At 42.1% G+C, this 57,671-nt stretch carries 45 protein-coding genes and 1 other RNA gene (1 of these 46 running past the window's edge); 28 read left to right on the top strand and 18 right to left on the bottom strand.

Annotated elements, in window-relative coordinates; genetic code table 11:
* Positions 1 to 398: 398 nt before the first annotated feature.
* On the bottom strand, positions 399 to 692 hold the full coding sequence (locus J0L60_15670) for a hypothetical protein (protein ID MBN8547568.1): 294 nt from the start codon (positions 690 to 692) through the stop codon (positions 399 to 401).
* 191 nt (positions 693 to 883) lie between these two features.
* Here J0L60_15670 and J0L60_15675 point away from each other — a divergent pair, with 191 nt between their 5' ends.
* A complete protein-coding gene (locus J0L60_15675; protein MBN8547569.1) occupies positions 884 to 1,216 on the top strand; it encodes a 4Fe-4S dicluster domain-containing protein in 333 nt (110 codons plus the stop codon).
* 91 nt (positions 1,217 to 1,307) lie between these two features.
* On the opposite strand, the gene J0L60_15680 is transcribed toward J0L60_15675, so the two are convergent.
* The gene (locus J0L60_15680; GenBank protein MBN8547570.1) at positions 1,308 to 2,900 is read right to left on the bottom strand and encodes a hypothetical protein; all 1,593 of its coding nucleotides are present in this window, start codon (positions 2,898 to 2,900) and stop codon (positions 1,308 to 1,310) included.
* Between the two features lie 39 nt (positions 2,901 to 2,939).
* Between J0L60_15680 and J0L60_15685 the strand changes: the two genes are divergently transcribed.
* From J0L60_15685 to J0L60_15705, 5 genes are read left to right on the top strand one after another with little or no spacing between them, the layout of a single operon-like run.
* Complete coding sequence (locus tag J0L60_15685) at positions 2,940 to 3,785, top strand: MBL fold metallo-hydrolase (protein MBN8547571.1); 846 nt, start codon at positions 2,940 to 2,942, stop codon at positions 3,783 to 3,785.
* Positions 3,786 to 3,823: 38 nt separating this feature from the next.
* Positions 3,824 to 4,159, top strand: a complete 336-nt coding sequence (locus tag J0L60_15690; GenBank protein ID MBN8547572.1) for a Rieske (2Fe-2S) protein — start codon at positions 3,824 to 3,826, stop codon at positions 4,157 to 4,159.
* Complete coding sequence (gene queG, locus J0L60_15695) at positions 4,153 to 5,097, top strand: tRNA epoxyqueuosine(34) reductase QueG (protein ID MBN8547573.1); 945 nt, start codon at positions 4,153 to 4,155, stop codon at positions 5,095 to 5,097. Before J0L60_15690 ends, queG begins: the two co-directional genes overlap by 7 nt.
* Positions 5,090 to 6,160 carry a 23S rRNA (adenine(2503)-C(2))-methyltransferase RlmN gene (gene rlmN / locus J0L60_15700; GenBank protein ID MBN8547574.1) on the top strand — a complete coding sequence of 357 codons (1,071 nt, stop codon included), beginning with the start codon at positions 5,090 to 5,092 and terminating at the stop codon, positions 6,158 to 6,160. The genes queG and rlmN overlap by 8 nt, the downstream gene beginning before the upstream one ends.
* Positions 6,153 to 6,698: an RNA methyltransferase gene (locus J0L60_15705; GenBank protein ID MBN8547575.1), complete on the top strand. Its 546-nt coding sequence runs from the start codon at positions 6,153 to 6,155 to the stop codon at positions 6,696 to 6,698. Before rlmN ends, J0L60_15705 begins: the two co-directional genes overlap by 8 nt.
* On the opposite strand, the gene J0L60_15710 is transcribed toward J0L60_15705, so the two are convergent.
* The 3 genes from J0L60_15710 to secA all read right to left on the bottom strand — a co-directional run bounded on the left by J0L60_15710 (position 6,699) and on the right by secA (position 13,164).
* Positions 6,699 to 9,656, bottom strand: a complete 2,958-nt coding sequence (locus tag J0L60_15710) for a tetratricopeptide repeat protein (protein ID MBN8547576.1) — start codon at positions 9,654 to 9,656, stop codon at positions 6,699 to 6,701.
* Between the two features lie 74 nt (positions 9,657 to 9,730).
* A complete protein-coding gene (locus tag J0L60_15715; protein ID MBN8547577.1) occupies positions 9,731 to 10,069 on the bottom strand; it encodes a P-II family nitrogen regulator in 339 nt (112 codons plus the stop codon).
* 14 nt (positions 10,070 to 10,083) lie between these two features.
* Positions 10,084 to 13,164 carry a preprotein translocase subunit SecA gene (gene secA / locus J0L60_15720; protein ID MBN8547578.1) on the bottom strand — a complete coding sequence of 1,027 codons (3,081 nt, stop codon included), beginning with the start codon at positions 13,162 to 13,164 and terminating at the stop codon, positions 10,084 to 10,086.
* A gap of 253 nt (positions 13,165 to 13,417) precedes the next feature.
* On the opposite strand from secA, the gene J0L60_15725 reads away from it, so the two are divergent.
* Complete coding sequence (locus J0L60_15725; protein MBN8547579.1) at positions 13,418 to 13,762, top strand: OadG family protein; 345 nt, start codon at positions 13,418 to 13,420, stop codon at positions 13,760 to 13,762.
* A 93-nt stretch (positions 13,763 to 13,855) separates the two neighbouring features.
* Positions 13,856 to 14,986, top strand: a complete 1,131-nt coding sequence (locus tag J0L60_15730) for a sodium ion-translocating decarboxylase subunit beta (protein MBN8547580.1) — start codon at positions 13,856 to 13,858, stop codon at positions 14,984 to 14,986.
* Between the two features lie 148 nt (positions 14,987 to 15,134).
* Here the strand turns inward: J0L60_15730 and J0L60_15735 are convergent, their stop codons facing one another.
* Positions 15,135 to 18,191 carry a T9SS type A sorting domain-containing protein gene (locus J0L60_15735; GenBank protein ID MBN8547581.1) on the bottom strand — a complete coding sequence of 1,019 codons (3,057 nt, stop codon included), beginning with the start codon at positions 18,189 to 18,191 and terminating at the stop codon, positions 15,135 to 15,137.
* 15 nt (positions 18,192 to 18,206) lie between these two features.
* Positions 18,207 to 18,638 (bottom strand): hypothetical protein, encoded by a 432-nt coding sequence (locus J0L60_15740; protein ID MBN8547582.1) that lies wholly within the window; start codon positions 18,636 to 18,638, stop codon positions 18,207 to 18,209.
* Between the two features lie 158 nt (positions 18,639 to 18,796).
* Here J0L60_15740 and J0L60_15745 point away from each other — a divergent pair, with 158 nt between their 5' ends.
* Together J0L60_15745 and J0L60_15750 are read left to right on the top strand one after the other, a co-directional pair.
* A complete protein-coding gene (locus J0L60_15745) occupies positions 18,797 to 19,144 on the top strand; it encodes a hypothetical protein (GenBank protein MBN8547583.1) in 348 nt (115 codons plus the stop codon).
* Complete coding sequence (locus J0L60_15750) at positions 19,144 to 19,398, top strand: type II toxin-antitoxin system RelE/ParE family toxin (GenBank protein MBN8547584.1); 255 nt, start codon at positions 19,144 to 19,146, stop codon at positions 19,396 to 19,398. The genes J0L60_15745 and J0L60_15750 overlap by 1 nt, the downstream gene beginning before the upstream one ends.
* A 106-nt stretch (positions 19,399 to 19,504) precedes the next feature.
* Here J0L60_15750 and J0L60_15755 read toward each other — a convergent pair whose 3' ends face one another.
* Entirely contained in the window at positions 19,505 to 22,087 is a 2,583-nt protein-coding gene (locus tag J0L60_15755) for a T9SS type A sorting domain-containing protein (GenBank protein ID MBN8547585.1), read from the bottom strand.
* 187 nt (positions 22,088 to 22,274) lie between these two features.
* Here J0L60_15755 and J0L60_15760 point away from each other — a divergent pair, with 187 nt between their 5' ends.
* The 5 genes from J0L60_15760 to J0L60_15780 all read left to right on the top strand — a co-directional run bounded on the left by J0L60_15760 (position 22,275) and on the right by J0L60_15780 (position 30,655).
* On the top strand, positions 22,275 to 25,121 hold the full coding sequence (locus J0L60_15760; GenBank protein ID MBN8547586.1) for a nucleotidyltransferase domain-containing protein: 2,847 nt from the start codon (positions 22,275 to 22,277) through the stop codon (positions 25,119 to 25,121).
* Positions 25,121 to 27,097, top strand: coding sequence for a DUF2723 domain-containing protein (locus J0L60_15765; GenBank protein MBN8547587.1), 1,977 nt, complete (start codon positions 25,121 to 25,123; stop codon positions 27,095 to 27,097). The genes J0L60_15760 and J0L60_15765 overlap by 1 nt, the downstream gene beginning before the upstream one ends.
* Positions 27,098 to 27,108: 11 nt before the next feature.
* On the top strand, positions 27,109 to 28,137 hold the full coding sequence (locus J0L60_15770; protein MBN8547588.1) for a bifunctional phosphoglucose/phosphomannose isomerase: 1,029 nt from the start codon (positions 27,109 to 27,111) through the stop codon (positions 28,135 to 28,137).
* Between the two features lie 31 nt (positions 28,138 to 28,168).
* The gene (locus tag J0L60_15775; GenBank protein MBN8547589.1) at positions 28,169 to 30,145 is read left to right on the top strand and encodes an ATP-binding cassette domain-containing protein; all 1,977 of its coding nucleotides are present in this window, start codon (positions 28,169 to 28,171) and stop codon (positions 30,143 to 30,145) included.
* Between the two features lie 309 nt (positions 30,146 to 30,454).
* Entirely contained in the window at positions 30,455 to 30,655 is a 201-nt protein-coding gene (locus J0L60_15780; GenBank protein ID MBN8547590.1) for a hypothetical protein, read from the top strand.
* Between the two features lie 19 nt (positions 30,656 to 30,674).
* Here J0L60_15780 and J0L60_15785 read toward each other — a convergent pair whose 3' ends face one another.
* Positions 30,675 to 31,649, bottom strand: a complete 975-nt coding sequence (locus J0L60_15785; GenBank protein ID MBN8547591.1) for an ROK family protein — start codon at positions 31,647 to 31,649, stop codon at positions 30,675 to 30,677.
* 123 nt (positions 31,650 to 31,772) lie between these two features.
* On the opposite strand from J0L60_15785, the gene rsmA reads away from it, so the two are divergent.
* Both rsmA and ubiE read left to right on the top strand, forming a co-directional pair.
* Positions 31,773 to 32,552: a 16S rRNA (adenine(1518)-N(6)/adenine(1519)-N(6))-dimethyltransferase RsmA gene (rsmA, locus tag J0L60_15790; GenBank protein MBN8547592.1), complete on the top strand. Its 780-nt coding sequence runs from the start codon at positions 31,773 to 31,775 to the stop codon at positions 32,550 to 32,552.
* Between the two features lie 41 nt (positions 32,553 to 32,593).
* Positions 32,594 to 33,298, top strand: a complete 705-nt coding sequence (ubiE, locus tag J0L60_15795) for a bifunctional demethylmenaquinone methyltransferase/2-methoxy-6-polyprenyl-1,4-benzoquinol methylase UbiE (protein MBN8547593.1) — start codon at positions 32,594 to 32,596, stop codon at positions 33,296 to 33,298.
* Between the two features lie 92 nt (positions 33,299 to 33,390).
* On the opposite strand, the gene recJ is transcribed toward ubiE, so the two are convergent.
* The 6 genes from recJ to ispG all read right to left on the bottom strand — a co-directional run bounded on the left by recJ (position 33,391) and on the right by ispG (position 40,231).
* The gene (recJ, locus tag J0L60_15800; GenBank protein ID MBN8547594.1) at positions 33,391 to 35,103 is read right to left on the bottom strand and encodes a single-stranded-DNA-specific exonuclease RecJ; all 1,713 of its coding nucleotides are present in this window, start codon (positions 35,101 to 35,103) and stop codon (positions 33,391 to 33,393) included.
* Positions 35,104 to 35,128: 25 nt separating this feature from the next.
* Positions 35,129 to 35,642, bottom strand: an RNA gene (gene rnpB, locus J0L60_15805) — RNase P RNA component class A.
* Between the two features lie 105 nt (positions 35,643 to 35,747).
* Positions 35,748 to 36,110 (bottom strand): four helix bundle protein, encoded by a 363-nt coding sequence (locus J0L60_15810; GenBank protein ID MBN8547595.1) that lies wholly within the window; start codon positions 36,108 to 36,110, stop codon positions 35,748 to 35,750.
* A gap of 53 nt (positions 36,111 to 36,163) precedes the next feature.
* Complete coding sequence (locus tag J0L60_15815) at positions 36,164 to 36,898, bottom strand: hypothetical protein (protein ID MBN8547596.1); 735 nt, start codon at positions 36,896 to 36,898, stop codon at positions 36,164 to 36,166.
* A gap of 15 nt (positions 36,899 to 36,913) precedes the next feature.
* Entirely contained in the window at positions 36,914 to 38,029 is a 1,116-nt protein-coding gene (locus J0L60_15820; protein ID MBN8547597.1) for a Nif3-like dinuclear metal center hexameric protein, read from the bottom strand.
* A gap of 210 nt (positions 38,030 to 38,239) precedes the next feature.
* The gene (gene ispG / locus J0L60_15825; protein MBN8547598.1) at positions 38,240 to 40,231 is read right to left on the bottom strand and encodes a (E)-4-hydroxy-3-methylbut-2-enyl-diphosphate synthase; all 1,992 of its coding nucleotides are present in this window, start codon (positions 40,229 to 40,231) and stop codon (positions 38,240 to 38,242) included.
* Between the two features lie 185 nt (positions 40,232 to 40,416).
* On the opposite strand from ispG, the gene J0L60_15830 reads away from it, so the two are divergent.
* Positions 40,417 to 42,324 (top strand): DNA primase, encoded by a 1,908-nt coding sequence (locus tag J0L60_15830; protein MBN8547599.1) that lies wholly within the window; start codon positions 40,417 to 40,419, stop codon positions 42,322 to 42,324.
* Here J0L60_15830 and J0L60_15835 read toward each other — a convergent pair whose 3' ends face one another.
* Entirely contained in the window at positions 42,325 to 43,746 is a 1,422-nt protein-coding gene (locus tag J0L60_15835) for a DUF5009 domain-containing protein (GenBank protein ID MBN8547600.1), read from the bottom strand.
* A 393-nt stretch (positions 43,747 to 44,139) separates the two neighbouring features.
* On the opposite strand from J0L60_15835, the gene J0L60_15840 reads away from it, so the two are divergent.
* The 3 genes from J0L60_15840 to J0L60_15850 all read left to right on the top strand — a co-directional run bounded on the left by J0L60_15840 (position 44,140) and on the right by J0L60_15850 (position 48,711).
* Complete coding sequence (locus J0L60_15840) at positions 44,140 to 46,863, top strand: SUMF1/EgtB/PvdO family nonheme iron enzyme (protein MBN8547601.1); 2,724 nt, start codon at positions 44,140 to 44,142, stop codon at positions 46,861 to 46,863.
* A gap of 203 nt (positions 46,864 to 47,066) precedes the next feature.
* Entirely contained in the window at positions 47,067 to 47,681 is a 615-nt protein-coding gene (locus J0L60_15845) for a hypothetical protein (protein MBN8547602.1), read from the top strand.
* The gene (locus J0L60_15850; protein ID MBN8547603.1) at positions 47,674 to 48,711 is read left to right on the top strand and encodes a nucleotidyl transferase AbiEii/AbiGii toxin family protein; all 1,038 of its coding nucleotides are present in this window, start codon (positions 47,674 to 47,676) and stop codon (positions 48,709 to 48,711) included. Before J0L60_15845 ends, J0L60_15850 begins: the two co-directional genes overlap by 8 nt.
* A gap of 83 nt (positions 48,712 to 48,794) precedes the next feature.
* Here the strand turns inward: J0L60_15850 and J0L60_15855 are convergent, their stop codons facing one another.
* Positions 48,795 to 49,469, bottom strand: coding sequence for a ribonuclease HII (locus J0L60_15855; GenBank protein MBN8547604.1), 675 nt, complete (start codon positions 49,467 to 49,469; stop codon positions 48,795 to 48,797).
* Complete coding sequence (locus tag J0L60_15860) at positions 49,424 to 50,242, bottom strand: geranylgeranylglycerol-phosphate geranylgeranyltransferase (GenBank protein ID MBN8547605.1); 819 nt, start codon at positions 50,240 to 50,242, stop codon at positions 49,424 to 49,426. The genes J0L60_15855 and J0L60_15860 overlap by 46 nt, the downstream gene beginning before the upstream one ends.
* 135 nt (positions 50,243 to 50,377) lie before the next feature.
* Between J0L60_15860 and J0L60_15865 the strand changes: the two genes are divergently transcribed.
* The 7 genes from J0L60_15865 to J0L60_15895 all read left to right on the top strand — a co-directional run.
* Positions 50,378 to 51,736: a hypothetical protein gene (locus J0L60_15865; GenBank protein MBN8547606.1), complete on the top strand. Its 1,359-nt coding sequence runs from the start codon at positions 50,378 to 50,380 to the stop codon at positions 51,734 to 51,736.
* Between the two features lie 175 nt (positions 51,737 to 51,911).
* Positions 51,912 to 52,571: a succinate dehydrogenase cytochrome b subunit gene (locus tag J0L60_15870; protein MBN8547607.1), complete on the top strand. Its 660-nt coding sequence runs from the start codon at positions 51,912 to 51,914 to the stop codon at positions 52,569 to 52,571.
* The gene (locus J0L60_15875; protein MBN8547608.1) at positions 52,571 to 54,484 is read left to right on the top strand and encodes a fumarate reductase/succinate dehydrogenase flavoprotein subunit; all 1,914 of its coding nucleotides are present in this window, start codon (positions 52,571 to 52,573) and stop codon (positions 54,482 to 54,484) included. Before J0L60_15870 ends, J0L60_15875 begins: the two co-directional genes overlap by 1 nt.
* A gap of 15 nt (positions 54,485 to 54,499) precedes the next feature.
* Complete coding sequence (locus tag J0L60_15880; GenBank protein MBN8547609.1) at positions 54,500 to 55,240, top strand: succinate dehydrogenase/fumarate reductase iron-sulfur subunit; 741 nt, start codon at positions 54,500 to 54,502, stop codon at positions 55,238 to 55,240.
* Between the two features lie 65 nt (positions 55,241 to 55,305).
* Positions 55,306 to 56,637, top strand: a complete 1,332-nt coding sequence (locus J0L60_15885) for a hypothetical protein (GenBank protein ID MBN8547610.1) — start codon at positions 55,306 to 55,308, stop codon at positions 56,635 to 56,637.
* A 3-nt stretch (positions 56,638 to 56,640) separates the two neighbouring features.
* Positions 56,641 to 57,639 (top strand): GTPase ObgE, encoded by a 999-nt coding sequence (obgE, locus tag J0L60_15890; protein MBN8547611.1) that lies wholly within the window; start codon positions 56,641 to 56,643, stop codon positions 57,637 to 57,639.
* A 22-nt stretch (positions 57,640 to 57,661) separates the two neighbouring features.
* Positions 57,662 to 57,671 carry the start of a M48 family metalloprotease gene (locus J0L60_15895; protein MBN8547612.1) on the top strand. The gene runs 839 nt beyond the window's last position, so the window shows 10 of its 849 coding nt (coding positions 1–10); it begins with the start codon at positions 57,662 to 57,664; the stop codon falls past the right edge of the window.

Genomic DNA, 57,671 nt, shown 5'->3' on the forward strand with positions numbered 1-57,671 from the left:
TTTTTGTCAATTCATCGGAGTATTAGCGATCAGCTCATAGTTCATAGATCAGAGCTCATAGCTGCCATACCCATATGTCGCCCTAAAGGGCTTTTATGAAGTTTGGGTACCGGGATTCTACCCATATGTCGCCCTAAAGGGCTTTTTTTTTAGATATGAGGTGTTATTTTTGTCAATTCATCGGAGTATTGGCGATCAGCTCATAGTTCATAGATCAGAGCTCATAGCTGCCATACCCATATGTCGCCCTAAAGGGCTTTTTTTTAGATATGAGGTGTAATTTTTGTCAATTCATCGGAGTATTAGCGATCAGCTCATAGTTCATAGATCAGGGCTCATGCTGCCATACCCATATATCGCCCAAAGGCTTTTTCAGCCTTCAACCTTCGTTATTCAACCTACTCTTTAACTTCATTCAGTTCTGTGAAGACTGGGAGGCCCTTGGACATGGCATGGAGGCGGACGGTGAATTTTTTGGTTCGTTCGTGCATTTTGTAGGAATCGTAATCCTGGTCGGAATCGAAAGAGAGGAAAATGTAAAAATGTGCGGGTTTTGCTGCACTCGTCATCGCTTTGAAGAAGTTGAGACCGGAGTGTAGATCTTTAATATTTTGAGCAAAATCGTTTACAAGTTTTGTTGTGTAATCGAGATTTTTTTTATCTACTTCGAGTGTGACGAGAATGTTTTTCATAATTTTCTTGGTTTTTTATTCAAAAATAAGCAAATTGGTGGTAATACTCTTCTTATCTATTGACTAAAAGCCAAAAAATGCTTAATGTTAAAGTTGTTAAAATAATTTTTTGGATATTCAGTATTCCGAAATACTTTGCCGGCGATGATGGCATAACTGTTTAGAAAATTTGTAAAAAATGGAGAAAAATTATGGCAATAATGATAACAACCGATTGCATCAATTGCGGAGCATGTGAACCTGAGTGCCCCAATACTGCAATCTACGAAGGCGGTAGAGAATGGGAGCTTGCCGGAAAAACCTACGGTGATGGAAATGCAGCCCCTTCCGGTGCAGATGGATTCTTCTCGGGAGATTTTTACTATATCGTTCCTGACAAGTGTACCGAATGCAAAGGTTTTCATGATGAACCGCAGTGTGCGGCAGTATGTCCCGTTGACTGCTGTGTTCCGGATCCTGCTCATGTCGAAACGGAAGAAGAACTTCTAAAGAAAAAAGATTATCTCGACGAACTCGGAAGATAATCGCTCAACGCTTTTATTTTAATGAAGAAGGCGGGATAAAATTCCCGCTTTCTTCAAATTATTTTTGTTTGGAATCCCGGGTTCCTTTACTTTACCCTAACTCCCCTTCGATTTTCCCGTTTTTATATTTCAATGGCTTGATCTTTATTTTCACCTTTTTGTTGGATACTTTTTTAAGATACCGGAAAAATTTGAAGAATCTAAATGCCCCGAATGCCATTCCGACTGTCGTAATTCCCGACATAACCGACGGAGTGATGCCCGGAATGAATAAATCCGCACCGGTAACGAAGAGGTTCTTTAGTTTGTATGGGTTGTTCACGGGTTCCCGCATTACCTTTTGAGTGGTTGGCATAACCGTACCGAAAGGATTGTATAATCCCCCTGTGCCTGACGAAGAAGGAGTAACGAATTCAATTGCCTCAATGCAATCAGGTAACTCAGGAACATACAACCGCATCAGTTGATCAAGGTATTTTTTTAAGTCGTCGATGTTGTCCGATTGTGCGAGAAAAGATTCAGGATCGTCTCCATTGATGAAAATAACCGCAAAATATCCCGCAGGCAGAGTTGAATGGGAATTTTCCGGGAACCATGGATACAGGTTACAAGCTTGAGGGATTTCATCCGGATCCGCTGAATTTGCAGGGAAAAACCGCAATATCTCCCCCTTCAGATTGATCTTTTCGCTCTTTTCATTGAATTGCAATTTGAAGACTACGGGGAAGGGGACGAACTCGTGAATCGGGAAACATCCTTTCAACCGTTCCCGTGTTTGCGTGTCAGTTACATATTCGGGCAGAGCCTTAATGCCGGAGCCCCAAAAAACTTTGCCGGCTCTCAACGAGATTTTTTCATCGGTGGTATTAATTTTAATTTCTTTGACTCTTCTCCCGGAAATGACGATATCTTCAATGGTCCCGTTTTCAAACAGTTTTCCACCGGATGAGAGATAACTCGTTTTAAGAGAATTGTAGATGGCATTGATTCCACCTGCAGGAGCGAAACCTCCGTTCAGAAGTCCCATCATATTGATTGCCTGAAAGATGGAGGTGGTGCCCTCGCGGCAGGATGCGAGATTCTGCAACTGCCCTGATATAACAGTTTTGAATTTACTGTCGGATGACAAAGAATTCAGATAATCTTCCGAATTCAAAGCAGCGAATTTTTTTCCGGAGACAAAAAATCTTTCTGTAATTTTGTGCAAAGTCGGGGGGAGAATAAATCTCAGCAGGTAGAAACTTGTGTAGTTTGCGGCATGTTGGATATCCTTGAAAAAGCTGTCCACATTTCCCTTTTCCTTAGGGAAAAGATTTTTCAGTCCATCCATATATTGTGCAAGATTGTCAGAAATGTTTAATCTGGCTTTTGGATAGAAGTGTCGCTCATAAATCGATGGCAATCTCTCCCAAAGAAGTTTATCATCTGTCAGGTAATCAAATATCTTCCTGACAAAGCTGTCGCTTTCCATTTGACCTGAATAAAATGAATCGACATGGATATTCTTTTCACTTTTATCAGGAGTCAGGGCAAGCCCTGTTACAAGTGCGGTCTTCTTTTTGAAGAATTTTTGCAGTATAATCGCAGACGCAAAAGAAGAAATTCCTGCGCCGATAATGATAACATCGAACTTTAACGATTTATTCAATTGCATTGGATTAAAAACAGGTAAAAGGTTTTTCAATTTTATTATTTTTGCACATTATTAAAATAAAGAAAAGTGATGAGAACAGGCAAATACTCTGTAAAAGTTTTTGAATCAGATTACTTTAAACTTGATGGTGGCGCCATGTTTGGAATAATTCCCAAACCCCTTTGGGAGAAAACCAATCCGGCAGACGAGGTAAACCGTATAGCCATGTCAACCCGCGTAATTCTACTCGAATGGGATAACGAGAAAATGTTGATTGATACAGGAATGGGTGAGAAGTGGGATGCCAAATTGAGAGACATTTATGCCCACGACCCGGAAACCACACTTGAAAAGAGTCTGAAGGCGCATGGAATTTCACCATCAGAGATTACAAAAGTGTTATTGACTCATCTTCACTTCGACCATACCGGTGGTTCGGTGGTGGAAAAAGAGGGCAAATTGCAACCTGCATTTCCAAATGCCCGTTATTATGTTCAAAAAAAGAACTTTGAGTGGGGAGTAAATCCTTCCGATCGTGACCGGGGAAGCTACATAAAGCACAACTTTCTGCCGCTTATGGAGGAGGGAGTTTTGGAACTTATTGAGGAAAAGGATTCGGAATTTATGGATGGAATCACTCTGCACACACTGAACGGTCATACCTTTGGTCAGCAGGCAGTGAAGATATCCGACGGTACCTCCACACTTTTCTTCTGTGCAGATCTTATTCCAACGCATGGGCATATACCACTGCCATACATTATGGGTTACGATCTTCAACCGCTGGTTACTCTACAGGAAAAAAAGGAAATTCTGGCGAAGGCAGTGGAAGAAGACTGGACTCTTATCCTGCAGCACGATCCGGTAATTCCGGCTGTCAAGGTGGAAAAAACCGACAGGGGATTTAAAATTAAAGAAAAACTGTCCCAAATCTGATTATTTTGGCGAGTGAAATTGCCACAAAGGAGAATTGTATGGATGAAGCTGTAAAAAAACTGTGCAAAGTAAGTGAACTCCATGAGGGCGAAGGTAAAAGATTCGTGGTGAACGGGGAGGAAATTGCCCTTTTCAAAGTTGGTGGCAAAATACATGCGCTAAGCAACATTTGTCCTCACATGCATCCGGCAGCGATCTATACAGGATTCATTGAAGACGGATATGTAGTTTGTCCAATCCATGGCTGGAGATTTGAGCTTGAGACAGGCAACAAGGAAAACGGGCACAGAGGACTAAAAGTTTTTCCTTACGAGGTGAAAAATGGCTACATATATGTCACGGTTGAAGATGAGACCCCTCATTGGAAGTGGTAGGAAATAATCAGACCGTCTCGAAATTAGCCAAAGAGATTGGATTCGATCTTACCGGTTTTGCTGAGGTTGAACCGATCGAGTGGGAAACAGAATTTTTGCGGCAGTGGATTGGGAGAGGATTTGCAGGTGGAATGTCGTATCTTGAAAAAAATATCGATAAAAGAAATAATCCTAAAGAGATCCTGCCTTCAGCTATCTCCGTGATATCACTCGGTCTGAATTACTGGCAGTCAGGAGAGTATACTCCCGGTATGGAAAAAGTGTCAAGGTATGCCTGGGGGAGGGACTATCACTTCGTTATGTGGGAAATGCTTGAAAAATTTGAAGCCGCACTTCGTGAAAATTTCCCCGGTTGTGAAACAAAAAGCTATGTGGATACAGGTCCTGTGATGGACAAGGTTTGGGCAGCAAAAGCTGGAATTGGCTGGCAGGGGAAGCATTCCAATATAATAAACAGGGAGATGGGGAGCTGGTTTTTTATCGCGAATGTCTTTGCGAATATCAGGTTTGACTACAGTGCACCCCTTGAAGATTTTTGCGGAAGTTGTACTGCCTGCATAGATGCCTGCCCGACAAACGCCATAGTCAGTGAATACATCGTCGACGGAAGCAGATGCATCTCATATCTTACGATTGAAAACAAGGGAGATATCAGCCCTGAATTTGAAGGGAAAATGGATGACTGGATTTTTGGTTGCGACATTTGTCAGGATGTGTGCCCATGGAATAAGAAGTTCGGTACAGAAACAAACAAAAAGGATTTTACAAGATTTGAAGAGACACCCGGATTGAATAAAGAGTTTGATCCCGGTTTTTTTGATCAGATTGACAACAAGGAGTTTAAAACAAGATTCGCTGAAAGTCCAATTCTAAGAAGTAAATTAAAGGGAATGAGACGAAACAGCGGTTTTTTAAGAAGAAATAAGAATAATGATTGAAACAAAAAAAGTACAATTAAAAGGGATGACACTCCCTGAGTTAAAAGAATGGTTTGTAAAAAAGGGTGAAAAACCATTCCGTGGTGAGCAGGTTTTCAACTGGATGTATAACTATCTGGTTGATGATGCGGATCAGATGCTGAATCTCTCAAAATCATTGAGGGAAATGATAAAAAATGAGACGATTATCAACACCCTCGAACTGACTGATAAATCGGTATCAGGTTCTGAGGGAACGGTAAAACTACTTCTTAAAACAGCACTTGATCACCTTATAGAATGTGTAATCATCCCCGAGGATAAGAGATGTACACTGTGTGTCTCCACTCAGGTTGGATGTCCCTTGGACTGCAAGTTTTGTGCCACCGGTTTGCTCGGATATAAAAGAAATCTGACAGCCGGGGAGATATTTGATCAGTACGCAATAGCACAATCCATTTATGAGAGAGATATAACAAATATTGTTTACATGGGGATGGGGGAGCCACTTCTGAATTTTGACTCGACCGTAAAATCCCTCGAAATTTTTCAGCAGGAACTTACCAAAGCCATCAGTCTGAAAAAGATTACAGTTTCCACGGCGGGCATTGCCCCAAGAATCAGAGACCTTGCAGATACCGGGTTACGACCCAAACTTGCGCTGTCACTACATTCCTGCTTTGAGGATATTCGAACTAAAATAATGCCGATTAATGCAAAATACTCGCTCAAGGAAAATATCGAAGCAATTGAGTATTACATTAAAAAGACGAACACGAGAATCACTTACGAGTACACCATGCTTGAGGGAATTAACGACCGGGACAAAGATATAAAAGCACTTGGGAAACTCTGCCGGAGGATGCCCTCAAAAGTAAATATTATACCTTTCAATTCGCTTGAACACATGAATCCCGAGGGATTTTCGGGTGAACTTCGCTCCACTTCCCGGGAGAGGATCGAAGAGTTTGCCGACCGTCTGCGTGACGAATATGTAACCGTTATGGTAAGAGATACGCAGGGAGATGAAATAGCCGCCGCGTGTGGTCAACTTGCAGGAGTAACGGTTAGAAGCCATGAGTAACAGAAAACTCAGTCATGCGGAAATTTCGGTAAACAGGGCAAAACTTGATAATCTGGATGAAGTAAAAAAAATGCCGGTAGTTGTTTTGCTCGATTCCATTCGCAGCAGTTACAATGTCGGTTCCATCTTCCGAACTTCAGACGGGGCAATGATAGAAAAGCTCTACCTTTGCGGCTACACACCTGCACCCCCTGTTAAGGATATTATGAAAACTTCTCTTGGTTCCACAGAAAGTGTTGCATGGGAGTTTGTGAAAGATGCGGTGGAAGTGGTGAGAAAATATAAAGACTTGGGGTATAAAATCTCGGCTCTTGAGTTGACCGACACTTCAATCGATTACTGTGATATTGGTGGTGAGGTGTATCCACTCCTCTTTATTTTGGGAAATGAGATTACAGGAGTTAACCAAAATCTGCTCGATTTGTGTGATTTTACTATCGAACTGCCACAATACGGGATAAAACAGTCGTTGAATGTTGCTGTAGCTTACGGAATTGCTGTCTACAGACTGAGATCGGTTTTTGACGGAAAGAACTGATTAAACTGTAAAAAACTCTTCGCCGTTGTCTTTTGTGTGGATACTCAATGAACCGGCTCTTACCATCGTTACCAATGTTCTGGATGCCCTTCTTTCGGAGATATTCGCAGCATTTGCAAGATCCTTCACATTGATTTTTTCATGCTTCTCGAGGTAGGAAAAAACTTTTCTTTCGAGATCACCAACCGAAAATTTGACAAGCGGATTTGAAGAACTTCTCGCCTTGAGAATTCTGATCATTTGTTTCGATGCCGGGATGCTTTTATCGTTCACTCTGATATAAACCTGAGCGGTATTTATATCAAGTTCTTCTTTATAATCCTGAATACGATGAGGTTTATTGTCTGATTCCTGAACAAAAACAACTACAAGTTCCTTTTGGTCGATATTGATGAATTGAAGAAGGAAATCGATTTTCGGGGTTATGTAGAAATTTGTGGTTTCATTTATGAACTCAAGTTCGGTTTTCTCGCTTTCAAGCCCCACCACCTTTTTGTTGTCATTTACTCCAAAAATCAGGTAACCGCCTTTGGTGTTGGCGAATGAGATCATCACTTTGGCAATCTTCTCGGGCTCTGTAAACTTCAGTTTGAATTCTGTAGTGGTGCTCTCACCCTCCTCAATAAGATCGAGCAGGTCTCTTCGTTTGATGAAATTGCTCAATGGTGGTACCTCCTCTTTGATTTCCTCTTTTTTAGGCTCTTCTATCGTCTTTGAAGACGGAACCGCCTGGGGTTTGGCTGCTGAGTCCTTTTTTGGAATCGCAGTCGAATCGATTTTTGGAACGATCTTTCCTGTTGAATCCTTGATTTGAGTTGAAGTCGAATCGATTTTAGGAGTATTCCGTGCAATCGAATCGGCTTTAAGACTGTCCCTGATTACTTTAAGAGAGTCTTCAATTTTCTTTTTGATACGGGCTTTTTCTTCCTTGTAAAAGTTAACTTTTGGAAGGATCTTGTTTGTAAAGCGAGTTTGCGGATACTTTGCAACGAGTGTATCATAGACAGCAAAAGCCGAATCCAGCAATTTCAAATCATTTTCCAGAGTGAAACCGGCCGCCAAAAGTGACTTGGGAGCAGTAAATGTTTCGGGGAACTTGAGATAAACCGAATAGTATTTCTGAACCGCCTGATGGTAATCTTTTTTCACATAAATGCCCTCGGCTTCTTCAAAAAGAAGGTCGGCAGGTGAAGCGTTAAGAATAACTTTGGGCTTCCCGAGTTTATCAGCCGCAAGATTTACAACTGATTCGTTTTTAAAATTATCATAAACCAACTGGAAGATGGAATCAGCAGTCGATTTTTCATTTTTGTCGAGATAATAAGACCCGAGTGAAAAAAGTGCCTGACCCTTATACCTGGAGTCCGGAAATTCTCCCAGAAGTTTTGTATAATAATTATAGGCGGAGTCGGGAATTACGATTTCACCAAAAAACACATTTCCAAGGTCGAAATAGACTTTTGACAGAAGGTTTTTGAGAGAATCCGAGGTGATCTGAGGCATCACCGGAGCCCACCCTTTTTTTAATGCAGCCACTGTGGCATTCGGGTTGTTTTGACCGGTTGGATCAGGATTGTCTCCTTGTTTCGGTCTTCCTACGATCATTTCTTCGTCTAATGGTTCCGAAGGTTTTTCCGGAGCAGGTTTGTTTTTCAGCGAATCCTTGACAGCGAGGAGAGAATCCCTGACTTTTTTTGCTGAATCGGTTAGTTCAACGGGAGACTTGAACAGATCTGCGAGCTTGGCATCTGCTGAATCTGCATAGAAATTGAGAGAATCCCTTTTAAATTCCATCGGGTCCTTCAAGTATGCAAGCTGCCTTGAGTAAACATAAAGATTGGTTTGCAGCCCTTCATATCGCTTGAAGAGATTCGATTTTTCTCTGATTCTCTTTACATAGTCAGCAGTTGAGGCGCTCTTTTCAGCCTTAATATAATAAATATATGCAGAATCAAAATTTTTCAGGTTGTTCTCGAACATGTCTCCCAATTCAAACCGTGCTATTCCCGATGATACCGAGTTCAAAGTAAGTGTATCGAGAGCATAAAGCTGCCTGTAAGCCTCATCATACTGACCGAGTTTTTTAAGATTCAACCCCTTTTGGAGCATGATTTCGTCAATTTTTTCCTGATATTTAAACTCTTTTGACATTTTTTGAAGATTTTCCTGCGACTCGCCAATCTTGTTCAATGCTCTAAGGCAGATGCTGTAATTCAGGTTTGAATTATACTCAATTTCAAAAGGGGGTCCAAATCCAAGTGCCGCTTTGTAGGCTTCTGCCGCTTTTTGAGGATCATTCAACTTTTTGAAGAAGAGCTCACCGATTTCATACTGTGCTTTTGCTGAGATGTCGTTTGAAATGTCAACTGCAACAAGGTCTCTTAATTTCTGAACGGCTTCGAGGTATTTCTCTATGAATTTTAGGTACCGTATCTCTTCGATATATACTTCTGACAACACTTCCTTGTCCTCTTCCTTGAGTGCAAGTTGCTTTGCTTCGTCGAGATATTTTAGCCCTGAATCAAATTTCTTCATTTGGAGCTCGGACTTTGCGAGCCAAAGAGTGGCATCTATAACAAGACTGCTGTTAGGTTGGGTTGCTATGAGTTCCTGAAATTTTCGTGAAGCTTTGATGTAACTTCTCTGATAGAAAAAGGCTTTCCCTATAAGGAAGAGAGCATCATCCACATAGGAACTTTTATTGTGGAACTGGAGAAGTTTGGAAAATTTTTCAATCACCTTCGGCAGGTTCTGATTGGCTCCGGCTGGAATTGCTGCCTCTGAAATGGCAAAAATATCTTTTCTCTCTTTGATGATCAGTTCTTCAGCATCATAGTAAAGAGTTTTTGCGTTGTGATAAAGATTGAAGTATGTTGTAAAATCCTGCCAGACACCGCATCCTGATATCAAAAAGGCGGTTGTGAGCAGGATCAGGGATTTGATTACTTTGAGCTTCAAAGCCGGTTCCGAAAATTAATTTGAATCAGAAGGAATTTAGAGAACAGTTGGAATTTATTCAATGCAAATAAAAATCAAAGCGCATCAAATCCTGATTCGCCCGTTCTTATCCTGATTGCATCCGCAACATCAGAAATGAATATTTTTCCGTCGCCAACCTGTCCTGTTTTTGCATTTTTGACGATAGCATCAATAGCAGCTTCGAGGCGGTCATCATCTACAACGAGTTCGATTTTCATTTTGGGGACAAACTCGATCCTGTATTCACTGCCGCGATAGACTTCTTTGTGTCCCTTCTGCCTGCCGTAACCGCGGACCTCGGTGATGGTGAGACCTTTGAAGCCCTCCTCAATGAGGGCTTCTTTTACTTCGTCAAGCTTGAAAGGTCGTATAATTGCTTCAATTTTTTTCATGGTGGTGTCCGTTCTCAGGCGTTTTTACCGTGGCACTGTTTGTATTTCTTGCCGCTGCCACACCAGCAGGGATCATTTCTGCCAATTCTTTCCCCGACTTTTACAGGTTGTGGTCTGCCGACCGGCGCAGTCTCCTGTTCTTTCGGAGAAGGAACATAACCGCCGTGCAAACCGGCATTATCAGCTGATTCCTTTATCGTTCTGGTAGGCCTTCTCTCGGGTCTGCGTGAAATCTGGACACTCTCAGGTTGGGCAGGGTAGAGTTTGAAGGCAATCTGTACTGTCTCATTCCTGATGGTATCGAGCAGTTCGGTAAAGAGATTGAAAGCCTCGTTTTTGTATTCAATAAGAGGATCTTTCTGACCATAAGCTCTAAGATTTATGCCTTCCTTCAAATCGTCCATATCGCGGAGATGTTCTTTCCACTTGTTGTCGATGACTGTAAGGAACGCGAATCTTTCGATTCTCGCCATCATTTCAGATGTGAGCATGTTTTCTTTATGAGCGTAGTAGTCATGAGCAGCTTTAATAACTCTCTCGGTTACACCGTTTTTATTCAGGAGATCCCATTCTTCTCTGTTAAATTTGATGTTCAGAAGAAGGTGAGTTTCGAGATCTTTTTCGAGTTGCTCTATTTCTGCATTATCGTAATATTTTTCAACCAGTTCAGCAGCGTATTCCTCCATCATATCGAGAATTTCAGTTTTAAGTCTCTCACCGTGAAGAGCACGGTTTCTTCTTGAATAGATGATGGTTCTCTGCTGATTCATCGTATTGTCATACTCGAGCAGTCTTTTTCTTATCGCAAAGTTGTTTTCCTCAACTTTTTTCTGCGCCCTCTCTACAGAACGGGTAATAATCGGGTGTTTGATTACTTCGCCTTCTTCGAAACCCGCACGCGACATAATGGCAGCAGCCCTGTCACTTCCGAAAAGCCGGAGGAGATCATCTTCAAGTGAGAGGAAGAAAAGTGTGGTTCCGGGGTCGCCCTGTCGACCGGCACGACCTCTTAACTGACGGTCAATTCTTCTCGATTCATGCCTTTCGGTACCAAGAATGAAAAGTCCGCCTTTTTCTTTAACGCCGGCACCCAGTTTAATGTCAGTACCACGACCAGCCATGTTGGTTGCAATCGTAACTGCACCCGGCTGACCTGCAAAAGCAACCACTTCGGCTTCCCGCTGGTGCTGTTTTGCATTAAGAACATTGTGCCTTACGCCTCTTAGTTTGAGCATTCTGCTTATGGTTTCAGAAACTTCCACGGAAGTGGTTCCCACCAGTACCGGGCGTCCTTCTTTTTGAAGTTCTTCCACCTGATTCACGACCGCATTCAGTTTTTCCCGTTTGGTTCTGTAGATTTGATCGTCTTCATCAGATCGTGTCATCGGTCTGTTGGTTGGAATTACCACCACATCGAGTTTGTAAATTTCATCGAACTCACCTTCTTCAGTCTCGGCAGTACCTGTCATACCGGCGAGTTTTTTGTACATTCTGAAGTAGTTCTGGAGTGTGATGGTTGCGAGGGTTTGAGTATCTCTCTCAACCTTTACATTTTCTTTGGCTTCGATTGCCTGATGCAAACCATCAGAGTATCTTCTTCCGGGGAGCACACGACCGGTAAATTCATCAACGATTGCAATTTTACCATCTTCAGTGATAACATACTCATCATCTTTTTCGAAAAGTGTATAAGCTTTTAAGAGCTGATTGATGGTATGCAGCCTGTCCGATTTTTCTGAATATTCGAAGTGAAGAATTTCTTCTTTTTTCTTTTTGTCAGCCTCGGTGAGAGAAGCGTCATTCTGAATTTTGCTGATCTCAGTGCCGAAATCGGGGAGAATAAAAAACTCTTTTCCGTCCGCAGTCCCTTTTGCAAGTTCTTCTCTTCCTTTTTCCGTAAGCTCGATCGAATTGTTTTTCTCGTCGATTACAAAGTAGAGCTCTTCATCGATAATGTGCATGTTTCTGCTTTTATCTTTGAGGTATTCAAGCTCAGTGTTCTGCATCAATTGCTTGTATTCAGGTTCGGAGATTACCTTCATCAGTTTCTTGTGTTTCGGCAGTCCGCGGTATGCTCTGAAAATTTTCACACCAGCTTCAGTTATGTCATCCTTTGACGGATTAGATGTGAGAGTCTTTTCTGCTTCAGCAAGCATGGTAGAAACGATATTGGACTGAAGCCTGTGAAGTCTTTCGATCTTTGGCTTCATTTCATCATATTTCTGATTGTCAGAATCGACGGGACCTGAAATTATGAGGGGGGTTCTTGCTTCATCGATGAGAACTGAATCCACCTCATCCACTATCGCATAAATATGCTTCCTCTGGACCTGGTGTTCGGGATCGATCGCCATGTTATCTCTAAGGTAATCGAAACCAAATTCGTTGTTTGTTCCGTAGGTAATATCACATCCATACGATTCCCGCCTTTTGTCAGGGCTCATAGTACCGAGTATTGCACCCACTGAGAGGTCATGGAATTTAAAAATTTCTCCCATCCACTCGGAATCTCTTTGTGCAAGGTAGTCGTTGACAGTTACGAGGTGTGCTCCTCTGCCTGTGAGACAATTGAGGAACAAAGGAAGTGTAGCCACAAGTGTTTTACCTTCACCAGTTGCCATTTCTGCGATTTTACCCTGGTGCAAAACAATACCACCCATTAACTGTACATCATAGGGTACCATGTCCCAGGTAACTTTTTGACCCATCACAGTGTAAGATCTTCCAACAAGTCTGCGGCAGGTATCTTTTGCCACTGCGAAAACTTCCGGTAAAATTTCATCGAGGAGGTCTTCGTATTTATCATCAAGTTCTTTTTCAAGAGTTTCAATTTCATCGTGAATTTCGGTTGCATTTTCAACTTCACCTTCAACGCTGGTGAGGCGGTCATTCAATTCCGCCAGCTTGCCCCTGATTTCTTCAGTTTCCTTGTTGAGATATTCCTTGAAACCCTTGACTTTTTCCTTCAATTCAAAATCGCTTAGAGAGGCGAGAGTTCCATAGTGCTCATTTATTTCCTGTACAACAGGTTGTAATTCTTTATATGTACGGCTGTGTTTATCGCCAAAAATGGCTTTTAAGACCGATTTTAACATTTAGAGTCTGCTCCAAAAAATTATTATAACCTGTAAATTTAGCTATATTGTCACACAATAACAATGTATATTTTTGTATGAGGAATGAAATCTGAATTTCTGAAGGCTGAGGGATGAAGGCTGAAGTCAGAAGTTTGAGTTGGAAAATTTGTGAGGGTGATGATTATTTTGGGCCGGGTGTTTATATTTGTAAGATAACTTTTTTTATTATTTATTCTGAAAAAAGTTGAGTTTAACGAATAATAGATGACTTATGAAAATATTTACAGTGATTGGAATAATATTCCTTTCCACCTTCGTTATATCCTTCCTTGTAGCCGGTCTTATCAGACTCATTTCCCTGGCAATAAACTTCACACGAATTCAAAAAGAAAAATCACAGGATGTCCACGAAGACCTCGCTGTGGTACAGTCTGAAGCCTCAGGTCAGGAGAGTGATCTCGAAATAGTGGCAGCTATCGGGTTGGCTATACATCAGTATCTTGAAGAAATGCATGATTACGAAAGAACAGTCATGACCATTAAAAAAGTAGTGAAACCGTACTCTCCCTGGAGTTCGAAAATTTACGGCTTAAGACAAAATCCGAAAGGGAGGTAGAAAGTGGACTTAAAAATCTTACAGGAGATATTCCCCGGAATATCCACATTATTTACTTCCGATTTGACGATTTCGATCGGAAGAATTTGTTTAATGTTGCTGGGTTTATTGCTCGTTTATCTTGGTAAAAAGGGGGTGCTTGAGCCACTTCTTATGATACCGATGGGCATAGGCATGGCAGCGGTTAACGCTGGAGTCCTGATAATGGGACCCGGAAAAACAGGGAATCTTTTCCTTGATCCGATGGTTTCAGACCCGAAACAATTGATTGATATCCTTCAGATTGACTTTTTACAGCCGATTTATACTCTGACATTCAGCAACGGTCTTATCGCGTGTTTTGTTTTTATGGGAATAGGCGTTCTGCTTGATGTTGGGTTTCTTCTCGCAAGACCTTTCCTTAGTATGTTTCTGGCTGTTTGTGCGGAACTTGGTACATTCCTCACTGTGCCTATCGCAATGGCAATGGGATTGAATGTGAAGGATGCGGCCTCGGTTGCCATGATTGGTGGAGCAGACGGTCCGATGGTACTTTTTACGGCGCTAAAACTTTCACCAAAACTTTTTGTGGCGATCACAGTTGTTGCGTACCTTTACCTGGGTCTGACATATGGAGGATATCCATACCTGATCAAGCTGCTGGTACCGAAAAAGTTGAGGGCGATAAAGATGCCCCCCAAAACAAAGATCAGGCAGATATCAGCTTCGGAAAAACTTTACTTTGCCGTAATTGCCTGTACAATCCTGTGTCTCCTTTTCCCTGTGGCAGCTCCGTTGTTTCTGTCATTGTTTGTGGGTGTTGCTGTAAGAGAAGCAGGACTGAAGCACATAGTTGATTTTATTGCCGGACCTCTTCTCTATGGATCAACTTTTCTGCTGGGACTGTTACTCGGAGTGCTTTGCGATGCTTCATTGATTCTCGATCCACAGATCCTGATCCTTCTGGTTTTGGGCATTATTGCTCTTATACTTTCTGCGGTCGGTGGTCTGATAGGCGGGTACATCATGTATTTTATCACAGGAGGGAAATTCAATCCGGTGATAGGAATTGCCGGTGTAAGCTGTGTACCGACAACAGCAAAAGTTGCTCAGAAATCAGTTCACGAAGCAAATCCTCAATCGATAATACTGCCGGAAGCGATTGGTGCAAACATAAGCGGTGTGATAACATCAGCAATTATTGCAGGTCTATATATCACATTAATCCCGATTTTCTTCAAATAGCAGATCGATACCTTTAAAAAAAAGGCTGCCTGATTTCACAATCAAGCAGCCTTTTTTAATTTTAGATTGAGTATCTGTAAGAATTAAACAATCTGAATTTGATCATTCCAATTCATAACTAATAACTCATAAATCATAACTTGTAATTCTACTTTTGTAGAATCATCTTTACAGTTTGAACTTTACCGCCGGCTTTTATAGTGCAAAGGTAAACACCCGATGCAACTGCACTTCCAAAATCATTCTTGCCGTTCCACTCGTAAGTATATCTTCCGGACTGGTGATAACCATTGGCGATTTCAGCGATTTTCTTGCCGTTTATGTCGTAGATTATCATTGAAACATTTCCTGATTCCGGCAGAGCAAACCTTATCTTTGTGGTTGGATTAAACGGATTCGGGTAGTTCTGTGAGAGCTCGAAGGCAGTCGGAACAGAATTGTCGAAATCGATAATCGCTGTGGGTGACTGAACAGTCGCTCTCATGAAATATGTTTCATTCCATGCAGACCAGGTTGTTCCGTCAAAATCCCAAGCCCGGCTGTTGTTTGTCTGATTGTAACCGAAATTTGGCCTGTTTACACCATCGTAGATCATTCCGATGAAGAAATCATTCGTTACGGTAATGTTCTGTGCCGATGTATTCCATGTGTTCCATCCAGGCACTGTTGATGCTGTTACAGGGTTGTAGTTCACCAGGTCAGCTCCCGGAGCGCCGTTTCCGGCTTTGGTTCTGACGATAGGCTTAAAAGTGGCTGTACCCGCAGTGGTTCCGGTGATATAAAAACTGATTGCCGTCAGTTTTGCGTTGGCAACCGGAGAGGTCATCCTGTTGGCTGATCCCTGACCATTGTTTGGCCAGTTATATCCACTTAGGACGGATCCATTGTCATAGACAAGCTCTGTAATTTGACCTCCCGAACCTCCACCGATGGTTGAAGTCCAGACACTTCTTCCGTGAGTAAAGGCAACAATTTTGTTATCAGAAGCTCTGATTCTTAGATCGGAAACCACCACATTTGGAAGTGAACTTCCGTCCCTGACCCATGAAGTGCCACCATCGGTGGTTGAAAAAACACCGAGGTCTGTGCCTGCAAACAGATTCGAAGTGGAAGCCGGATTAATAGCAAATGAATTAACCGGAATGTTTGGCAGGTTGGATGAGATGTTTGTCCAGGACACACCTGCGTTAGTGGTTTTGTAGATTTTCTGTCCCGAACTGAATCCCGAGAAAGTGGCATAGGCAACATTGCTGTTGGCGGGATCGATCACTACTTTTGTAATGTAGGAAGCAGGAAGTCCTGAATTTCTCAGTGTCCAGCTTGATCCTGCATTTGTTGTTACCTGAACACGCCCGTTTGAAGTACCCACATAAATCACGCTCGAATTTCCTTTTGCAATGGCAAGAGCTGAGATTGTAGCACCACTTCCGCCTGTTCCGTCGCCTGTCAAATCACCAGAAATTGCAGTCCATGAAGATGCAGAATTGGTTGTTCTCCAAACGCGATAAGTACCACCGGCTAATATCTGCGGATTATTAGGATCCATAGTGAAAGGTGAGATAAAGAGAGTTCTGTCAGTTGTCCCATCCCAGAATCCTGAACCTATGGGAATACCGCTCATCGATTTGTTAAAAGAGGCTCCACCGTTTGTTGACTTCAAGAAGCAGAAATTGACATATTCTCCATACATCAGACTCGGGTTGTTATAGTCGATTTCCGTTGCTCCACCATCTCCACCTATAAGTTCACTCCAGGAAGTTCCTGACGAGAAACCAAGGGTACCGTTATCCTGTGTGCCGCCGTAATATTTGGCAAGAGTTGGATGAATTGTACCATAATAGAATTGTGTGATATTCAGGCCATTGTTAAGGGATGTCCATGTACTGCCACTGTTTGTGGTTTTGTAGACACCACCGTCATTCCCCACAATAAGGGTTGAAGAGGATGAAGGGCTGAAAGCGATTGCATGTATATCAGCGTGCATAAATGGTGGTGCGCCTGCCTGTGTGTACCAGTTGGAAATTTGAGTCCATGAAGTACCGCCATTAGTCGTTTTCCAGGCATCAAGACCGGCTGCATAAACAATATTTGCATTTGTTGGATCAATCGCAATAATGTTATTGTACCATGCCTGTCCTGATGTGTAAGTGGTTGCACCCGAGAAAGCAGGACCAGGAATCGTAACGCTCGACCAGTTTGTCCCTTTGTCGGTGGACTTCGAAAATACTCCGCACTCGTTCGTGCTTAGATTATGCCCTGAAATGTAAACTGTCGATGGGGATGATTTCGAGACACCTATTTCATATCTGCCGATACCTGATTGAGTAAAGACCTGCGACCAGTTTGCACCTGCATCGGTTGATCTTCTCACATTTGCCTGCGAAAAATGTCCAAATGAGGCATAGATAGTGGTTGGTGAAGTGGCAGCTATTTCAAGGTCCATACACCTTGCGACATTAATAATTTTGGAAAACGAAGTGCCTCCATCAGTCGATTTTAAGAGTCCGCCACCTGTTGCAGCCCAAAGGGTGTTAGTGGTTCCGTCAAATTCAAGTTTGTTGACATAGTAGAAATCGGAATTGGTAGTGGAACTCAACCTGTTCCATGTGGCACCGGCGTCGGTGGTTTTGAAGATTCCCTCGCCCCTGATTGCATCCGCGTTAAAAAAGCCTTCACCGGTTCCGGCATAAATGATATTCGGGTTGGAAGGGTCCATAACGAGAGCACAAACTGCGATATTTTCCATCTGGTCTTTTAGAGCAGTCCAGGATGTGCCTCCATTGGTGGTTTTCCAGACGCCCCCGCCCACGGCACCGATGTAAATAATTGATGCATTATTAGGATTTATCACGACAGCCCTTACCCTGCCTCCGATGTTGCCGGGTCCGACTTCTGACCAGGAAAGTTCCGTGGAATTGTCAGAATTGTCGGGTCTTGTGTTGTATCGGTCAATGTGTTGAAGAGCTTCTTCACGCCAGTTTTCGGGAATCGATCCAGTGGCTGATTTTCTCTGCTCGATGAACCATTTCATTGCCTCGTCAGGGGAGCCATAGTTCAATTTGGCATTTTTCTTCTTATCAATTTTATACTGTAAATAGTCCTCCATCGTCACTACACCAGAATGCTCCGTGGCATACACGAAGGCAAAAACGAGCAGGATTGTGATAGAGATAGAAGACACAAGATATTTGGATAAATTTTTCATTTTATTGTCCGGTTTTTATTTTAAAACTCTGTGGAGTATCCACTTTGTATCGCTAAGGAAGAACTCTATTTTGACTTTGTCACCGGCTTTTTTCTTCGCGAAGTCCTTTAATGCCTGATTTTCGTCGTTATTGATGAGTTCCTTGTTTTCTCCAAGTCTGAAGTTGGGAAAAATTTCATATTGTCCATTCATTTCTGCGATGCTTGGATATGCATCATCCGCAAATATTTTTGTGACAGCAATTTTTGCAGTGTAGTCAGTTTCACTTTTTACATTCATACTCAAAACCTGCACCTCAGCAACAGTTTTGTTTGTCTGGATGGTTGTGGGCTGGTTTGGGGGATTATTTTTATTGGATGTGTCGCCGGATTCTTTGTTCGAACAATTGCAACAACCATAGAAAAAGAATACGATAAAAAGGATTGGAAGTGATTTGATTATTTTCATAAGATATTCCTCGATTAATTTTGGTAATATAAGATTATTTTTTGTCAATTTGTGCATGAAAATTAAGGCAGATGATTTAAATCATATCAAAAAGCGACTGATGCAAATATCATAAACTTGATTAGTTAACATTTAACACGGCGAGAATAAGGAAGTCGATGATAGAAGTAAATATTCACTTGTATTTAATGGATTCAAGTTATATATTTCAAATGCATTTTGATAAAAGTCAGATTAATTATTTTATCAGATTTAATCAAGTATCGAGTCTAATTTCGTGTCAAACAATCATGAAAAAAGGTGCAAAATTGTCAACTCTCCGAACAAATGAAAAAATATTTTACGGTAAAAACGGCAAACCTGAAACGGTTTTGCTTGATTACAAGGTCTATACTGAGATGCTTGAACTAATTGAAGATTCAAAGTGTGTGAAAATCATTCAAGAAAGAGATAAAGAACCAAATATTGACGAGAAAGATTTTTCCCGCAAATTTGGATTGGATTAATGTATACACTGGAATTCAAAAGTTCAGTTGAAAAGGATTTTAGAAAGATCCCAAAAACACAGTTAGTGAAAATTTGGACTGAGATTCAAAAACTGAAAGATGACCCGAGACCAAAAAACTCCCGTAAACTGGCTGGTACAGAATCGGATTATCGTATTCGGATCGGTGATTACAGAGTTGTTTATCAAATAGTTGATGATTCAAAGCTTGTTGTAATTTTTGCTACAGCACACCGAAAAGACATTTACAGATAAATAATCACTGTATCTAATAAAACGATCTACCCTCCCTGTAAGCTAATCATAAAAAGGCTGCCCTTTTGAGACAGCCTTACAAATATTCGACTAAAGCAAATTCTGTTTATTTACTTAAAATCATTTTTACTGTTTTCTGGTTGTTACCTGAGACAAGTCTGCAGAAATAAATTCCCGAACTTACAGGTTTCCCGAAAGAATCCGATCCGTTCCAGTCAACTTCATATGAACCTGCATTCATCGAAGAGTTGTGGAGTGTAGCAATTTCCTTCCCTTGCAGATCATAAACCTTAATGGTTACAACTCCCGCAACAGGGACAGAGAATCTGATTTTTGTGGACGGATTAAAAGGATTCGGATAATTCTGTAAAAGATTGAAGTCAACAGGATTATTTCCAAGTTCCTTAATGGAAGTGGCAGCAGCAGGGGTCGACCAGGTTCCTCTTCCATGTGTATGAACGAATATCTTGTCGTCTGAAGCTCTGTAATCCATATCAAAAATGGCAACATTGGGGAGACTCAAGCCATCTCTGTACCATGTTGTTCCACCATCGGTGGTTGTGAAAACTCCAAGGTCAGTACCGGCAAAAACTGCCTCGGTACGGGTTGGAACAACCAGAAGTGAATTCACAGGGATATTGGGCAGATTTCCTGAAATGTTAGTCCAGGTCGAACCATAGTCGGTAGTCTTGTAAACTTTAGTTCCCGCTGCAAAACCGGAATATGAGATATATGCTGTAGCTTCACTTGCCGGATCAACTACTATCCTGGTCGCATACGCAGTCGGGAGACCGTTGTCTCTGATATTCCATGAGGCGCCACCGTTCGTTGTTACCTGAACTCTGCCGTTGGTACAACCGATATATATAACATCTGAATTGCCTTTTGCAACTGCAAGTGTGGAGATTGATCCGCCTTCTGTACCCGTACCGTCACCTGTGAGATCACCTGATATGGCTGTCCAACTGGTTGCCTGATTTGTAGTTCTCCAAACTCTGTAAGTGCCACCCAATAAAATATGGGGGTTGTTCGGATCCATAACAAAAGGAGTTATGAAAAGGGTTCTGTCAGTAGTACCATCAAAAGTTCCGGGTCCAACAGGAATACCGCTCATCGATTTTACAAAATTAGCACCACCATCGGTTGATTTATAGAAACAGAAATTGGTGTACTCGCCATAGACAAATTCCGGGTTGTTGTAATCGACTTCAGTAGCTCCACCGTCACCTCCGATGATTTCTTTCCAGTTGGTTCCTGTTTCAGAAACAAGAGTACCATTATCCTGGGCACCACCATAAAAGATGTTTTGAGTCGGGTGAACTGCACCATAATAAAATTGTGTGATTGCGAGGTTATTGTTCAATGCTTCCCATCCGGCACCTCCGGCGAAACTTCTGTAAACTCCGCCATCATTTCCGACATAAACTGTATTGGCATTTAGAGGATTAAAAGCAATAATATGATGGTCAGCATGTGCGAAGATAGGGTTGGTTCTTTCGGCATCCCACTGAGAAATCTGTTCCCAGCTTGTTCCGCCATTCGTAGAGCCAAACATGTCGAGGCCCGCGGCATAGACGATGTCAGGATTGGTCGGGTGTACAGCGAGAATGTTGTTGTACCATGCCTGTTGACCCGTGTAGGTAGGGTCTCCCGAAGCAGTTGGTCCTGGTATTGTAACATCATTCCATGATGAACCACCATCGGTTGTTTTAACTAAAGCAGCACACTGGTTTGTTGTAAGATTCTGACCGGAGGCATAGGCAATCATTGGATTGGAGGGAGCAATGGCAACTACAATTCTTCCGACTCCCGAGCGTGTGAAGGAAGGAGAGAAAGATTCACCACTGTTCGTTGAGACGAGAACTCTTCCTTGCTGGCTTAACCCCTGAGCAACAAAAATGTTTGATCCTTTTATGGCAAGATCAGTAACATTTGAATTGTCGCCGAGTGATCTAGGCTGAAAGCTGCCTCCACCATCTGTCGAGTAGAAGAGACCCGCTCTGGTAGCTGCCCACAGACGCCCGTTTGAAGGGTCTATTGAAACTTTATTGACAAAATAAAAATTCTCATTCATTGTTGAACCAAGCTGTGTCCATGAAGCTCCACCATCGGTGGTCTTAAAAATTCCTTCACCTTGGAGTGCATCAACATTGAAAAAACCTTCGCCTGTTCCTGCATACAAAACATCAGAATTGGCAGGATCTATGCACAGAGCGTTTACTGCAAGATTCTCCATCAGGTCTTTTAAGGGAGTCCAGCTTGCACCGGCATCAGTGGTTTTCCAGACACCACCGCTGGCAGCACCAATAAAAATTGTGTTCGTATCCGTCGGGTGAATCACCATTGCCCTTATTCTGCCTCCGATGTTACCCGGACCGTGGGCTGTCCAACTAAATGCTTCAGTCGTCAGCGGATTTAGATTGAATTTCTCGATATGCTTAAGTGCATTCTCTCTCCAATCGACGGGAATGGAGCCGGTGGCTGACTTCCTTTGTTCGACATACCATTTTATGGCTTCGTCAGGCTGGTCATAACTCATTTTTGATGGTTGCTTTTTCTTCTCGATTTTGAATTTCAAGAAGGCGTCTTTTGTGTAAAAGCCATCTGCCTGATTCGCAGTTTTGAAGGTTATCACAGTAAGAACTGAGATAAGAAGGATAGAAAAAAATGAAAAAGTATTGAGTTTCATTTGACACTCCATGATTGTTTAATACTGATCACGCATAATCCCGGTGAGGTATTATATATTTATTTGTAAACTTTGGGGTTGGGTTCGGATTCAGTAATATTAAAAAAGTAACACCTCTAAATATAACAATAATTTAAATAAACCGTACATTTAGTTTTAATTTTTTTTCAACTTTTGAAGTTTTGATTTGGCACTCTCGGAAGAGTTTAATTTACGGTTGTTCGAACTTGTCTCCGGATATCTCCCTTCAGGGGAAATCGGGCAGTTGTCTGAGCTAATACACAAAGAGACAGTAAAGCACCACTTCCACAGGGGATGTGAGAATAATTTCTTAAAAATTTTGGAAAGCAGTTTTAACAAGGCAGCACTTGCCAGGGATTTGATAAAATTCCCTCAGCAACTTGAAGTTATTGTTTCCGTGGCAGCCAACAGTAACTATCTTTCTGATGTGCTGGTTAGAAATCCCGAATTCCTTTACCGGATATTTGATCCCACACATCTGGAATCCCGCCTTGAAAGAAACCTTTTCAGAGAGACGGTTTTTGATTCAGTTCTTAAGCAGAAATCTTTCGACCATAAAGTACGCAGAATAAAAACCTTCAAACGACAGGAAATCCTCTCGACGGGTGTTAAAGACCTGATTGGATATATCGATCTAAAGCGGGCTACAGAGGAACTGTCAAACATGGCTGCCGTTCTGGGTGAGGCTTTGTTTCTTTGTTGTTTTGAAAAGGTATTGAAGAAGTATGAAATTGATAACATCGGTTTTCCGGAACTTGCCGGGATCAGGAAGGTTGATAAAAAAGATGAAGAACTGTTCTCCGGGTTGACGGATTATGCAGTTATCAGTCTCGGAAAACTTGGCGGAAGTGAGCTTAACTACAGTTCCGATATCGATTTGATTGTAATATTTAATGATAATTTTCGTCTTCCCAATGGACGGGAATATTTCGAACTGCTGAATGAAACAATAATCCTGTTTACGGAATCGGCAGTCACCGTTACAGATTCGGGTTACCTTTTCAGAGTGGACTTCAGATTGCGACCCGACGGGCATGCTGCTCCTCTTGCAAGAACTTTGCGCGATACCATCCTTTACTATGAGACACGGGGAGAGAACTGGGAGCGGCAAATGCTGATTAAAGCGGGATATTTTTGTGGAAGTCAGGAGCTTTATCAGCGCTTTATTGATTCTGTTACACCTTTTATTTATCCGGCATCTTTCTACTCTTCGCCAAAAGAGCAGGTCGCGCGACTAAGAAACACGATGCTAAGAACGATTGGCGACGATAAAAACATTAAGTTGTTCAAAGGAGGAATCAGGGACATAGAATTTGGAGTGCAGGCTCTTCAACTCCTGAACGGAGGTAAAAACAAACAATTGAGGACTGGGAATAGCCTGAGGGCGATCTCCGGGTTGCAATCGTCCAAAATCCTCACAGAAAAAGAGGCAACCTTACTAACAGATGCATACATATTTTACAGGAAGATCGAACATTATCTTCAATTGATGAATGACAGGCAGACTCATATAATTCCCGATGAAGGTGATTTGCTGCAAAGCCTCTCGAGATTTCTTGGATTCTATCATGTCGATGCCTTTAATGCAAAACTCTCCGCATACCGCAAGGAGGTCAGGAGCATTTACGAATCGATTATCGGGCTTGACGAAACGGACCCCAAACCGGCAATTGATCTGTCTTTCTTTAGAGATGAAGCAAAAGCGAAAAAGAATCTTCTCTTTTTGAAGGAAGGTAAGGGGTTGATTGAGATAAAGGAATTTGACTCGCGAACTACTGCTTTGTTTCTCGAGATTGAACAAAAGCTTCTTTTCCTTCTCTCGGGGCGGAAATACCCTGACAATGCTCTTTCAAATCTTGCCAAGGTTATTCAGCGGAGTGCATTGCCGTCATACTGGTATGAGGCAATGAAGGACGAGTTCCTGATGGATTGCGTCCTCAACTTGTGTGAATACTCTGATTATGCCATAAATTTATTGACAGAGGATCATTCGCTTAAGGAATTGATCTTTTCAGGGAAAATTTTTGAAAAGATAGATCCTGAATCCGACTATGGTCTGAATACCAAAGCGATACTTTTCCTCTCCGCTTCCCAGTTTTTTCTTGGGTTCATAGATGAGGCAGAAGCGTCGCAACACATTTCTGATACCATCAGACTTAAGGTGGAAAAACTTCTAAAAGAATCATCACGGGGAAAAAGCGGATTTTTTGTTGCCATCGCGGGAAGTTTTTCTCTCGGGGAGATGCACCTTTTTTCCGATGTCGATTTAATAGTGGTCTGTGATGACATGACCTCGCATCCCGAAATGGAGGAGTGGTTCATTAAGTTGCTGGCAAATATAAGGGAAGAATTGTCTCCACTTACTGCCGATTGCAGGCTCAGACCCGAAGGAAAATCGGGACAGCTCGTTTGGGACATTAAAGCTTACGAGAACTATTTCAGAAAGAGGGTTCAGATATGGGAGTTGCAGTCGCTAACCAAGATTTCCTTTCTGTACGGTGATGAAGATTTATATTCTAAATTTATCGGTCTGTTTCTTGAAAAGGTTGCGTGCCTCGATAAAGAGACACTTCGAAAAGAAATTTACGAGATGAGAAGAAAACTTTATCCGGCCTCGTTTAGCGGACTAAATAACCTCCCCGATCTCATAAAAGGGAGAGGTGGTGTTACTGACATTGAATTTATTTCTCAATACCTCTTACTTTTGGATTCGAATTTTCTAAAATTATTCATGGGAAAAGGTAACCGACGGGTACTCGCAGCACATCACACATCTGCAACTTTGGAGATCGAGATGATGCAAAACCTTCTGGAGGGATTTGACTTCCTCAGAAAGACAAGACTCGCTGTCGAAGTAATGTACCAGACAAGTAACAATCTTCTTCCACCAAAGGTGAAAGGGGATAAGCTGTTTAGGTTCCTGGAATTCGGCTCATATGAAGAATTGTATAATATCGTTCAAACATCGCTTAAAAAGAACAATGAAATCTTTCAAAAATTGCTTAAAGGTTAATGGAAACAGTTAAAAAATTCTACGCCTCCATCACAACGGTTGTTGTATTCCTCGTCTATTATTCAACAATGGCTCCCTCCGTTCTTCAGATAGACACCGGAGAACTTGCTGCGGCTCAGGCTTTGGCAGGGATTGCACATCCAACCGGATATCCACTATTTACCATGCTCGGGTGGCTTTTCGCATCGATACCCCTGCCTTTTTCGGTGATTTACCAACTTAATCTTTTCGCAGCGATTGCTACCTCGATCGGTGTTTATTTCTTCATAAAGAGTCTGGGTTACATTCTTCTGAATTTCTCTGTTTTTGAAAATTTTGCAAAGACAAGAAAATCAGGCAAAAGCAAGTCTTCACGCAAAAATGAGAAATCGAAGCAGGTGGAAGTGCAGAGTGAAGAGCCCGCAAAATCAGGGTTCACATCGAATGAAATTTTGCTTTTTTCGATTCTTGGTGGATTAATCCTTGCATTTGGGAAAACTGTCTGGTTCCAGAGCACATCAGTTGAGGTATATTCACTTCATTTGGCGTTGATTTCCGGAGCCTTATACACACTTTTGAGGGCCTTTACTTTGAGTTCAAAAGTTCGCGTTGATGGGAGCAATACCGGGTTCATTTTACGGAAAGAGATACCCTGGCTTGTTTTTGCAGGTGCTCTGGCTCTTTCATTCTCAAATCATATGACAACTCTTTTGATAATTCCGGCAACGGCTTATCTGTTTTTTGTAAGATTTAAATTACAGAAAGAGGGATTCATCACACTTGGGAAAATGCTTGCTCTGTTTTTCCCTCTGTTGATATTGCTGTATGCCTACCTTCCAATAAGGGCGGCTATGAATCCCGAAATCAACTGGGGAAATCCTGTAGATCTGGAACGAATTCTTAGACATGTTTCCGGTAAGCAATATCAGGTCTGGCTTTTCAGTTCATCGGCGGCAGCGGCAAAAAATTTCTCAAAGTTCTTTTCGGGACTCCCGGCAGAGTTCTACCTTTCACTTTTTGCTGCAATTCTTGGAATTGTTTACCTGTTAAAAAGATCTTCAAAGCTCCTGATAACTTCACTTTTACTGATTTTTGGTACAGTACTTTATGCAATAAACTATGATATCGTCGATCTCGAATCATATTTCCTTCTTGCCTATGTCGGGATATCACTTTTGGCAGTATTTGGGATCATTTGGTTGCACGAGAAAACTTCGGATATAAAGAAGACAGCGACTCTCGGGGCTGTTTTGGTTTTGGTTCAGGTTGGATTTACATATAGTTCCGTAAATCAAAGCAATAATCTGATCTTCGAACAGTATACAAAAGCGATTCTGGATAAAGCTCCGAAAAACTCTCTTATATTCAGTTATCAGTGGGACTATTTCCTTTCCGCCTCATATTATTTTCAGCATGTTGAAGGGCTTCGGAAGGATGTGGCGGTGATCGACAAGGAATTGCTCAGAAGATCATGGTATTATAACCAGTTAAATACATGCTACCCGTGGCTGACGGCATCGTATAAACCCGAAGCGGATGTCTTCCTAAGGGAAGTGGTACCGTTTGAGAAGGAAATCCCGTATGAAGCTCAAATAATTGAGAAAGCATACAGGGATGTAATTCTGGCGATACTTCTGAAAAACATGAAGGACAGACCCGTATTCCTCGCTCCCGAACTCGTTGATAAAGAACTTGCGAACAAGGAATTTGAATTGCCGCCAAATATTAAACTTGTGCCCGACCTCTTCTTTTTCCGTCTGACTGATAAAGACGAGTACATTCCGGCTCCTGATCCTGATTTTACATATCATACAGGTGGTGTGGATAATATATACACAGAGCAGATTCGTTTATTGACGGGTGCCATGCTATTAAGAAGAGCGCAGTATGAACTCTCTTACAACAAAAAAGAGAGGGCAAAAGTCTATATTGATAAAGTGATTAAAGATTTCCCGGGAACTCAGGTTCCCCCCGAATTCATGGAAAAATTAAAATAGAAAGAAGCAAAATGTTAGAATTAATTAAAAAATTAGATCCGACAAACCAGTTCGAGGTTTTGTTAAACTCTTATAAACAAATTGAAAACGCTCTCGAAAACGAGTTCGATATAAATCTTGATGTGTCGCGTATTAAAAAGATTGTCATTTCAGGTCTTGGTGGCTCTGCCATCGCCGGTGATGTTTTCTCGTTATGGGCAAAGGATGAGCTAAAAGTGCCCTTGTTTGTGAACAGAAACTACGGAGTTCCAAACTTTACTTCGGCTGATACACTTGTGATTTGTTCCTCTTACTCAGGTTCAACGGAAGAGACTCTTTCAGCTTATGTGGCAGCCGGTGAAAAAGGAGCAAAGCGGGTTTGTCTTACCACAGGCGGGACTCTGAAGGTATGGGCTGAAAGGGATGGAGTAACTGCCGTTCCGCTGATGCCCGGCTTTCAACCGAGGTTCGCTCTCTACACTTCATTTTTTAATATTCTAAATCTCTTTTCAAAACTCGGCCTGGTTAAGAAGGATGATGAACTTGTTGCAAGAATTGTGGAGAGATTGAAAAAGAAAGGCGAAGAGTTCTCGCAACCCGGAAATTCTGCTTACTCTATCGCTGCCGAGGTTAACGGAAAACTTCCTTTAATTTACTCTGCTGCAGGTGTTACTGATTCGGTTGGTACCAGATTAAAAGGTCAGTTTAACGAGAACGGTAAAACTCACGCATTTCACAATATTTTCCCCGAAATGAATCACAATGAAATTATCGGATGGGAAACCTACGGTGTAATTAATGAGTCATATTTTGTATTTGAAGTGCTGGATGATACAATCCACCCCCAAATCAGAAAACGATTCGAAGTATTCAATGAGATTCTCGGTAAACTTAAAGTTCCCGTTGTCATGATTCAGAGCAATCTTCCGACATATCAGGAGAGACTGTTCGATATGATTTACTACGGTGACTGGATCACCTACTACAGGGCAATCGTGTGGGGAAAAGACCCAGTTGAAATTGATTACATACATTTATTAAAAGAAAGACTTAAACAGTAACAGTTCGTGAAACTGGAACTTATTAAAAAATATGATAGATATAGTTAATCTCTCCCTGCAGTTTGGCGGGAAATACCTTTACAAGGATGTTAATTTTAAAATTAATGCCGGTGATAAGATATCTCTTGTTGGTTCAAACGGTACGGGAAAATCATCACTCCTCAAGATGTTGAATGGATACATCGAGCCTGAAAAAGGGGATATTTTCAAAAGGAAGAATATTGCCATTGGCTATCTTCCTCAGGAGAATGTAACCCACAAGGGGAGAACTCTCCTCGAGGAGGCTCTCGCCGGTGTTCCCAATTTGAAGGAACTGCAGGAAAAAGAAGCTGAAATAACCTCCTTGTTAAATGATCCCGAATCTGATCCCGCTGAAAGGGACGGACTTGTTGAGCAGCTCGGAGAAATTCATCTGAGGCTCGAGGAGATCGATTCCTATTCCGCAGAGGCAAGAGTTGAAAAGGTTTTGCTGGGTCTTGGATTCCAGATGAGTGATTTTGAAAAACTCACCGATCATTTTTCCGGTGGCTGGCAGATGAGAATTGCCCTCGCCAAGATGCTTATCGCTGAAAACGATCTTTTGATGATGGATGAGCCTACAAACCATCTCGATATCGACTCCCTCGAATGGCTGACAGGTTTCCTCAAGACTTTCAAAGGTGCACTATTGCTGGTCTCTCACGACCGCCGTTTTGTGAATGCGGTTACGAACAAAACTCTTGAGATTTTCATGAACGATTTCTCGGTTTTTAACGGCAATTTCGATCACTATTTGAAAGCAAAAGCTGAACGGGATGAGCGCCTTGAACATGAGTATGATCAGCAACAGAAAAGAATGAAAGAAATTCAAAGTTTTGTTGATCGTTTCAGATACAAATCTTCCAAAGCGAAGCAGGTGCAAAGCCGGGTGAAGATGCTGGAAAAATTTGATAAAATCGATCTTCCTGACTTTGAGAAAGGTATTGCTTTTAAATTCCCGGAACCTCCAAAAACTGCACAGATTGTATATGAATTAAAAAATATCACAATGAGGTTTGGAGATAATCTGGTTCTTGATAAAATCGATTTACGGGTCGAAAAAGGTGACAAGATTGCGTTTGTGGGTCCCAACGGTGCGGGAAAGTCAACTCTCTCAAAGATTATTGCATCCGTTCTGAAACCAACTTCAGGTGAAAAAATATTGGGTTACAACACTTCGATAGCATGGTTTTCACAGGAGCAGAGCGAGGTACTTGATCCCGAGCTCGATGTCCTTGAAACAATTGCATCTGAATCAGGTGACATGACACTTCCCCAAATCAGGGCTCTTGCAGGTTCATTCCTTTTTACGGGTGATGATGTTTTCAAGAAAGTCGGGGTTCTCTCGGGTGGTGAAAAAAGCAGGGTGGCGCTTGCACTTCTTCTGTTGAAGAAAGCCAACCTTTTGATTCTGGATGAACCTACGAACCATCTTGACTACACCAGTAAGCAGGTTTTGCAGAATGCACTTGTAAAATTTTCAGGTTCTCTGATAATTGTTTCCCATGATGTCGATTTCCTTCAGCCGATCGTGAACAAGGTTGTTGAAATCAGAAGAGGCTCTTTCAAAATCTTCCCGGGTACGATTGAATATTATCTCCGCAAGAGAGGTGAAGAGATGATGGAGAGGGACAACCTCTCAGGACGGACAGGAAGTGTCAAGACGGAAGATTCCGCTGCTGTAAACCGAAAAGACCAAAAGCGACTCGAAGCTGAATTAAGAAACCGCCGCTATAAGGCAACGAAGCATATCAATGATAAAATAGAAAAAATTGAATCAGAGATTGCTTCACTTGAGAAGAAGGTCCAGGAGTGTGAAATGGAGATGGAAAAACCTGGTTTCTTCGACAATGCCCGTGAAGCTATGCAGAAAACAAATCAGTATCAGCAACTCAAGGAAGATATCGAAAAGAAAACCGCCAAATGGGAAGCCCTTCAGTTTGAACTGGAAGAAATTGAGAAAGCTATTGACTCAGCTATGAACTATTAGCTGACTTTTTCGGGACGCAGATACACGCAGAGGGGATGGTTACACGGATATCACGGATTTAACACGGATACCACGGATGGGGAATGGTTCCACGGGTATTACGGATTTCCACGGACATACGAAAAACCCTGATTTCGGAAAAGGAGCGACAATCGTCTCGATTGTCCTGTCGACAAGTGAAACCCTTGTAGAGACATCCTTTTTGAACACGATAATCAAGATTAGAAAGGATGCGTTAAAGGAGCCCTTGTGGCGACATATGGGTAGAAATTCGAGAGACCACATTTTACTGAGCCCTTGTGGCGACATATGGGTAGAAATCTGCAATCATCAATAAAAGTATCGGAAGGACAATCGAGGACGATTGTCGCTCCTCTTCAGATTACCGGAAATTCGCGACAGGCAGGGAAATCAAACTTCAGAGATTCATCCTTCAACTCTCATACTTCAGAAATTCGTCCTTCAGAAATTCATCATTCATCCAAAATCAAAACAGCCAATAGTTCATAGTTAATAGCTAATAGCTATCTTAAACTTTAATCCCTAAAAACTCCTCGGTCAACACAAGCCCGCCATAAATTGCAGCATCGTCTCGGAGATTCGTACCAACAATGGAAACGCACTTCGCAGCATCGGCAATTGAATATTTGAAGAAAGTGTTTTGGATTTTCGGGAGCATGAAATTTTCATTTGCTTCCATCATGCCGCCACCGAGGATGATGAGTTCAAAATTCATCAGGTTGTTAATTCCTGCGAGGACTCTTCCAATTGTTTTGCACGATTGGTTCACGGTTTTTACTGCAAGTTTGTCACCTGCTTCGAGAGCTTTGAAGAGAGCCTTGCTTTTAATTTCCTTGTTTTTGTCGATTCTCTCTTTTAGAACGCTCTGTTTCCCTTTTTTGATTTCTGAGACTATTTGTCTTACAACAGCGGTTCTGCTTGCCAAAGCTTCGAAACAACCGACTTTTCCGCAGCCGCACTTCGGACCTTGTTCGTGAACATTAATATGTCCGATCTCACCGGCGACCCATCCTGAACCACGGTAGATTTTTCCGTCGATGATTAATCCGCTTCCAATACCCGTACCGATAAAAACCACGAGAACATTCTTTTTCCCTTTTGCAGCACCGTAAGCAAGTTCGCCGGCAGCAGCAAGGTTCACATCATTTTCGATAAGGACCGGGTAGGGGAGTCTGTTGTTCAGATGTTCTTTCACATTGTAGTTTTTCAATCCGAGATTGGGAGCCATTCCGATAATTCCGGTTTCTATGTTTACAGATCCCGGAATACCGACAGCTATGGAGGCAACCTGTTCGGGTGTGATGCCTGACTGTTGAATCACCTCATTGGTCAAATCGACGAGAGAACCGGAGAAAGACTCGTGCGAGTTGTTCTCGGGGGTTTGTTTTTTTAGGCTTGAAATTATTCCTTGGGCTGAGTTGACGACAGAAGCGAGTTTTTTGGTGCCGCCAACATCAAGACTTACGACAAATTTCGGTTCCACAATGTGTCCTTTTTAATAATGGAAATGGTCTGACTTGAAAGTCATCTAATATTAGTAAGTTTCAGTCTCATTTTACAAAATTCTGAATCTAAAAATATAAAATTAATAGAACCCGCAAAACATTTGAAGCCACTAAAAAGATTTGGTCAGAATTTCCTGACAGACCCGCACTATATAAACAAGATTGTTGATTCATTTTCCCCCCAAAAAAATGACACTATCCTTGAGATCGGTCCCGGCAAAGGAGCGATCACTGAAAAACTTCTTGCTGAATGCGAAAATCTTCGAGTGGTCGAGATTGATACCCGTGCTATCGAACTTCTGAAAGTAAAATTTCCGTCACTTCAAATTATTGAAGGAGATTTTATGGAAGTGAATATCAGGGAAGTGGCGGGGAATGATAAAATCCGGGTAATCGGCAACATCCCATACAATATCACAACTCCCATAATTTTCAAGTTGCTGGAAGAACGAGATGTCTTAAAGGATGTGATGCTGATGGTACAGCTTGAAGTGGCGAAAAGAATAACCGCGCCACCCGGAAACAAGGAATATGGAATATTAAGCGTTGTTCTTGGCGTGTATGCAACTCTGGAATATCATTTCAAAGTACCTTCAACGGTATTTTTCCCAAAACCAAAAGTGGATTCGGCTATTATTTCACTACATTTCAACAAAGACGAATCGCTGATTAAAGATCACAAACTTTTCAGAAGGGTAGTCAGAACCGCTTTTAACCAGAGGCGAAAGACACTTCGAAACGCTCTTTCTCCGGTTTTATCGGAAATGAAGGTTGATTATACACCCCCCGTTGACCTTGGTTTGAGAGCTGAACAGCTTACTATCCCGGATTTTATCGGACTTTCCAACTCCCTTTGCGGGAATTTTGAAACAGATTCGTGATTTTGTTTGTTATCATTTTATAATTATTAATTTGAGCAAGAATGTCAACCTCCTTATTCGCAAAAGAAGAAAAGAAAATTGAAGTAAAAAAAATGTTTGACTCGATAGCCTCGCGCTACGACCTTCTGAACAGGGTTTTGAGCGCCGGTGTCGATAAATACTGGAGAAAAAAGGCTCTGAAGCTTAGCAAACTCGACGGAAATTCGGTTCTCCTTGATATGGCGTGTGGTACGGGTGATGTGGCGATCCAAGCGCGAAAATATGGAGTAACAAAGATTTACGGTGCAGATTTCTCCTACAACATGCTCACACTCTTCAATAAAAAAGTTGACTGGATAAATAAAAAGAATTTTCAGACCGCAGCCGAATTTATACCCCTTAAGGCTGATTCGGTAACAAATGTAACAGTTGCATTTGGTGTAAGAAATTTCTACGATATCCCGCTGGCATTCAAAGAGTTCAACCGGATAATTAAAAAAGGTGGGCGGGCAACGGTACTCGAATTCGCAATGCCAAAAAACAGATTCTTCAAAGCGATCTACAAATTCTACTTCAAAAATGTACTTCCATTGGTGGGTAAAATGGTCTCGGGTCATCCCATGGCTTACGACTATCTGCCCGACTCCGTAGAAGATTTCGACAAAAATGTCGATCTCGTCAAACTCTTCAAAGAAGCCGGATTCTCAAAAGTTGACCGTCATCTTTTTACTTTTGGTATAGTGCAGGTAGTGATAGCAACGAACTAGCTATGAGGTATTAACTATGAACTATGAGCTGTCTTATTTTAAGAAAATGTGCAGGTTAAAAAAGCTTATAGCTCATACTTCATAGTTCATAACTAACCTTTGACTCTCAGATCTTTTATCCTAAGTTGTGGATGCGGTTTGCATTCCCGACCGGTGTTGTCGATGGTATAGACGATATCGAGACGGGTGGATTTCTCTTTCACCTGTTCCTCGAAGTGTCCCAGATCGAAACCGATTGCATCGAAAATTTTGTCGTTCCCGTTTTGCCTGAGTTGCAGGAGCAGATGGTTATGTCCAACTTTTCTTACGAATCCGGTGTGTGAAACATCTTCGGACAAAAATACCGGTCTTGGATTATCGGGACCGAAGGGTGCGAACTGGTGGAGAATTCTTAAAAATTTGGGGGTAATTTCGGATAGTTTGATTTTGGTATCAATTTCAATTTGCGGGATCAGATCGTCATTTTTAATTTGTTCTTTTGCCAGAATATTGAATCTTCTCCTGAACTCGGGAATGTTATCGATGTTAATCGAAAGTCCGGCGGCAGCCTGGTGCCCTCCATAATGATTCAACAGGTCACTGCAATGTTGGAGTGCTTCATAGATATTGAAATTCGGGATACTCCTTGCGGAACCTTTTGCTACACCGTCGATGGTGGTAAGCATGACAGTTGGCCTGTAATAAAGTTCAACCAGTCTGGAAGCAACAATCCCAATCACACCCGGATGCCATTCTTCCTCGTGGAGCACCAATGCCATGTCTTCTTCGAGGTCGTGGATTCTTAACACTTTCTCGAGTGCTGAGTTAAGAGTCTCCTCGTCAAGTTTTCTTCTTTCCCAGTTTTCAGTTTCGAGTAATCGTGAGAGTTCTTCGGCGCGGGAATAATCATCCGTCATCAGGAGTTCAACTGCAATTTTGGCATCGCTTAATCTTCCGGCAGCATTTATTCGCGGTGCAATCGAAAAGACAATTTGTCCGGCATTTAACTGTCCGGGTTCTATTCGGGTGGCTTTCATGAGAGCCAAAACACCCGGTCTTGGTGACTTGTTTATCAGGTCAAGTCCATACATTACGAGAATTCTATTTTCATCTGAAAGAGGTACGATATCTGCAGCTCCTGCCATTGCGACAAGGTCCAGATATTTCATGGGAAGTGACTGTTTGCCGAGTAGTGCTGCTACAGCTTGTGCAAGTTTGAATGCTACACCCGCTCCAGAAAGATACTTGAAAGGATAGTTACAACCCGGTTTCAACGGGTCGAGAACTGCAAACGCTGCAGGCAAAACTTCCCTTGGCTGATGATGATCGCAAATGATCATGTCAATGCCGAGAGACTTTGCGTAAGCCGCCTCTTCCACCGCAGTGATTCCACAATCTACCGATATAAGGAGAGAGGAGCCCGTTGATTTTACATAGTCGATACCATGATTGGTGATTCCGTATCCGTCACGAAGTCGATTGGGGATAAAAAACTGAACATTGGCACCCAGTTCCTTCAGGAACATATACATAAGTGCGGTGGAGCAGGTGCCATCCACATCATAATCGCCGTAGACGAGTATTTTTTCATTTGATGTAATAGCTTGGATTACACGCCGTGCAGCAATCTGCATGCCATGCATGAGGAATGGATTGTGAAGACCTTCAAGGTCAGGCTTAAAGAAATATCTCGCTGCAGGGAAACTTTTTATGTTTCTGTGAATCAACAGCTTAGCGAGTACTTCGGAGATGTTCAGAGAGTCTGCGAGAGATTTAATCTCGAGATCGTCACGAACAGATCTGATCTTCCACCGTTTAGTTGCCATAGTGAACTTACCGTGGAAATATAATATATAGACCTGACTTGTAAGCCGGATTCTGTTCCGGTTAAAAGAAATTTCTACAAATGACTACACTTAATGGCGAGTGAGCCGAACGGAATTATCTTCCGGGTGGATACTTAAATCTTTGTACAGACAATGTCATCAGGTGTAAACTCATATTGTAAAAATTAAATAAACCGAAGGCAATCATTTATCTGGGATGAAAATTACTTTTCACCTCGAGCAGCCTACCCGAAGACATTGGACGGACAGCCCTTCATCCCGCAGAACGGGAATCGTCTTCTGCTTGGCTTTGCTCCGGACGGGGTTTACCTTGCCGAGGATGTTACCATCCACGCGGTAGGCTCTTACCCTGCCATTTCACCCTTACCCCGATTACTCGGGGCGGTATCTTTTCTGCGGCACTTTCCGTAAATTATCCATTACAGATAACCTCCCGGGCGTTACCCGGCGTCCTGTCCTAAGGAGTCCGGACTTTCCTCTGCCGTTATAATCGCGACAGCGATTGCCAAGTCAAGTCTATAAAAATATTCCGTGATTTAAAAATTTATGAAAATTATTTACAATGAGCAAATATACAAAAAGGGAAGGAGAAAAAACAGTTTTTAGTTATGAGTTATGAGTTATTATTTATTTTTTGGTTGGGAGGTCTTTTCTTTGAGGGTTTTTATTGAAGAAGTGAGTAGCCGGAGCAGTTCTTCACATTCTGCGTATATACTTTCAAATTCGATTTGTGTGAGAATTTCTGATCTGACTAATAATCTTAGCCAGAATGAGGTCTCTGAACACTCTTTTTGAGCTATGGAGAGTTTGTGTATAAAATCCGTTGTAGATTCTGCATATTTGGCTTCACTTATGTTAGCTCCGATACTTGTACCGGATTTCAGGATTTGCTTCGCGAGCACAAATTCTTTCTTCTCTGAAAGGTATCTGGAAAGTTTTACAATCCTGACAGCGAAGTCCATGCTTCTATCCTCATGCAGAGTCATCAATCAGCCTCAAATACACAAACTCATAACTCATAACTCATAATTAATAAACGCTATTCGTCCATCTCTCCCGCTTCATTGGCGATTTCGGCAGACACGATGATTCTTCCGCAGTATTCGCAGGTGAACATACGGGCGTTGCGTCTGATTTCAAGTTGTCTTTGGGCAGGTATGATGGTCTGGCAGCCGGAGCAGGCGTTTCTTCTGATTCTTGCAACGGCGAGTCCTTTTTTGGCGGAGCGGACACGGGTGTAGAGAGAATAATCACTCTTCTTCATTTGGGCGACGAGAGACTCTCTCTGCTTCAGGAGTTTTTGCTCTTCCATTGCGTTGTTTTCTTTGATGAGAGCCAGTTCATTACGCTTGTGTTCGAGGTCTTCTTCAAGTTCAGCAACTTTGGGGTTGAGGGCTGCAATCTCTTCGTCAACTTTTTCCATGGTTGAAACAAGGAAATCACTCTCTTTTTCAAGTCTGGTACATTCAGCATCAGCAGCGTCAATCGACTTTGTGATGGTGTCGTACTCTTTATTGTTCCTTACTTTATAGAGCTGTGCTTTGGCTCTTTTCTGATTGTCGAGAAGTTCTTTGATTTTCTCATTGTTTGCTTCTCTTCTTTCGACTGCATCAACTCTCTGAGCCACCATTTCTTCTATGGTTTGTTTGAGGGTTTCCAATCTTGATTCGAGAGCTTCAACTGTAAGAGGAAGGTCACCTCTCTGCTCTTCGAGTTTGTCTATACTTCTGTCTATCATCTGAACCTGATAGAAAAGCACCAAGTTATTTTTCAATGTATATTCTCCTATTTAAAAATTGAAGTAGTGGACAGGATTCTCATCACCGTCATAAATAAAAACTTTTGTGTCCTCGTTTTCTTTTACCAGAAAATCATCGAGTTTTTTCTTCATTTCCTGAAGTACCGGGACCTCAGTTTCAAAATGTCCTGCATCCACAATCAGAATGTCATCTTCAGCATCCTGAAATGTGTGGTATTTTATATCCGCTGTCACGAAGGCATCGCAACGGGCGGCAGCGGCATCCTCCCAGTATTCTGAGGCGGAACCTCCAAATACAGCCACTTTTTTAATCTTTTTGCCTGTCAGTTTTGAGTGTTTCAAAGATTTGCAGCCGAGACCTTTGGCGATATGCTCCAAAAAGGCTGTTTCCTCCATCTCTGCGGGCAATGTTCCGATAACTCCCATTCCATAACGGGTTTCATCATTTTTTAACGGGTAGATATCGTAAGCGGGTTCTTCATAAGAGTGAACACTTTTCATGGCATTCACAACTTTTTTTACATTTCCTTCGTTTACCAGCACTTCAAGACGGACTTCTTTCACTTTTTCAAAAGCTGATTTTTGACCGACAGAGGGATTGCTGTTTTCGCTGCCAACGAAACTTCCTGTTCCCGCTGAAGTGAAACTGCAGTTTGTGTACTCACCGATTACCCCACCTCCTGCGGAAAAAATTGCAGCAGAAACGACATCAACATCATTTTCAGGCACAAAAACCACCAATTTCATCGACTTGCCTGATACAGGTTTCAAATACGACAAATTCGAAAGATTTAGTTTTTTTGCCAACTGGTGGTTTACTCCGTCATGGGTGAAATCGAGGTTTGTATGGTAAGAAAGGAGGGTAAGATTGTTTTGAATAAGTTTGTATATCAATTTTGAAGTTCTGCCTGAGTCCGGGGTTATCTTTTTTAGAGGGGAAAAGATCAGCGGGTGGTGGCTGATTATCAGGTTGCACTTCAATTTCTGTGCTCGCTCGAGGGCATCTTCGGTAACATCAAAACAAAGCAAGACTCCGGTTACCTCCTGTCTGCCTGAGCCGACCAGCAATCCGGTGTTATCCCGCTCCCATTGGATGAACTTTGGTGCCCAACTTTCAAAAAAAATTGATATTTGTTGTACTGTCATAAGAAAAAAAAAGCACTTCGTAAACGTGAAGTGCGGTAAATAAAACGGTAACTAAAAAGCGTTGCTGTTGTTAGGTATAAATTGTCTAATTGGTTTTTTCGTCATTTTGCAAAGTGTAAACATAAACTTTACAAAAATATAAATTTTTCGTTACATGGCAAAATATACCTGAAAGTTTATAATGAAATTGCAATACATTAAGGCAAACAATTAAACCGGTTCCACCCAGTTATCATCTTCTTTAATGAGATCAATCAGTTTGTCGACTGCAAATTCGGTAGCTATTGCTTTAGTAACCACTTCTTTTCCACGGTAAAGAGTAATTTTTCCGGGACCGCTTCCTACATAGCCATAGTCTGCATCAGCCATTTCACCGGGTCCGTTCACAATGCAACCCATGATGGCGATTTTTACACCTTTGAGGTGAGAGGTTCTTTTACGGATCATTTCGGTCGTTTCCTGCAGGTCAAAAAGGGTTCTTCCGCAAGAGGGGCATGCAATATATTCCGTTTTGGAAGTTCTTACTCTGGCAGCCTGTAAAATTCCAAATAGCACTCTGTTCACAGTTTCGGTATCATGATTGAACTCAGGTTCCGTACTCTCAACCGTAACGAATACACCATCACCAAGACCATCTATAAGCAAACCGCCAAAATCGGTTGCGGGGTAAAGGAGAAAATTTTCCGGGTTAATATTCTTATAGTGACGATGGAGTACTACAGGATTCCTGATTTCATTTTGAATCAATTCAAAGAAAAACCTTCTCTGTTCGGGAAGTCCGTGTTCGTTATTCGTTCCGAGGAGAATTATAGTGTATGCATCCTCTTTAAGATGGTTAATGACTTCATTGTTAAGTTCAGGAAGTGAAATGCTCAGAAATTTGAAAAGAAGCTCGGGATCATTTTCCGAGAGATATTCCTCTTTTGTGAGTACAGGGAGAGATCTACCCTTGTTTTCGAGGTTCTTCCAGAAATTATAAGTGAAAATCCCTCTAGATCCGTGAGGCAGATCAAACCCGGGCAGATTTTCGCCAAAGTAAAAATAATCGCTCGCCTGGTCGTTCATATTCCACTTGTCTGTTGGTTCATCATAAAAATAACCAACAGAAGCCAAAGATTCAGGTTTTGAGACATCGGCGTTTGATAAATCGGAAACAACAACAGGAACCGAACTTCCACCAACATTTAAGAGCTGGAGGGTTTCTCTCCTTTTGTAATCGAATGGATTTATTGGAGAGACACCTGCTTCCGGTATTGGGGTATGGCTTTTTCTGTTATCGTATCTGTTGGCAAGGGCTATGGCAACGGGGGATTCGAATTCAGGATCTTCCGTCAGGCTGACCCTTATTGTATCTCCCAAACCATCTTCAAGGAGGGCACCAATTCCAAGAGCAGATTTAATTCTGCCATCTTCGCCTCCACCGGCTTCGGTTACACCGAGATGAAGCGGATAATCCATTCCCTCTTCCTCCATTTTACTTACAAGCAGTCGATACGCTTCGACCATTACCTGTGTATTGCTTGCTTTCATTGAGAGGACGATATTGTGGTAATTTTGAGCGCGGCAGATTCTTACAAACTCGAGTGCTGATTCCACCATGCCCAAGGGAGTATCACCAAACCGGCTCATTATTCTGTCGGACAGGGAACCGTGGTTTGTACCGATTCTCATGGCTGTACCATATTCCTTGCAGATCTTAACGAGGGGAGTGAACCTCGTCCTGATTCTGTCAACCTCTGCCATGTAGGTTGCGTCATCGTACTCAATTACTTCAAATCTTTTTCTATCGACATAATTTCCCGGATTTACCCTTACTTTTTCCACAATTCTTGCAGCGAGTTCTGCTGCGTTTGGAGTGAAGTGGATGTCTGCAACGAGAGGAGTGTTGTATCCCCTTGCCCGTAGTTCATTTTTAATAACTTCGAGGTTCTTTGCTTCTTTCAGGCTCGGAGCGGTTATTCTTACCAGTTCACAACCGGCTTCGATCATTCGAATCGACTGTTCCACAGTGCCTTTTGTATCCATTGTGTCAGTTGTGGTCATGCTTTGAATGCGGATGGGATTCGAACCACCAATTCCGATATCCCCAACTTTCACTTCCCGGGTTAAATATCTGGAATATTCTGTCAATGAATTGCAATATTTTTTTAGAGCATAAACATTGTTGGTCAACAGCACTTTTGGATCAAAAATTTGTGTCATGGCAGGGTTTTATTTTTCAAAAATTAAAAGAATCAAAAATTAAATTTAAATATATCTTCTGAAGAGTTATTTTTGTGAATAAACTTAAAAGGAAAGAATAAAGTTCATAGTTCCGGCGGAATGAGAAAAAGGTAAAACCAGTTTACCGGTCCGTTTCTTCCGCTTCTGCTCTGTAAAGTCAAACGATGCAAATATCTGAAGAAAAAATCCAAGAAGTATTACTGGCCGCCGATATAGTTGATGTGGTGTCGAAGTTTGTCCGTTTGAAGCGGTCGGGTTCCAATTACAGCGGACTGTGCCCGTTTCATTCCGAGAAGTCCCCTTCGTTTATGGTGAGCCCTAAAAAGCAGATTTATAACTGCTTTGGTTGTCACAAGGGGGGAAATTCGATAAAGTTTTTGATGGACTACAGCAATCTTTCCTTTTTGGATGCTGTTCGTGAACTCGCCCGCGAATATGGAGTGGATTTACCCGTTCAGGACGAAAAAACGAATGAAGAACAAAAAAAGTTTGAAGAATATTACGATCTTACAAAAGCCACAATCCGTTTTTTTGCTGAACAGCTTATTCAAAATCCTGACAACAAACATATTCTTGAGTATCTCCGGAACCGGAAAATCAATGATGCGTCAATCAAAAATTTTAGTCTAGGTTACGCACCCGGTGTGCGGGGGAAGCTGATTGATTTTTATAAAAAAGGCGGGTTCGACCAAAGAAAAGCAATTGAGCTTGGTTTTCTGGGTGAATCCGAGGGGAAAATATATGAGAGATTTGCCGGCAGACTGATATTTCCAATTTTCTCTCATCACGGACGGGAAATCGGGGCAGGTGGCAGAATTCTCGAAAAGCGGACAGATACGGGGAAATATATCAACTCACCCGAAAGTCCGATATACAACAAATCGCGGGTACTCTATGGACTTTCCCACTCGAAAGATGAAATACGCAGACTCGATCAGGTCATCGTAGTTGAGGGATATCTTGATGTGATCTCCCTTTTTCAGAATGGGATAAAGAATATTGCGGCTGTTTCTGGGACAGCACTTACCGATGAGCAGGTGAAACTCCTTTCATCATACACGAAAAACATTTACCTTCTTTTCGATTCGGATCCTGCCGGTTATAAAGCTGCGATGAGAAGCATTGAAGTGGTGCTCAGACACAATTTGAATTTGATGATAATGTCACTTCCTGAGGGTGAGGATCCGGATTCCTTCGTTCATAAATACGGTGCCAAAGAATTTTTGGAATTCGTTAAAAATGCAAAAGAGTTTATAGATTACCAGTATCTCGCGTTTGAAAAAGGGGGCTGGTTCAATAATCCCGACAAGATGACAGAGGCAATAAAGGAGATGGTGCGTCCCGTTGCTCTCATCCCTGACGAACTCAGACGAACAGTTCTGATCAAAAAAATTGCTGAAAAATTCCAGTTCCGTGAAAGAATTCTCGAAGAGGAAGTTAACAGGATCAGAACTCAGGATGTGGAGCAGCGACACTTCGAACCGAGGGAAAGACTGCCTCAGCAGGGTGAAAAAAGGGGAGAGACCGGTACCGCTGTTGCTAAAAGTGATGAATATTCAGGGCATCAGACAAAAACTGCCACCGAGTTAAATGAAATTGAGCTGATAAGATTGATGTTTGAAGGGGACGAGCGGGTGTTGCAGTTTATTTTCCAGTTTATCAGACCGGAAGAATACACCGTACCGATACATTATGGTATCGCGGAAAAAGTTTACGAGGAGTTAGAATCGGGTACAATCCCTTCTGTAAAAAATCTTCAGGGAAGGTACCTGGAAGAGGAACAAGCGTATATTATGAATCTCGTCTTAGAAAAACACAGAATCAGCGAGCACCTCGAAGACTTGCTCCCTGTGAATCCCGCAGCAGCCCTGTCAATTTTTACGATTGATTCAGTAAAAAAATTCAGACTTTTGCGAATCGATCAGGCAATCAAAGATATTCAGGCAGATATTGCCCGGACTTCGAACCCGCAAAAAACAAGCGAACTCGCCTTGGACCTCCGTACCTGCATGGAAGAGAAGAAGGACATTAACCGGATAATGGAAGAGATTAAAGCTGACCTGATTCCGTAATCAACTCCTCCAGAATATTTTATATTTTGTGAAAAGTTTAACAATATACGCAAGCGCAAGAGTGACAAGGAATCCCTTCAATGCACCAAGTACAGGGGTGGTGAGGTACTGGTTCATCAGGCCTTCTATTGCAAGCAGCCCCAAAACAGGAGTTATCAGGTTTCCGCCGCCGGCATAGGCAATCATTGGATTTTGTCCGCTGTCGATCAGGAGTCCCATCCAGCTCTTTTTCTTGAAGAAATCTATTAGCAGTGATGAGAAAATTATAAAGTAAAGAGCGAGCCCTGAAGTCAGGAAATAGTAACTCATGGTTGAGTGGTCTTTCTTGATTCCTCCTTCGAAAGGTTCGAGGAAGAACCCGAGAATGAACCAGAATGAACCCCAGATAAAAAGTTGTTTGAGGATATTGTAATAGTCTCCCTTTATTTCCTTAATCAGCACCCATGAAGCTGCCACCAGAGTAAGACCTCCGATAAATCCCTGCCAAACCCATCTGTTATAAAGAGTTACGAGGGAGAGCACAATGAACCCTGCCATAAAAAGCATAAGCCAGAATGCTTTTGTTTTATACTCTGAGAAGGTTTCGTTGATCACGGAAGTGTTGGTCTTCATCATTTTAATTATGATATCTCCCGCGATTGTTCCGGGTATCACAACAAAAAGGTACTTGAGGAAATTTACATTTACAACCCAACCCGATGGTTGAAGTGAAGCGAGATCTTTTATAAAACCTGCATCGGAATTGTGGGAGAGTCTGATTGCAAGAATTATCGCCATGATTCCGAGTCTTAATAAAATATTCTCTCGGGTGAAAATCCAAATCAGTGAGCCGGCAACCGAAACATTCGCAAGAACGGCAATAATAATGTCAAAACGGGACATTTTGAAGCCTGAACCGTCGGGGTATGTGACAAGAGCGAGAAGAACAGCGATTCCAACCCAACCGGCACTTCTCAGCATTAGTCCGGTATTTTTGGATATTGATGAGGGGAATCGCCAGAAAATGAGAAAAAGCAGTCCGAATCCCAACAAAGCAATCAGATAAGTAACTGCATCAGGACTTTTGCTCATCACATGCGGACGAAGGTGCTGGATTGCAATCGCAAAAAATGAGAGCAGTACCCCTCTTTTGAATATCTGAATTATCAAATCAGTTGAAACTTTACCGTCTTTAATTTTTTTCGAGAGAGCAAGGGGGAATGCTGCCCCCATGGCAAAAAGGAAGAAAGGGAATACGAGGTCAACCCATGTGATTCCTGGAAGTGTCGGATTAAATTTATGTGCCGGCGGCGGAATCTGAGCATGATACATCCAGCCCGGGAGGTTGCCCCAGGAAATTCTCCCTGATAATATCATGGTAAGAATTGCAAAGCCTCTTAGTGCATCAAGTGCGTAGGAACGGATGCCGGTTTTCTCTTCCAAAGTTCTGCCTCTCAAAATTCTAAAATCTCTCATTCAAAACTAAACATAATTTGTAAATGGCAGAGAATTTGAGAGGACGCGGAAACCTACAGAGCTATGAACTTTGAACTATGATCTATAAGCTGACTCGGGATTAATGTCGGTTGCGGGAAACAGTGACTACTTTATTCGTAAAACCGCTACATAAATATTTTCGAAAAACACTAAAAATTACCACAAAAATTTGCCAAAGCTTTCATAATTTTGCTTTTAGGGTATTTTGCAACTAATCAAAAAAATGAAATTGAAGTATGAAGTTTGAAGTAGTTCATTGTTCATACCTCAAACCTCATAGCGCATAGCTTTCCAAAGCAGGATGAATTTAATAAATCAAAAACGAACGAGAAAAAATTTATGATCCAAACGATACTAAAAATGGTTACTCTTTTTGCGGTGTCAATATTTATGGTATTTATTCAAGGTTGTGCTTCTGTTGACAATCCTGTACAAGTGTTGCCGAGCGGTTCCATTCAGGTTGTTACAACCGCGGACGCTAAATGCATACTTTACAAATCGAGTGATATAGTATCTGAATGGACAGGATCAAAATTAATTCCGGGTTTGGCTGAAGGTACCTATAAAGTTAAGATTACTTCCGATAAATTCAACTCGTCTTTTGAAGAAAGTTTTGAGCTTGGTGTAAACCAGAAAAAAGTTGTTGAGACTGCCACCGGGTCATTAGACATTAGACTCAAATCCGATTTTACATGGGAAGTTACAAAAGATAATAAATCCCTTTTTTCCGGAAAAGGAAGCCTGAAAATTGATACAATTTGGACCGGAGCCTACAAAGTTAAACTGGGCGTCCCGGGAGTCCCTGATTTTTTGACCAGGGACATTACGGTATCAAAAGCACAAAACTTCATTTTGGAGATGGAATCCGGAAAACTGGATGTAAGAATTCCATCAACAATGGAAGCCGTTCTTTCGCTTAATGACTCGACTGAATTATACCGGTGGAATGGCAGGAGGATAATCGATTCACTGTGGGCAGGTGCCTATCAGATAAGAATAAAAGTACACCCGCTGGTTCCCGATTACACAACCAATATTACGATTGTAAAACAGCAGACAAAAGTGGTTGAACTCGATTATGCGAAGCTGGATGTCAGAGCCAGGAATCAGATGGAATGTGTTCTGTTTCGGGGGACTACAGAGCTTGACCGCTGGTATGGAAGCCGGCGATTTGACTCTCTCTGGGTTGGGGATTATTCCGTGAAGATAAAAGCTAATCCGTTGCTGCCTGAATATTCAACAAGTTTTACGCTTATAAAACAGCAGGTCAAAGTAATCGAACTCGACTACGGCACGCTCGATATCAGGGTACCAGGTCAGATGGAATGTGTGTTGTTAAGAGGCACTACAGAACTGGAACGATGGAACGGCAGCAGAAAGTACGATTCTCTTTGGATTGGCGATTATACAGTAAAGATAAAGGTTAATCCCTTGCTCCCTGAATATTCCACAAGTTTTACTTTGGCCAAACAGCAAACCAAAGTGGTTGAACTTGAATACGGAAAACTGGATGTCAGGGTTCAGAGTCAGATGCAGTGTGTTTTGTTGAGGGGAACTACAGAAGTTGAGCGATGGAACGGCAGCAGATTATTCGATTCACTTTGGGTAGGGGATTACACAGTAAAAGTAAAAGTGAATGCGTTACTCCCTGATTATGTAAGCAATGTGACGATTGTGAAACTTCAAACCAAAACGGTTGAACCCCCCATTGGCAGTTTCACGATAAAAACAAAAAGTGATTATAAAAACACTCTGTTGATGGATGGAGTGGAACAACACGCATGGTCAGGTACCAAAGATTTTAATCCTTGGCTTGCCGGCAGTTACACTTTAAAGAGTCAAATGTTCGCAGGAGCCCCTGCCCCGAGTACTAATTTTACTATCAATCAAAACGAGAACAGGATAATTGAGTGGGAGACGGGAAGTATAAATGTTATCGCTCCCGGCTCCACATGCAAACTAAAAAGAGACTTGGTCGATCAGTTCGCATGGCAAGACAGCAGACTGCTTGATTCCCTGATTACCGGTTATTACACTGTTGAAATTCAGGAACCAAACTCACCATTATGGTTCGGGGATTTCAATTTGATCAAAGACGAACAAAAGACTGTAAGTATACCGTATGGCTCAGTTCAGATAACATCCAATATATCAACTACAGTAACAAAATTGATTTACAACGGAACGACTTTAAAAACTCTGTCGGGTAACGGAACAATCTCAAACATAGTACCCGGAAATTATACCCTGAAGGTGGAGGCCCCTGATTATCTAAGTCAGACGGAAAATATTACAGTAATCAGCGGACAAAACCAGCCGAGGAGTTATGAGTTACAGCAGGACTATTCTCAGATGGTATTCATTCCGGGAGGCACTTTCACGATGGGATGCACAGCCGATCAAGGAATATGCCTCGATAACGAGCGACCGTCACATCAGGTTACACTTTCAGCATATGAAATAAGAAAATTTGAAGTTAATCAGAAGGAATGGCTGGCAGTGATGGGAACCAACCCTGCCAATTTTATCGGCAACAGCAAACCCATTGAATCCGTAACCTGGTACGAAATCATCAATTTTTGTAATTTATTGAGTACGAGAGAAGGACTTACACCCGTTTACACAATTAACGGCCTTGTTGTGACTGCAAACTTAAGTGCAAACGGCTACAGACTGCCAACAGAAGCCGAATGGGAATATGCCGCAAGAGGTGGAGCACAGTCGACTAATACTCTCTACAGTGGAAGTAACAACATCGATGCCGTGGCATGGTACAGTGGTAACTCGAATAACACCACACATGATGCCGGGGAAAAGAGCCCGAATCAACTGGGGATTTACGGAATGAATGGAAATGTTTGGGAGTGGTGCTGGGACTGGTATGGTGATTACTCGGCGGCAAGTCAAACAAATCCGACGGGCCCAGAAACAGGTACCCACCGTGTGGCTCGTGGTGGAAGTTGGAGCAGCAGTGCTCAGTATTCCCGCGTGGCTGTCAGGTACAATTTCGCCCCCAACCTCAAGTACGACTTTCTGGGTTTCCGCGTTGTAAGAACGAGATGATGGGTTTGAGTTATTCCAAAGAGTCGTAATCGATTTCAGGAATGGAAGTCAAATCATCCGGGATTTTGAGTTTTGACGAAGGATTTTTAACCACTTTCAAGCTTAATACTCGAATTAGTTGAATAGGAAGATTACGACTTGAGGCAAATAACATAATTTGTCGCAAAAATTTGCTAAATTTGCGACAAAAAAAAGATTCTAAAATGACAGAACCAATTGAAAAACAAATAGTTAGGAAAATTAAAAAAGCCAAGAGGGGCACGCTTTTTTTTGCTGATGATTTCTCCGGTATTGGGAATACCAAAACCATTAATAAATGCCTTGAGAGATTAGTAAATTCTGGAGTATTATATCGGGTCGCAAGGGGAATATTTATTCGACCGAAAGTGGATAAAATTGTTGGCTTGATAATTCCCGGTGTCGATGAGATTGCTGTGAGCATTGCAAAAAGAGACAGGGCAAGAATTTTGCCAACCGGAAGCTTTGCATTATATAAGCTGGGATTGACTACTCAGCTACCTCTAAATATAGTATACTATACCGATGCCTCTGCCCGTAAAATCAGAATTGGAAACTTTACAATTACCTTTAAGAAAACCAGCGCAAAAAATCTGTCGAGGATTGGCAATATCAGTAAGCTGGTGATTCAAGCGATTAAGGATATCGGAAACGGTAAGGTTACAAAAGAGGAAACAGAGAAAATTATAGAATTATTGAGGAATGAAAAACCCTCACACTTGGAACATGATTTAAGACTTGCACCTAAATGGATAAAAGAGTTGATCGAAGGGAGGATGAAAAATAGTGTCAATGAGTGAAAGTACAAATCTGAGCGAGTGGCTAAAACTAACCGATACTGAGAAGAAAAATCTTTTTACCGCCACGGGCAACAAGGTTGGATTGCCTGCAGTGGCAGTTGAAAAAGATTGGTGGGTCGTACAAACACTCTCCCTGATTTCCTCAATGGAATGTGCAGAATCGATACTCTTTAAAGGAGGCACTTCATTAAGCAAGGGATGGAACCTTATCAAACGATTTTCAGAAGATATCGATTTGGCATTAGACAGGAGTTTTCTCGGATTTACGGGACAACTCAAAAAATCAGAAATAAGACGACTTAGAAAGGCATCATTCGATTATATCACCAACATCTTCCTGAGAGAGCTCGAGGAAAAATTTAACGAGGCAGGTTTTGATCATGTCTCAGTAAATGATGTTAAGGTTGCTAATCACGATCAGGATCCTACCATAATCGAAATTTATTACCCAAAACTTACTGAGAAGGACTCATATATGAGACCCGGCCTGTTGGTTGAAATTGGGTTTCGTTCATTGGGTGAGCCAAACACAAAGAGGTCTTTCCGATCGATGGTGGCTGAAAATTTCTCATCTGCTGCATTTGCCGATAAACCGCTATCCATCTCAACCGTTAATCCCGAGAGGACTTTCCTCGAGAAAATATTTTTATTGCACGAAGAACATCAGAAACCCGGGGATAAAATTCGAATTCAACGAATGAGCCGACACCTATATGATATTCAGATGATTTGTAAAACAGAATTTGCTGATCGGGCTTTTGAGAATCCTGAACTTTATAAAAATATAGTCAATCACCGTCAAAGATTTACTCGCATTTCCGGAATAGATTACAGTAAGCATTCTCCTGCCTCAATCAGGTTTATTCCTCCGGAAAATTTGCTTCGCGTATGGGAATCGGATTATATCCGAATGAAAGAAAATATGATTTACGGGGAATCTTCATCCCTTGATGGATTAATTCAGGAGTTATCTGATTTACAAAGCAAAATTAATCGACTGGATTGGCAATTGGAGCTTGAAGAAAGATAAAGAACAGATTGTGCGAGGAACTAAAGCTAAAACTTCAACCTGTTGAACCTCACAGCACAAATTTTAAACCTCAAAAAACAAATTTATTTCTGGATATTCCCCCCTTGATCAAACAAATCCAGTCCAATAATGTGATCGATAAATGTTTTTCTGTGGTAAGGTGTTGGTCCATATTTCTTAAGAGCGGCTATGTGGTCTTTGGTGGGGTATCCTTTGTTGTGATCCCAACCGTATTCGGGGTATATTCTTGAGAGTTCGAACATGGCATCATCCCGGGTCACTTTCGCAATAATCGAAGCAGCAGCAACGGAAAGTGATTTTGCATCTCCTTTTACGATGGGGAGAAGTGAAACATCAGACTCGAAAGATTTATTTCCGTCAACGAGGATAATCCCGGGTTTTGTGGTAAGCGATTCCACTGAAATCCTCATGGCTTTCAGGGAGGCTCTTAGAATATTTATTCTGTCAATTTCTTCGGCGTCAATTGCTGTAAATCTTACCGTAAGTGCATAAGTATAAATTACCTCTTTCAATTCCCGCCGTTTTTTATCGGTCAGTTTTTTCGAGTCGTTTATTTCAGGCAGATCGAGTTCAGGGGGGAGTATAACAGCGGCAGCCATTACAGGTCCCGCAAGAGGTCCTCTACCTGCTTCATCTGTTCCTGCGAGAAATTCGGTATTAAATCTGATCCGGTAAAAATCGTCGAATGTTTTCATAAGCCGAACAATATCGCCACGATTCCGAGAATCATGATCCATTTAAGATTTCGACTTATCACCGTATAATCTTTTTTCCAGCTTGCCTTTCTCACAGCATCCATGCATGACATTATACCGGGAGCAACGGACAAAGAAATGATGACAAGATACTCAATCTTGTACACCTGAAAGACAAAAGGGAGGAACACAAGAACAACCAGCACAAGGCTCAGTATGGAAATTAATTTTTTTGATGCATCCAGACCGAAGACGATGGGAAATGTAGTCACTTCAGTCGCTTCATCACCCTCCATATCCTCAACATCCTTTACAATTTCCCGTATCAGATTGATGAAAAATGAGAAAATGAAGGGGAAGAGCACTCCGCTGTAGTTGTCTACTGCAGAGGCACCGAAAACGAAGATCAATCCTGTGAAAAACGCCACCGTGATGTTTCCCACCAATGGAATGTTTTTGAGATAATATGAGTAGAAAAAAATGACAATGGAGGACAATGCCGCAATAACCGCCGGGATCATTCCGGCGAGGGATGCAAAAAATATTCCCCCCATTTTGGTGAAAAGATAGAGCCGCATCGCTGTTGTCTCGGAGACCTTGCCCGAGGGGAGGGGGCGATCCGGACGGTTGATTTTATCCGTCTCCACATCCAGAATATCGTTGATGATGTTGCCACCGGCGGCTACAAGTCCTGCCGATATTCCGATGAGACTGCCAAAAAAGAGGACGGTGTCGGAGTAAACTCCACCCATAGCAATAAAGACAGAGAGGAATCCCGAGATAAAAGTAATGATAAAATTGACGGGTCTGAACAAAGTGAGCAGGGAATACCTCTTTATTTGAGAAAATTAGATTGAGAAAATATCGTCACAAATATAAAAAAACATATATTAAAATGTTATTTTTTGATATTTTGTAACCGAAAAAGTTTTCACATAAGAGAGGAAAAAATGAAGAGAACAATACTACTTCTCTCCGTACTTGTGTTGATGGTTTTTAACCTCAATGCACAAATGAGCAACTTCCCCGATTTTAGTCACTACCCCGGGGCAGGAACAGGAAATGTTGAAGGCAGTGCCGGTCTTCTTTGGATTGACGGTAAGCCCCACTATAATCTGAGGTTCACTCCCGATATCAGTTTTGCGAAATTTGGTGTAGGACTTGATCTCAATCTTGAATTCACACCGGAAGGCAAACTTCGTGATGAGAATTACAAGACCGCTTCACAAATTCTTTCGATCATCCGTTATGTCAGATACGGTGAAAAGAAGGATGATATTTTTGCAAAAGTTGGTATGATAGATTATTATACATTGGGACAGGGAAACCTGATTTACATGTATAACAACAGTTCCAGTTTCGACAACAGAAAAACAGGTTTCAACTTTGATGTCGATCTGGGTAAATGGGGATTTGAGTCGATGTACAGCGATTTTGCTGCAGGCGGTGTAGCGGGTCTTAGAGGTTATGTTCGACCTCTCCGTTTCTCCGAAGCTGCCGCAAAGATACCTGTAATCAGCAACCTCGAAGTGGGTCTCTCCTTTGCCGGTGACTTCAATGAAAAAGCCGGTGTTCTGAAAGGTTATTATGATGCCAAGGGAGATTTCCTTGTAACTGAAAAGAAAAGTTCGGTAAGCGGATTCTCGGTTGATCTTGGTTTACCGGTTGTTAAATCGGATATGTTGAGTGTGGATCTTTTTACAAACTACACAAAAATGTCTGATTACGGTTCGGGAGTAAATGCCGGCTTCATGCTCTCCTTAAACGGACTTGGAATGGTAAAACTTTCAACCAAGTTTGAAAGAAGATTCAACGAAGGTAAATTCCTTCCTTCATACTTCGACGGTTTGTATGAGATCGAAAGATTTGCGATCATGGGTGGTGCACCTGCAGGAAAGATCATGGCGCTCGAATTCATGGGCGAAAGTGACAACGGCTGGTTTGGCGCGCTTAGAGCAGATATTGCAAATTATGCAGTAGTTTACGGAAGTTACCAAAGACTCGACAAAACTCCAAAAAGTGGTATTTTACAACTTAAAACTGACCTTTCTCCAAAGGACGGAGCTTATGTTCTCTATGCCGGTTATGAAAAATCAGGTATTCAGGATGAATCAGAGCTCTTCACCACTGATGAAAGATCACACGCTTATGTTGAAGTGGGTTACAAACCCTACAAGTACCTCATTGTATCGCTTGTATATCATTGGACATATCTGCCAATCAGAGATGCATCGAACAATGTGGTTGGTTACGAACCTCAGAAGAGAATTGAACCAAGAGTCAGTTTCGTAATGCCATTTAAATTCTAAAGATCAAAAATAAAGCCTAAAGGCACTTTTTTGACGGTTTTTGAGTTTGAATATATACTCTGAAATCAATAAATTCAGGCATTAAATTAATTTATCAGGGCGGTTGTTCCTTCCGGGTTCAACCGTCTGTTTTGTTAAAAAAACACTACATTTCAATTTTTCGGAGATCAATGTAATGGGATGGTTTTTGCGGTTTTTGAGCTCTTCGATTGGCCAGAAATTTGTATCCGGTCTAACGGGGCTCTTTTTAATTTCCTTCCTGCTGGTGCATCTCGCCGGTAATTTTCAACTTTTCAAGAATGATAACGGGGTTGCATTCAATGCTTACTCTGAATTCATGTCAACCAATCCAATTATCAGAACGCTCGAGATTGGTCTGGTTTTGGGATTCGTTTTCCACATGTTCATTGGTACCAAACTCTGGCTGAAAAACAAGGCTGCAAGACCAGTGGCTTACGCAGTCAGGGATGCAAATGCAAACAGTGCGTGGACTTCCCGTTCGATGTTTTTGAGTGGTTTGATTATAGTGGTTTTTCTTGTTATCCATCTGAGAAGTTTCTTTGTCGAGACCAGATTTCTTGGGCAGCATGATATGTATAAGCTGGTAGTTGAAGCTTTCAAACAACCAATTTATTCCGGATTTTATGTGTTTGCAATGGCCCTGCTGGGGTTACACCTCAACCACGGTTTTCAGAGTTCGTTTCAGACCTTCGGTCTTCTTGGGAAGAAATATTCTCCTGTGATAAAAGGGCTGGGTTTGGCTTTTGCGATCATTGTTCCCCTTCTATACGCTATCATTCCACTCTATTTTTTATTTAACCTGGGAGGTAAATAATGGCTTTAGATTCGAAGATCCCTTCCGGACCAATCGAGAAAAAGTGGTATAACCACAAATTCGACCTTAAACTTGTAAACCCTGCAAACAGAAGAAAATATCATGTTATAGTAGTCGGTACGGGTCTTGCTGGAGGTGCGGCTGCAGCTACTCTTGGTGAAATGGGATATGAAGTTTCGGCTTTTTGTTATCAGGACAGCGCCCGGAGAGCTCACAGTATTGCTGCTCAGGGTGGAATAAACGCTGCTAAAAATTACAGAAATGACGGCGATTCGATTTACAGACTTTTTTATGACACCGTAAAAGGTGGTGACTATCGTGCCCGTGAGGCAAATGTTTACCGTCTTGCAGAATTGAGCGTAAACATCATCGACCAGTGCGTGGCACAAGGTGTTCCATTCGCAAGAGAATATGGCGGATACCTTGATAACCGCTCATTTGGTGGAGCACAGGTTTCGAGAACATTTTATGCAAGAGGACAGACCGGTCAGCAGTTGTTGCTGGGTGCATACAGCGCACTTTCCCGCCAGGTTGGCCTCGGTCAGGTTAAGATGTATGAACGCCACGAAATGCTGGATGTCGTTATGATCGACGGGAAAGCCCGTGGAATTATAGCCCGTAACATGGTTACAGGTGAAATTGAGAAACATGCAGCAGATGCAGTGATTCTCGCAACGGGTGGATACGGTAATGTCTATTACCTTTCGACTAATGCCAAAGGTTGCAACACAAGTGCCATCTGGCGTGCTCACAAAAGAGGAGCCTTCTTCGGAAATCCCTGCTTTGTGCAGATACATCCGACTTGTATTCCTGTAAGCGGTGAACACCAGTCGAAACTTACTCTCATGTCAGAGAGTCTAAGGAATGACGGACGGGTGTGGGTTCCGCTGAAAAAAGGTGATACAAGAAAAGCTCAGGATATCCCCGAAGCAGAAAGGGATTACTATCTCGAACGCCGTTACCCTTCATTTGGTAACCTGGTTCCGAGAGATGTTGCCTCCCGTGCTGCCAAACAGGTATGTGATGAAGGCAGAGGAGTTGGTGCTTCCAAGATGGCGGTTTATCTCGATTTTGCAGATGCCATTAAAAGACAGGGCAAAGCCAAAATTGAGGAGAAATATGGCAATCTTTTCGACATGTACTATGAAATAACGGATGAAAATCCTTATGAAGTACCGATGAGAATCTATCCTGCAGTTCATTACACAATGGGTGGATTGTGGGTTGACTACAACCTTATGACCACAGTTCCCGGACTCTTTGCTGCAGGTGAAGCCAATTTCTCGGATCACGGTGCGAACAGGCTTGGTGCCTCTGCATTAATGCAGGGTCTTGCCGATGGCTATTTTGTACTTCCCTCTACTGTCGGCGGATATCTTGGCTCAAACACATTCCCGAAAGTTACTACAGATGCACCTGAATTTGAAGAAGCTGTGAAGAATGTCAAGTCAGGCATCGACAAACTTCTTTCAATAAAAGGTACAAACTCTGTTGACTATTACCACAAAAAACTCGGTAAGATAATGTGGGACAAAGTCGGTATGGGAAGAAACGAGACAGGACTGAAAGAGGCAATCTCAGAAATTCAAACGCTGAGAGAAGATTTCTGGAAAAATGTCAGAGTTCTCGGAGTAAATGAAGAGTTGAACCAGTCACTTGAAAAAGCGGGACGGGTTGCAGATTTCTTTGAACTCGCCGAACTTATGGCCAAAGATGCACTCAACCGTCGTGAATCGTGCGGTGGTCACTTCAGAGAGGAATCTCAGACAGAAGACAATGAAGCCAAAAGAGATGATGAAAACTTTAGTTTCGTATCAGCCTGGGAATACAAAGGTGCCGGAAAAGAACCTGAACTTCACAAAGAAGAGTTGACATTCGAATACTGCAAACCCAGCCAAAGAAGCTACAAATAGGAAGGAGATGTAAATATGAACTTTAAGTTGAAAATATGGCGTCAAAAGAATTCGAAAGATTCAGGCAGATTTGTTGATTATTCGGTAGCTAATATTTCTGAAGACACATCTTTCCTTGAGATGCTCGACATCCTGAACGAGGACCTTATCGCCAAAAATGAGGAACCTGTAGCATTCGATCACGACTGCCGTGAAGGTATTTGCGGGATGTGCAGCCTCCACATAAGTGGCAGACCGCACGGTCCGCGACAGAAAGTGACTGCGTGCCAGTTGTTTATGAGATCCTTCAAAGAAGGTGAGACCATTACTGTCGAGCCATGGCGTGCAAAACCGTTCCCTGTAATTAAGGATTGCATCACAGATCGTTCGGCTTTCGACAGAATAATGCAGTCGGGTGGTTTTATTTCTGCTAGCACGGGTTCTGCTCCCGATGGTAATGCAGTTCCGATTCCCAAAAAGGATGCTGAGCTTGCTATGGATGCTGCTGCCTGCATCGGATGCGGGGCATGTGTTGCCGCGTGTAAAAATGCCTCAGCCATGCTGTTTGTTGCAGCAAAAGTCTCACACCTCGGTCACCTTCCTCAAGGGAAAGTGGAAAGGAAAGAGAGAGTGCTCAACATGGTTGCTCAGATGGACAAAGAAGGTTTCGGATCATGTACAAATACTTACGCGTGCGAAGCTGAATGTCCAAAAGGTATCTCAGTAGCAAATATTGCATTCCTCAATCGTGAATACCTGAAAGCAGGTTTATCGTAAGCGGATATATATTTAATAACGGGCTGTCGGCGGTGATATTGCCCGACAGCCTTTTTTGTTAGAAAATGATGTTTAAAGAAAAAGCAGCAAAGTTACTAAAACTCAACAGCGAACTGATATCCGGTTCGCCGGTTAATGAATTTTTGATTGAAGAGCTTGAATCCATGGGTATTCATCCGGCATTCATCAAATATCTTTGGGCTGAAAGCATTTTGGAAGGTGAAAAAGGGGACGGCTTAAGAGTGTCAATTTCGAAGGAAGAATTGTTAGTCATTTTGAAAAAGGCTGCTGTCTTCAATTTAAATTTTCTTTTTAACCCCGTATTCCTTCTGAAGAAGCATATCTTTTCCTCTAAAGACGGTGTAAATCCGGGGCTCCTGACCGATCTTCGAAACAGAGTTTACTATTTTAGATATTATATTGATATCCTGGAGAAGCTGCAGAAGTCAGGTAAACTGGTTGAATCGGATTATGATGAGACGATGCAGAAGGTAAACAAAAAGCTCCTGGATGGTAATTTCAATTCCATTATCTCAGACGGTGTGGATGCCTTAAGTCACTTCTTCAATTATAAAGATGAGTTCCCTTCTCTCGATAAGGAATGTATGAAGCTCTTCCTCCTTTCAAGAGGATTGAATGATGCATACGAAAAGTTACTCCCTCATTATGAGAAGAAAGAATTATTAAGTGTCTGGAAAATAAAGGATGTTCTTACAGGGGATGAAACCTCAATTTTTGATACCCATCTTGAAATAACCAGAGAAATCAAACCACAGCGACCGGTTCTGGCACCACTTCCACAAGAGGAGTCTCCCGCTATCGCAAATCAGGGGACTCAGGAACCCGTTCCGGTGATCGAAAAAAAACAGGAAGACCGTCCTTCCATTGATTTTAAGAGGGAAGAGCAGGTAAGAAAAGCTCCGGAAACGATGTCTTCAAAAACAATTGAAGAAACTATTTCCGCTCCCAAAAAGAAAATTGAGTTCGAGGAGGTGGAAGAGCCCGGGGTGATTAAGCCAAGTGATGATGCAATGGAGATTATTTCAAAACTGCCATCGATAAATGATGAACCACAGGTTAGGATAATTGATGACGAACCTGTTCAACGATATGAATTCAGTTTCCCTCCCAGGGTGGATCCCGAAATTTCGAATGTGAAGGAGAAAAAGAATATTTTGTCGCTCCTTGATCAGGATGAAAGTTTGAAGATAATTCAGCATATCTTTGATGGTGATCATTCCGACTTTTTCAGCAGCATCGAGGCTCTTGAAAAATGTGCAGGTATAAGTGAGGCACGAAACCTTCTCTCAATCATTTTTGCGAATGCAGGATTGAGCGAAAAAAACAAGTATGCGCGTTTACTAACAGAAAAAACAGAAAGAAGTTTTACGGGTTAAAAAGTGTTTATAGATTTTGTAAGTATAGAAATTTCAGCAGGATCAGGCGGCGATGGTGCAGTAGCGTTCAGGAGAGAGAAGTTTGTTCCGAAAGGCGGACCGTCAGGCGGTGACGGAGGTGACGGGGGCTCGGTTTATATATATGCCGACCATAACCTTCACACTCTGCTTGACTTCAGATATAAAAAGAAATATGCGGCCGAAGACGGTAAACCGGGTGGAACCTCCCTTAAGGACGGGCGGAAAGGGGAAGACCTGATAATAAAGGTTCCGGTTGGTACCATTATTAAAGATGCCGACACAGGAAAAATTGTTCTTGATGTCAAAAAAGCAGGCGAAACCTACCTCATTGCAAAAGGGGGAAAGGGGGGCAAAGGAAATTCAAAGTTTGCTACAGCAGTAAACAGAACTCCCAGAACCGCCGAACCGGGAACACCCGGCAAAGGTTTTAAAGCCGATCTTGAACTGAAACTGCTCGCAGATGTCGGACTCGTCGGTTTCCCGAATGCAGGAAAATCCACTCTCATTTCAGTGATTTCCGAAGCCAAACCAAAAATTGCAAATTATCCGTTTACTACTCTTGAACCAAACCTCGGAATTGTCCGCGTGGGAGATTATGACTCTTTCACGATGGCGGATATCCCCGGTATAATTGAGGGAGCCAGCGAAGGGAAAGGGTTGGGAATCCAGTTTCTAAAACACATCGAAAGAACAGGTATTCTTCTTTTTCTCCTCGACATTACATCAGATGACTACAATCGCGATCTGGCTACACTTCTGAATGAGATGAAAAAATTCAGTCCAACTCTTGCAAAAAAGAAGAAAATTCTTGCTCTGACAAAAGCGGATCTGTTGGATGAGGAAAGTGTCTTAGCACTTCAAAAAGTAAAAATAAAAGGCTATCGGGGAAAACCGATGATTATCTCTTCTGCATCCCGTTTGAATATCGACCTGCTCGTTAAGAGACTCTGGGATGAAATGCAGAAAAAGGAAAGCAAATAAACAAACCTAATCGAGGTATAATATGAGAATCC

Source organism: Ignavibacteria bacterium, assembly GCA_017302895.1.
Lineage (GTDB): Bacteria > Bacteroidota > Ignavibacteria > Ignavibacteriales > Ignavibacteriaceae > UTCHB3.

Coding starts and splice junctions, on each gene's coding strand:
- ispG (MBN8547598.1), bottom strand. CDS start 40,231: ATGACACAAATTTTTGATCCAAAAGTGCTGTTGACCAACAATGTTTAT.
- J0L60_15820 (MBN8547597.1), bottom strand. CDS start 38,029: ATGACAGTACAACAAATATCAATTTTTTTTGAAAGTTGGGCACCAAAG.
- J0L60_15740 (MBN8547582.1), bottom strand. CDS start 18,638: ATGAAAATAATCAAATCACTTCCAATCCTTTTTATCGTATTCTTTTTC.
- J0L60_15725 (MBN8547579.1), top strand. CDS start 13,418: ATGAAAATATTTACAGTGATTGGAATAATATTCCTTTCCACCTTCGTT.
- J0L60_15830 (MBN8547599.1), top strand. CDS start 40,417: ATGCAAATATCTGAAGAAAAAATCCAAGAAGTATTACTGGCCGCCGAT.
- J0L60_15730 (MBN8547580.1), top strand. CDS start 13,856: ATGTTGCTGGGTTTATTGCTCGTTTATCTTGGTAAAAAGGGGGTGCTT.
- recJ (MBN8547594.1), bottom strand. CDS start 35,103: ATGGCAACTAAACGGTGGAAGATCAGATCTGTTCGTGACGATCTCGAG.
- J0L60_15880 (MBN8547609.1), top strand. CDS start 54,500: ATGAACTTTAAGTTGAAAATATGGCGTCAAAAGAATTCGAAAGATTCA.
- J0L60_15715 (MBN8547577.1), bottom strand. CDS start 10,069: ATGAAAAAAATTGAAGCAATTATACGACCTTTCAAGCTTGACGAAGTA.
- rlmN (MBN8547574.1), top strand. CDS start 5,090: ATGATTGAAACAAAAAAAGTACAATTAAAAGGGATGACACTCCCTGAG.
- J0L60_15755 (MBN8547585.1), bottom strand. CDS start 22,087: ATGAAACTCAATACTTTTTCATTTTTTTCTATCCTTCTTATCTCAGTT.
- J0L60_15875 (MBN8547608.1), top strand. CDS start 52,571: ATGGCTTTAGATTCGAAGATCCCTTCCGGACCAATCGAGAAAAAGTGG.
- J0L60_15735 (MBN8547581.1), bottom strand. CDS start 18,191: ATGAAAAATTTATCCAAATATCTTGTGTCTTCTATCTCTATCACAATC.
- J0L60_15840 (MBN8547601.1), top strand. CDS start 44,140: ATGATCCAAACGATACTAAAAATGGTTACTCTTTTTGCGGTGTCAATA.
- ubiE (MBN8547593.1), top strand. CDS start 32,594: ATGTCAACCTCCTTATTCGCAAAAGAAGAAAAGAAAATTGAAGTAAAA.
- J0L60_15765 (MBN8547587.1), top strand. CDS start 25,121: ATGGAAACAGTTAAAAAATTCTACGCCTCCATCACAACGGTTGTTGTA.
- secA (MBN8547578.1), bottom strand. CDS start 13,164: ATGTTAAAATCGGTCTTAAAAGCCATTTTTGGCGATAAACACAGCCGT.
- J0L60_15685 (MBN8547571.1), top strand. CDS start 2,940: ATGAGAACAGGCAAATACTCTGTAAAAGTTTTTGAATCAGATTACTTT.
- J0L60_15745 (MBN8547583.1), top strand. CDS start 18,797: ATGATAGAAGTAAATATTCACTTGTATTTAATGGATTCAAGTTATATA.
- J0L60_15770 (MBN8547588.1), top strand. CDS start 27,109: ATGTTAGAATTAATTAAAAAATTAGATCCGACAAACCAGTTCGAGGTT.
- J0L60_15690 (MBN8547572.1), top strand. CDS start 3,824: ATGGATGAAGCTGTAAAAAAACTGTGCAAAGTAAGTGAACTCCATGAG.
- J0L60_15845 (MBN8547602.1), top strand. CDS start 47,067: ATGACAGAACCAATTGAAAAACAAATAGTTAGGAAAATTAAAAAAGCC.
- J0L60_15670 (MBN8547568.1), bottom strand. CDS start 692: ATGAAAAACATTCTCGTCACACTCGAAGTAGATAAAAAAAATCTCGAT.
- J0L60_15885 (MBN8547610.1), top strand. CDS start 55,306: ATGATGTTTAAAGAAAAAGCAGCAAAGTTACTAAAACTCAACAGCGAA.
- J0L60_15705 (MBN8547575.1), top strand. CDS start 6,153: ATGAGTAACAGAAAACTCAGTCATGCGGAAATTTCGGTAAACAGGGCA.
- J0L60_15675 (MBN8547569.1), top strand. CDS start 884: ATGGCAATAATGATAACAACCGATTGCATCAATTGCGGAGCATGTGAA.
- J0L60_15850 (MBN8547603.1), top strand. CDS start 47,674: ATGAGTGAAAGTACAAATCTGAGCGAGTGGCTAAAACTAACCGATACT.
- J0L60_15780 (MBN8547590.1), top strand. CDS start 30,455: ATGGGTAGAAATCTGCAATCATCAATAAAAGTATCGGAAGGACAATCG.
- J0L60_15865 (MBN8547606.1), top strand. CDS start 50,378: ATGAAGAGAACAATACTACTTCTCTCCGTACTTGTGTTGATGGTTTTT.
- J0L60_15810 (MBN8547595.1), bottom strand. CDS start 36,110: ATGACTCTGCATGAGGATAGAAGCATGGACTTCGCTGTCAGGATTGTA.
- J0L60_15870 (MBN8547607.1), top strand. CDS start 51,912: ATGGGATGGTTTTTGCGGTTTTTGAGCTCTTCGATTGGCCAGAAATTT.
- J0L60_15855 (MBN8547604.1), bottom strand. CDS start 49,469: ATGGATCATGATTCTCGGAATCGTGGCGATATTGTTCGGCTTATGAAA.
- J0L60_15775 (MBN8547589.1), top strand. CDS start 28,169: ATGATAGATATAGTTAATCTCTCCCTGCAGTTTGGCGGGAAATACCTT.
- J0L60_15750 (MBN8547584.1), top strand. CDS start 19,144: ATGTATACACTGGAATTCAAAAGTTCAGTTGAAAAGGATTTTAGAAAG.